Source organism: Delftia sp. WSY_12 (assembly GCF_043104645.1).
GTDB lineage: Bacteria > Pseudomonadota > Gammaproteobacteria > Burkholderiales > Burkholderiaceae_C > Comamonas > Comamonas tsuruhatensis.
This window is the reverse complement of sequence record NZ_JBICKW010000003.1, coordinates 225,609-280,257: the sequence shown is the minus strand read 5'-3', so window position 1 is coordinate 280,257 and position 54,649 is coordinate 225,609. Positions and strand designations below refer to the sequence as shown.

54 protein-coding genes (2 of these 54 only partly in view) are annotated in these 54,649 nt (G+C 67.7%); 21 read left to right on the top strand and 33 right to left on the bottom strand.

Annotated elements, in window-relative coordinates; translation table 11 throughout:
* On the top strand, window positions 1-28 hold the end of the coding sequence (locus ACF8LI_RS01545) for a LysR family transcriptional regulator (protein WP_047218497.1). The gene continues 857 nt to the left of window position 1, outside the view; 28 of the gene's 885 nt are visible here — the last part of the coding sequence; the start codon falls outside the window, past its left edge; the stop codon is at window positions 26-28.
* Between the two features lie 64 nt (window positions 29-92).
* Window positions 93-608: a hypothetical protein gene (locus ACF8LI_RS01540; RefSeq protein ID WP_016446600.1), complete on the top strand. Its 516-nt coding sequence runs from the start codon at window positions 93-95 to the stop codon at window positions 606-608.
* Window positions 609-717: 109 nt separating this feature from the next.
* Here ACF8LI_RS01540 and ACF8LI_RS01535 read toward each other — a convergent pair whose 3' ends face one another.
* The 8 genes from ACF8LI_RS01535 to ACF8LI_RS01500 form a co-directional block, all read right to left on the bottom strand.
* Window positions 718-1,707 (bottom strand): tripartite tricarboxylate transporter substrate-binding protein, encoded by a 990-nt coding sequence (locus ACF8LI_RS01535; RefSeq protein ID WP_016446599.1) that lies wholly within the window; start codon window positions 1,705-1,707, stop codon window positions 718-720.
* A gap of 241 nt (window positions 1,708-1,948) precedes the next feature.
* A complete protein-coding gene (locus ACF8LI_RS01530) occupies window positions 1,949-3,196 on the bottom strand; it encodes a phenylacetate--CoA ligase family protein (protein ID WP_392411813.1) in 1,248 nt (415 codons plus the stop codon).
* A 53-nt stretch (window positions 3,197-3,249) separates the two neighbouring features.
* Window positions 3,250-4,083: an ABC transporter ATP-binding protein gene (locus ACF8LI_RS01525; protein ID WP_013804352.1), complete on the bottom strand. Its 834-nt coding sequence runs from the start codon at window positions 4,081-4,083 to the stop codon at window positions 3,250-3,252.
* A gap of 173 nt (window positions 4,084-4,256) precedes the next feature.
* Entirely contained in the window at window positions 4,257-5,573 is a 1,317-nt protein-coding gene (locus ACF8LI_RS01520; RefSeq protein ID WP_012203086.1) for an ABC transporter substrate-binding protein, read from the bottom strand.
* Between the two features lie 230 nt (window positions 5,574-5,803).
* A complete protein-coding gene (locus tag ACF8LI_RS01515) occupies window positions 5,804-6,868 on the bottom strand; it encodes a branched-chain amino acid ABC transporter permease (RefSeq protein WP_016446595.1) in 1,065 nt (354 codons plus the stop codon).
* A 24-nt stretch (window positions 6,869-6,892) separates the two neighbouring features.
* Window positions 6,893-7,822 carry a branched-chain amino acid ABC transporter permease gene (locus ACF8LI_RS01510; protein WP_016446594.1) on the bottom strand — a complete coding sequence of 310 codons (930 nt, stop codon included), beginning with the start codon at window positions 7,820-7,822 and terminating at the stop codon, window positions 6,893-6,895.
* Between the two features lie 10 nt (window positions 7,823-7,832).
* On the bottom strand, window positions 7,833-8,618 hold the full coding sequence (locus ACF8LI_RS01505; RefSeq protein WP_012203089.1) for an ABC transporter ATP-binding protein: 786 nt from the start codon (window positions 8,616-8,618) through the stop codon (window positions 7,833-7,835).
* A 14-nt stretch (window positions 8,619-8,632) separates the two neighbouring features.
* Window positions 8,633-10,570, bottom strand: coding sequence for a long-chain fatty acid--CoA ligase (locus tag ACF8LI_RS01500; protein WP_017405426.1), 1,938 nt, complete (start codon window positions 10,568-10,570; stop codon window positions 8,633-8,635).
* 320 nt (window positions 10,571-10,890) lie between these two features.
* Here ACF8LI_RS01500 and ACF8LI_RS01495 point away from each other — a divergent pair, with 320 nt between their 5' ends.
* The 3 genes from ACF8LI_RS01495 (at window position 10,891) to ACF8LI_RS01485 (ending at window position 13,428) form a co-directional block, all read left to right on the top strand.
* Entirely contained in the window at window positions 10,891-11,619 is a 729-nt protein-coding gene (locus tag ACF8LI_RS01495; protein ID WP_016446592.1) for a Crp/Fnr family transcriptional regulator, read from the top strand.
* A 160-nt stretch (window positions 11,620-11,779) separates the two neighbouring features.
* Window positions 11,780-12,517: a type IV toxin-antitoxin system AbiEi family antitoxin gene (locus ACF8LI_RS01490; RefSeq protein WP_016446591.1), complete on the top strand. Its 738-nt coding sequence runs from the start codon at window positions 11,780-11,782 to the stop codon at window positions 12,515-12,517.
* Window positions 12,514-13,428, top strand: a complete 915-nt coding sequence (locus ACF8LI_RS01485) for a nucleotidyl transferase AbiEii/AbiGii toxin family protein (protein ID WP_392411810.1) — start codon at window positions 12,514-12,516, stop codon at window positions 13,426-13,428. The genes ACF8LI_RS01490 and ACF8LI_RS01485 overlap by 4 nt, the downstream gene beginning before the upstream one ends.
* Window positions 13,429-13,446: 18 nt before the next feature.
* Here ACF8LI_RS01485 and ACF8LI_RS01480 read toward each other — a convergent pair whose 3' ends face one another.
* From ACF8LI_RS01480 to ACF8LI_RS01470, 3 genes are read right to left on the bottom strand one after another with little or no spacing between them, the layout of a single operon-like run.
* Complete coding sequence (locus tag ACF8LI_RS01480; RefSeq protein WP_392411808.1) at window positions 13,447-14,655, bottom strand: CaiB/BaiF CoA transferase family protein; 1,209 nt, start codon at window positions 14,653-14,655, stop codon at window positions 13,447-13,449.
* Window positions 14,655-15,653, bottom strand: coding sequence for a Bug family tripartite tricarboxylate transporter substrate binding protein (locus ACF8LI_RS01475; RefSeq protein WP_392411806.1), 999 nt, complete (start codon window positions 15,651-15,653; stop codon window positions 14,655-14,657). Before ACF8LI_RS01475 ends, ACF8LI_RS01480 begins: the two co-directional genes overlap by 1 nt.
* A 14-nt stretch (window positions 15,654-15,667) precedes the next feature.
* Entirely contained in the window at window positions 15,668-16,837 is a 1,170-nt protein-coding gene (locus ACF8LI_RS01470) for an acyl-CoA dehydrogenase family protein (protein WP_016451918.1), read from the bottom strand.
* 57 nt (window positions 16,838-16,894) lie between these two features.
* Here ACF8LI_RS01470 and ACF8LI_RS01465 point away from each other — a divergent pair, with 57 nt between their 5' ends.
* The gene (locus ACF8LI_RS01465) at window positions 16,895-17,761 is read left to right on the top strand and encodes an IclR family transcriptional regulator (RefSeq protein WP_016446586.1); all 867 of its coding nucleotides are present in this window, start codon (window positions 16,895-16,897) and stop codon (window positions 17,759-17,761) included.
* A gap of 17 nt (window positions 17,762-17,778) precedes the next feature.
* Here ACF8LI_RS01465 and ACF8LI_RS01460 read toward each other — a convergent pair whose 3' ends face one another.
* A complete protein-coding gene (locus ACF8LI_RS01460) occupies window positions 17,779-18,288 on the bottom strand; it encodes a hypothetical protein (RefSeq protein ID WP_392429723.1) in 510 nt (169 codons plus the stop codon).
* A 26-nt stretch (window positions 18,289-18,314) separates the two neighbouring features.
* Window positions 18,315-18,596 (bottom strand): hypothetical protein, encoded by a 282-nt coding sequence (locus ACF8LI_RS01455; RefSeq protein ID WP_392411801.1) that lies wholly within the window; start codon window positions 18,594-18,596, stop codon window positions 18,315-18,317.
* A 270-nt stretch (window positions 18,597-18,866) separates the two neighbouring features.
* On the opposite strand from ACF8LI_RS01455, the gene ACF8LI_RS01450 reads away from it, so the two are divergent.
* The 4 genes from ACF8LI_RS01450 (at window position 18,867) to ACF8LI_RS01435 (ending at window position 24,704) form a co-directional block, all read left to right on the top strand.
* Window positions 18,867-20,393 (top strand): pseudouridine synthase, encoded by a 1,527-nt coding sequence (locus tag ACF8LI_RS01450; protein ID WP_392411799.1) that lies wholly within the window; start codon window positions 18,867-18,869, stop codon window positions 20,391-20,393.
* A gap of 212 nt (window positions 20,394-20,605) precedes the next feature.
* Window positions 20,606-21,103, top strand: coding sequence for a sigma-70 family RNA polymerase sigma factor (locus tag ACF8LI_RS01445; protein ID WP_013804342.1), 498 nt, complete (start codon window positions 20,606-20,608; stop codon window positions 21,101-21,103).
* Window positions 21,103-22,173, top strand: coding sequence for a FecR domain-containing protein (locus ACF8LI_RS01440; RefSeq protein ID WP_392411797.1), 1,071 nt, complete (start codon window positions 21,103-21,105; stop codon window positions 22,171-22,173). The genes ACF8LI_RS01445 and ACF8LI_RS01440 overlap by 1 nt, the downstream gene beginning before the upstream one ends.
* Before the next feature lie 119 nt (window positions 22,174-22,292).
* Complete coding sequence (locus ACF8LI_RS01435) at window positions 22,293-24,704, top strand: TonB-dependent siderophore receptor (protein ID WP_392411795.1); 2,412 nt, start codon at window positions 22,293-22,295, stop codon at window positions 24,702-24,704.
* Window positions 24,705-24,728: 24 nt separating this feature from the next.
* Here ACF8LI_RS01435 and ACF8LI_RS01430 read toward each other — a convergent pair whose 3' ends face one another.
* The 3 genes from ACF8LI_RS01430 to aqpZ all read right to left on the bottom strand — a co-directional run bounded on the left by ACF8LI_RS01430 (window position 24,729) and on the right by aqpZ (window position 28,711).
* On the bottom strand, window positions 24,729-25,409 hold the full coding sequence (locus ACF8LI_RS01430; RefSeq protein ID WP_392411793.1) for a Fe2+-dependent dioxygenase: 681 nt from the start codon (window positions 25,407-25,409) through the stop codon (window positions 24,729-24,731).
* Window positions 25,410-25,542: 133 nt separating this feature from the next.
* Window positions 25,543-27,768 (bottom strand): TonB-dependent receptor, encoded by a 2,226-nt coding sequence (locus tag ACF8LI_RS01425; RefSeq protein ID WP_392411791.1) that lies wholly within the window; start codon window positions 27,766-27,768, stop codon window positions 25,543-25,545.
* A gap of 238 nt (window positions 27,769-28,006) precedes the next feature.
* Window positions 28,007-28,711, bottom strand: coding sequence for an aquaporin Z (aqpZ, locus tag ACF8LI_RS01420; protein WP_016446578.1), 705 nt, complete (start codon window positions 28,709-28,711; stop codon window positions 28,007-28,009).
* A 243-nt stretch (window positions 28,712-28,954) separates the two neighbouring features.
* Between aqpZ and htpG the strand changes: the two genes are divergently transcribed.
* The 4 genes from htpG (at window position 28,955) to ACF8LI_RS01400 (ending at window position 36,342) form a co-directional block, all read left to right on the top strand.
* The gene (gene htpG / locus ACF8LI_RS01415) at window positions 28,955-30,901 is read left to right on the top strand and encodes a molecular chaperone HtpG (protein ID WP_392411789.1); all 1,947 of its coding nucleotides are present in this window, start codon (window positions 28,955-28,957) and stop codon (window positions 30,899-30,901) included.
* A 365-nt stretch (window positions 30,902-31,266) separates the two neighbouring features.
* Window positions 31,267-34,875: an IPTL-CTERM sorting domain-containing protein gene (locus ACF8LI_RS01410; protein WP_392411787.1), complete on the top strand. Its 3,609-nt coding sequence runs from the start codon at window positions 31,267-31,269 to the stop codon at window positions 34,873-34,875.
* Window positions 34,876-35,024: 149 nt separating this feature from the next.
* Window positions 35,025-35,576 (top strand): exosortase H, encoded by a 552-nt coding sequence (gene xrtH, locus ACF8LI_RS01405; protein ID WP_392411785.1) that lies wholly within the window; start codon window positions 35,025-35,027, stop codon window positions 35,574-35,576.
* 10 nt (window positions 35,577-35,586) lie between these two features.
* Window positions 35,587-36,342, top strand: coding sequence for an exosortase H-associated membrane protein (locus tag ACF8LI_RS01400; RefSeq protein ID WP_016446574.1), 756 nt, complete (start codon window positions 35,587-35,589; stop codon window positions 36,340-36,342).
* A 19-nt stretch (window positions 36,343-36,361) separates the two neighbouring features.
* On the opposite strand, the gene ureG is transcribed toward ACF8LI_RS01400, so the two are convergent.
* Genes ureG through ureE form a run of 3 tightly spaced genes read right to left on the bottom strand, consistent with a single transcriptional unit; the run spans window position 36,362 to window position 38,407 of the window.
* Entirely contained in the window at window positions 36,362-37,003 is a 642-nt protein-coding gene (gene ureG, locus ACF8LI_RS01395) for an urease accessory protein UreG (protein ID WP_016446573.1), read from the bottom strand.
* A 20-nt stretch (window positions 37,004-37,023) separates the two neighbouring features.
* A complete protein-coding gene (locus ACF8LI_RS01390; RefSeq protein ID WP_034400098.1) occupies window positions 37,024-37,740 on the bottom strand; it encodes an urease accessory protein UreF in 717 nt (238 codons plus the stop codon).
* Window positions 37,733-38,407, bottom strand: a complete 675-nt coding sequence (gene ureE, locus ACF8LI_RS01385) for an urease accessory protein UreE (RefSeq protein WP_392411781.1) — start codon at window positions 38,405-38,407, stop codon at window positions 37,733-37,735. The genes ACF8LI_RS01390 and ureE overlap by 8 nt, the downstream gene beginning before the upstream one ends.
* A 65-nt stretch (window positions 38,408-38,472) precedes the next feature.
* Here ureE and ACF8LI_RS01380 point away from each other — a divergent pair, with 65 nt between their 5' ends.
* Window positions 38,473-38,700: an AbrB/MazE/SpoVT family DNA-binding domain-containing protein gene (locus ACF8LI_RS01380; protein WP_016446570.1), complete on the top strand. Its 228-nt coding sequence runs from the start codon at window positions 38,473-38,475 to the stop codon at window positions 38,698-38,700.
* Window positions 38,697-39,101 (top strand): type II toxin-antitoxin system death-on-curing family toxin, encoded by a 405-nt coding sequence (locus tag ACF8LI_RS01375; RefSeq protein WP_034366858.1) that lies wholly within the window; start codon window positions 38,697-38,699, stop codon window positions 39,099-39,101. The genes ACF8LI_RS01380 and ACF8LI_RS01375 overlap by 4 nt, the downstream gene beginning before the upstream one ends.
* Before the next feature lie 15 nt (window positions 39,102-39,116).
* Here the strand turns inward: ACF8LI_RS01375 and ureC are convergent, their stop codons facing one another.
* The 7 genes from ureC to ACF8LI_RS01340 all read right to left on the bottom strand — a co-directional run bounded on the left by ureC (window position 39,117) and on the right by ACF8LI_RS01340 (window position 45,031).
* The gene (gene ureC, locus ACF8LI_RS01370) at window positions 39,117-40,820 is read right to left on the bottom strand and encodes an urease subunit alpha (RefSeq protein ID WP_012203113.1); all 1,704 of its coding nucleotides are present in this window, start codon (window positions 40,818-40,820) and stop codon (window positions 39,117-39,119) included.
* Window positions 40,821-40,832: 12 nt separating this feature from the next.
* Window positions 40,833-41,138 (bottom strand): urease subunit beta, encoded by a 306-nt coding sequence (locus ACF8LI_RS01365; protein ID WP_191625523.1) that lies wholly within the window; start codon window positions 41,136-41,138, stop codon window positions 40,833-40,835.
* 27 nt (window positions 41,139-41,165) lie between these two features.
* A complete protein-coding gene (locus ACF8LI_RS01360; RefSeq protein WP_154835877.1) occupies window positions 41,166-41,777 on the bottom strand; it encodes a HupE/UreJ family protein in 612 nt (203 codons plus the stop codon).
* A gap of 11 nt (window positions 41,778-41,788) precedes the next feature.
* Window positions 41,789-42,091: an urease subunit gamma gene (locus tag ACF8LI_RS01355; protein WP_012203116.1), complete on the bottom strand. Its 303-nt coding sequence runs from the start codon at window positions 42,089-42,091 to the stop codon at window positions 41,789-41,791.
* 17 nt (window positions 42,092-42,108) lie between these two features.
* Complete coding sequence (locus ACF8LI_RS01350) at window positions 42,109-43,017, bottom strand: urease accessory protein UreD (RefSeq protein WP_392411778.1); 909 nt, start codon at window positions 43,015-43,017, stop codon at window positions 42,109-42,111.
* A gap of 201 nt (window positions 43,018-43,218) precedes the next feature.
* Window positions 43,219-44,457, bottom strand: coding sequence for an MFS transporter (locus ACF8LI_RS01345; RefSeq protein ID WP_392411776.1), 1,239 nt, complete (start codon window positions 44,455-44,457; stop codon window positions 43,219-43,221).
* Between the two features lie 46 nt (window positions 44,458-44,503).
* Window positions 44,504-45,031 (bottom strand): RidA family protein, encoded by a 528-nt coding sequence (locus ACF8LI_RS01340; RefSeq protein WP_074920623.1) that lies wholly within the window; start codon window positions 45,029-45,031, stop codon window positions 44,504-44,506.
* Between the two features lie 128 nt (window positions 45,032-45,159).
* Between ACF8LI_RS01340 and soxR the strand changes: the two genes are divergently transcribed.
* Window positions 45,160-45,630 (top strand): redox-sensitive transcriptional activator SoxR, encoded by a 471-nt coding sequence (gene soxR / locus ACF8LI_RS01335; protein WP_392411774.1) that lies wholly within the window; start codon window positions 45,160-45,162, stop codon window positions 45,628-45,630.
* A gap of 28 nt (window positions 45,631-45,658) precedes the next feature.
* Here soxR and ACF8LI_RS01330 read toward each other — a convergent pair whose 3' ends face one another.
* Window positions 45,659-46,828, bottom strand: coding sequence for an MFS transporter (locus ACF8LI_RS01330; RefSeq protein ID WP_061287164.1), 1,170 nt, complete (start codon window positions 46,826-46,828; stop codon window positions 45,659-45,661).
* A gap of 313 nt (window positions 46,829-47,141) precedes the next feature.
* Between ACF8LI_RS01330 and ACF8LI_RS01325 the strand changes: the two genes are divergently transcribed.
* A complete protein-coding gene (locus ACF8LI_RS01325; RefSeq protein WP_392411772.1) occupies window positions 47,142-47,609 on the top strand; it encodes a hypothetical protein in 468 nt (155 codons plus the stop codon).
* 74 nt (window positions 47,610-47,683) lie between these two features.
* On the opposite strand, the gene ACF8LI_RS01320 is transcribed toward ACF8LI_RS01325, so the two are convergent.
* On the bottom strand, window positions 47,684-48,634 hold the full coding sequence (locus ACF8LI_RS01320; protein WP_016446559.1) for a diguanylate cyclase: 951 nt from the start codon (window positions 48,632-48,634) through the stop codon (window positions 47,684-47,686).
* A 116-nt stretch (window positions 48,635-48,750) separates the two neighbouring features.
* Window positions 48,751-49,815, bottom strand: a complete 1,065-nt coding sequence (locus tag ACF8LI_RS01315) for a serine/threonine protein kinase (RefSeq protein WP_016446558.1) — start codon at window positions 49,813-49,815, stop codon at window positions 48,751-48,753.
* A 30-nt stretch (window positions 49,816-49,845) separates the two neighbouring features.
* On the opposite strand from ACF8LI_RS01315, the gene ACF8LI_RS01310 reads away from it, so the two are divergent.
* Entirely contained in the window at window positions 49,846-50,598 is a 753-nt protein-coding gene (locus tag ACF8LI_RS01310; RefSeq protein ID WP_392411770.1) for a 2'-5' RNA ligase family protein, read from the top strand.
* Here the strand turns inward: ACF8LI_RS01310 and ACF8LI_RS01305 are convergent, their stop codons facing one another.
* The 3 genes from ACF8LI_RS01305 to ACF8LI_RS01295 form a co-directional block, all read right to left on the bottom strand.
* Window positions 50,599-51,015, bottom strand: coding sequence for an organic hydroperoxide resistance protein (locus ACF8LI_RS01305; protein WP_016451896.1), 417 nt, complete (start codon window positions 51,013-51,015; stop codon window positions 50,599-50,601). It abuts the gene before it with no gap.
* A 67-nt stretch (window positions 51,016-51,082) separates the two neighbouring features.
* On the bottom strand, window positions 51,083-51,553 hold the full coding sequence (locus tag ACF8LI_RS01300) for a MarR family winged helix-turn-helix transcriptional regulator (RefSeq protein WP_047218473.1): 471 nt from the start codon (window positions 51,551-51,553) through the stop codon (window positions 51,083-51,085).
* A 102-nt stretch (window positions 51,554-51,655) separates the two neighbouring features.
* Entirely contained in the window at window positions 51,656-52,471 is an 816-nt protein-coding gene (locus tag ACF8LI_RS01295) for a crotonase/enoyl-CoA hydratase family protein (protein WP_047218472.1), read from the bottom strand.
* 212 nt (window positions 52,472-52,683) lie between these two features.
* On the opposite strand from ACF8LI_RS01295, the gene ACF8LI_RS01290 reads away from it, so the two are divergent.
* Entirely contained in the window at window positions 52,684-53,088 is a 405-nt protein-coding gene (locus tag ACF8LI_RS01290) for a helix-turn-helix domain-containing protein (protein WP_392411768.1), read from the top strand.
* Window positions 53,085-54,413, top strand: a complete 1,329-nt coding sequence (locus ACF8LI_RS01285; protein WP_047326248.1) for a HipA domain-containing protein — start codon at window positions 53,085-53,087, stop codon at window positions 54,411-54,413. The genes ACF8LI_RS01290 and ACF8LI_RS01285 overlap by 4 nt, the downstream gene beginning before the upstream one ends.
* A gap of 75 nt (window positions 54,414-54,488) precedes the next feature.
* Here the strand turns inward: ACF8LI_RS01285 and ACF8LI_RS01280 are convergent, their stop codons facing one another.
* Window positions 54,489-54,649, bottom strand: the final stretch of a protein-coding gene (locus ACF8LI_RS01280; protein WP_016446551.1) for a 3-hydroxybutyryl-CoA dehydrogenase. The gene runs 688 nt beyond the window's last position; only the last 161 of its 849 coding nucleotides appear in the window; its start codon lies off the right edge, out of view; the stop codon is at window positions 54,489-54,491.

Below are 54,649 nucleotides of genomic sequence, written 5' to 3'. Positions count from 1 at the left end.
GCATGCCGAACTCGAAGGCCCGGCCTGAGCCGCAGCAGGGGCCGCGCGCCGTGTTAAACACGCACGCAGATTGCGAGAAAGAAAGGACTTCCATGCACCGCCTCCGTCATTCCTCCCGATTCCTGCCCTGGCTGGGCGCGCTGGCCGCCACGCTGGCGCTGGCCGCCTGCGCCGACAGGCCCAAGGCGCCCACCGGCCCGCAGGCACCTCCGGGAGCGGCGGCGGCCGTGTATTCGCTGCTGTTTCTGGACAACGCCTCCAACCTCGGCCCCAAGGCGGCGGCCTACTGCATAGGCAACGGCCGGGGCTGGGCGCTGCTGGACCCCGATGCCGGCACGCTGGCCCTGCTCAGCGGCCAGAGCCAGGTGCGGCCGGCTTCGGCCTGCGACGTGGGCAAGGGCGGCGAGCAGGTGCTGGACCGGGCCAGCGGCCGGCCGGCGCTGATGTTCGGCGTCGAGCTTGTGCACTGCACGGCCTCGGGATCGCAATGCCTGATGCGCGGCAGCTACTACGAAGGTCCCGGCAACACGCAGAGCAACCTCTACAACGCAAGCCAGCGCGGCGGCAGCTGGCAGGCCGTGATGGCGCTGCGCGGGCCGGCGCCCTGAACCCTGCATCGCCGCTGTCGCGCCGTCCCCGCCAACGAAAAAGCCCGGCCGAAGCCGGGCTTGATCGTGGTTGCAACTGGGCGATCCGTCGCGGTGGTGGTCCTCGGGATCAGTCGGCGTAGGTGCCGGCTGCCTTGATGACCTTGCCCCACTTCTCGATCTCGGCCTGGACGAACTTCTTGTGGCCTTCGGGTTCGATGCGGCCGTCGCTGGCGATCACGGCGCCCAGGGCTTCCTGGCGCTTGATGAACTCGGGGTCCTTGAGGGCGGCCTTCATGGCCTCGTTGACCTTCTTGACGACGTCGGCCGGCGTGCCCTTGGGCGCGTACAGGCCATGCCAGATGGTGACCTGGAAGTCAGGCACGCCCACTTCGGCCAGCGTCGGCAGGTCCTTCAGTGCGGGCATGACCAGGCGCTTGGGCGTGGTCACGGCATAGGCCTGGACCTTCTTGGCCGTGATCTGGCCCGTGGTGTTGGTGGTCTGGTCGCACAGCAGGTCGACCTGGTTGCCGATCAGGTCGGCGATGGCCGGCGCGGCGCCCTTGTAGGGCACGGGCGTCATTTCGGTCTTCATGGCCGCCTGCAGCATCAGGCCGCACAGGTGGGAGGCGGAACCGATGCCGGCATTGGCCAGGTTGACCTTGCCCTGGTTCTTGCCGATCCAGTCCTTGACCTCGGCGAAGTTCTTGGCCGGCAGGCTGGGGCGGCCGATCAGGGTCATGGGCACGTCGTTGATGATGCCGGCGTACTCGAAGTCGTTGAGCACGTTGAACGACAGCTTGCGGTACAGCGACGGGATCGTGGACATGCCGATGTGGTTGATCAGCAGCGTGTAGCCGTCAGGGCGGGCACGTGCAGCCTTGGCCGTGCCGATGGTGCTGCCGGCGCCGTCGGCGTTGTCCACCACGATGGTGGCATTGTTCAGATGCTTGCGCATGGACTCGGCCAGATCGCGGGCCACCTTGTCGGTCGGGCCGCCTGCGGTGAACGGCACGATGAGGGTGATCGTCTTGCCTGCGGCAGGATAGTCCTGCGCATGAGCGCCAATGGCTGCGCCGGCTGCCAGGGCGATGGCTGCGATCTTGAACAATGCTTTCATAGTGTCTCCAGGTGAATGGCGTGCAAATGATAGGGGGCGATGCGTTTTCGCCCTAAAGGGCAAACACGCAAAAGAAACCGAATGCACGAGGAGACGGATTTTAAGAATTGTTTCTATTGCGCCGCAGCAGATTCCCTTGCCATTGATCTAGTGCAAACCCTGGGAGTCTTGACAGGCGTCATGTTTTCAGGGTCTGCGAATGCTGCTCGGCGGCGAGGCCGCCGTCCCCGCACCCCGGTGGCTACTTGTACGACCTCGCGTCTTCAATGACCTTCCCGTCATTGGGCAGGGTGCCCGGCAGCACCATCTGCACATCGCCGCGCAGCTTGGTGACTTCGCGCACGGCATCGGACAGTTGCTGGGCCAGGCCCGGTGAGGTTTCGCGGGTTTCGACCAGCAGCTGCATCTGGTCGTTGGCCATCTCGCCCGTGACCACCAGCCGCGCGCGCCCCACCTGGGGGAAGCGGCGCACGACGTCGGCAATCTGGCCCGGGTGCACGAACATGCCGCGCACCTTGGTGGTCTGGTCGGCGCGTCCCATCCAGCCCTTGATGCGTGCGTTGGTGCGGCCCGTGGGGCACTGGCCGGGCAGCACGGCAGAGAGGTCGCCCGTGCCGAACCGGATCAGCGGGTAGTCGGGATTGAACGTGGTGATCACCAGCTCGCCCACCTCGCCGGGGGCCACCGGGTCGCCCGTGCCGGGGCGCACGATCTCGACGATGACCTGCTCGTCCAGCACCAGGCCTTCGCGGGCCTCGGTCTCGTAGGCGATCAGGCCCAGGTCGGCCGTGGCATAGCACTGGTAGCCCGCGATGCCGCGCTCGGCCAGCCAGTCGCGCAGCGAGGGCGGGAAGGCCTCTCCCGAGACCATGGCCTTGGTCACGGAGGGGATGGGCAGGCCCATCTCCACGGACTTTTCCACAATGATCTTGAGGAAGCTGGGCGTGCCCACGTAGCCGGCGGGCCGCAGGTCGGCCATGGCCTGCACCTGCTGCTCGGTCTGGCCCGTGCCGCCTGCGAACACCGTGCAGCCCAGCGCATGGGCGCCGCTTTCCATCATCGAGCCCGCGGGCACGAAGTGGTAGCTGAAGCAGTTGTGCACCAGCTCGCCGGGACGAAAGCCCGAGGCATGCAGCGCGCGCGCCATGCGCCAGTAGTCGGGGCGGCGGCTCTCGGGCTCGTAGATGGGGCCGGGGCTGCAGAACAGGCGCGGCATGGGCTGGCCCAGGCCGATGGCGTTGAAGCCGCCGAAGATCTGCGCGGGCCGCTGCTCGGCCTGGCGCTGCAGCAGCTCGTACTTGCGCGTCACCGGCAGGCGGGCCAGGGCCTCGCGGCTGGTGATCTGCGTGGCATCGACGCCGGCCAGGATCTGGGCGAAGGCGGCAGAGTGTTGCTGCGCATGGGCGATCTGCCGGGGCAGGGCGGACAGCAGCGCCGCTTCGCGTTCGTCAGGGGTGCGCGTCTCCAGCGCGTCGTAGAAGGCACTCATGGCTAGTCCTGTGGAAGAAGGGTCTGGGGCAGGGGCTGGGAAATGTCCGCCGGTCAGGCCAGCCAGCGTTTTCTGCGCTTGTAGCTTTTCACGTCCTTGAAACTCTTGCGCTCGCCGCCGCCCACGCCCAGGTAGAACTCCTTGACGTCCTCGTTGCTGGCCAGGTCCGAGGCCGCGCCGTCCATGACGATGCGGCCGCTTTCCATGATGTAGCCGTAGTCCGAGTATTTGAGGGCCATGTTGGTGTTCTGCTCGGCCAGCAGGAAGGTGACCTTTTCCTTGCTGTTGAGGTCGCGGACGATGTTGAACACCTCCTCGACGATCTGCGGGGCCAGGCCCATCGAGGGTTCGTCCAGGAGCACCATGCGCGGATTGGCCATCAGCGCGCGGCCGATGGCGCACATCTGCTGCTCGCCGCCCGAGGTGTAGGCGGCCTGCGAGGTGCGGCGCGTCTTCAGGCGCGGAAAGTAGTTGTAGACCTTCTCGAGGTTGGCTGCTATCTCGCCCTTGTCAGTGCGCGTGTAGCTGCCGGTCATGAGGTTTTCCTCGATGGTCAGGTGGGCGAAGCAGTGCCGCCCCTCCATGACCTGGACCACGCCGCGCTGCACCAGCTCGGAGGGCGTGAGGCTTTCGATGCGCTCGCCCTCCAGCTCGATCGTGCCCTTGGTCACCTCGCCGCGCTCGCCCTTGAGCAGGTTGGAGATGGCGCGCAGCGTCGTGGTCTTGCCCGCGCCGTTGCCGCCCAGAATGGCCACGATGCTCTCGCGCGGCACCTGGAGCGAAACGCCCTTGAGCACCAGGATCACATGGTTGTAGATGACTTCGATGCCATTGACCACGAGCAGCGGATCGCTGGGGGCCGGGGCGGAGGTGGGTGCGGTGGTCATGGCGTCGTCCATGGGCGTTGATACGAAAGCGGAGTGCGGGGCCGCAACTCTCGAAGCATCTCTGCGCGGGGCATGCCCCAACTCAGGGACACCGAGGAAGGGCCGCCCCGCACCGAGGGTGTCGTCCCCCTCCCCCGCGAAGCGGGTAGAGAGGGGGAAGGCGCGCAAGCGCCTCAGGGGGTGCAAGTTCTAGCTTTTACGTTCTTTTCCTTGGCGTACTTGTCCGCGTACTCCTTGACCAGCGGTTCGACCATGGACTTGTCGGCCTGGTACCAGTCGGAGACCACCTTCCACTTGGCGCCATCCCACTGGGCGATGCGCGACCAGTCGGTGCCCAGGTGGTTGTCGCAGCTGGTCTTGACGGGGCGGATGATCTTGCCGAAGCCCAGCTCGTTGAGGCGCTCCTGCGTGAGGTTCAGGTTCTCCAGGCCCCAGCGCACCTGCTCGGAGGTCATGACCTTGCCCTTGCCGTATTTTTCCTGTGCCGTGCGGATGGCCTCCACCTGCAGCATGGAGATCACCATGCCGCGCGTATGGGCCATGGCGCCCAGTTCCTTGGCGTCGGTGGCCGTGCCCTGGCCCTTGTCGTAGACCATGGACTTGACCTCGTCGTGCACCTTGTCGTGCTCGGCCGTGTTGTGGATGGTCACGGTGTTGTAGCCCTTGGCGCCGGCGCCGATGTCCTTCACGTCATGGTCCGAGCCGGCCCACCAGATGGCGTACATCTTCTCGCGCGGGTAGCCGGTGGCCTGCGCCTCGCGCACGGCCGTGGGCGTCATCACGCCGGCCGACCACAGCAGCACGTAGTCGGGGCGCTGCTGGCGGATCTGCAGCCAGGTGGATTTCTGCTCCACGCCGGGCGCCGTCACGGGCAGCAGGGTCAGGTCGAAGCCTTCCTTGGCGGCGCGCTTTTGCAGCAGCGGAATGGGCTCCTTGCCATAGGGCGAGTCGTGGTAGACCAGGGCGATCTTCTTGCCCTTGAGGCTGCCCTTTTCCTTCTTGAGGATGTCCTGGATGATGGAATCGGCCGCCGTCCAGTAGTTGCCCAGCAGCGGGAAGTTCCACTCGAAGACCTTGCCGTCGGCCGACTGCGACAGGCCATAGCCCGTGGTGATGATGGGCATCTTGTCGCCGGGCGCCTTGTCCGTCACGGCGAACGTGATGCCGGTGGACTGCGGATCGAAACCGGCAGCGCCGCCGCCCTTGCCCTTCAGGCGCTCATAGCACTCCACGCCCTTGGCCGTGTCGTAGGCCGTCTCGCATTCCTCGTAGGCGATCTTCACGCCATTGATGCCGCCCTTGGCGTTGACCAGCTTGATGTAGTCCTGCTTGCCATCGGCCCATGGAATGCCCAGCGGCGCGAACTGGCCCGTGCGGTAGACCAGCAGCGGCACGAACTGGTCCTGGGCCTGTGCGGCAGGGGCGGCCACGAGAGCGCCGATTCCAGCAGCGACCGTGGCGGCGGCGATGGCGACTTTCTTGAACATCATGACGTTGTCTCCTAGTTGGCTGGGGAAGATTCCCCGGTTATCCGGCACTCTGTGGCGCCCTGTCTCGATCAGAATCAAACATTCCATGTTTCCTGGCGCCATCTGTGGAACTGGCGAGCCCCAGGTCAGGGACACCGAGGAAGGGCCGCCCCGCACCGAGGGTGTCGTCCCCCTCCCTCGCGTAGCGAGTAGAGAGGGGGAAGGCGCGAAGCGACTCAGGGGGTGTCATATCAATGCGGGAAGGGCCAGACGCGAAGCTTTTGCCTTGCCGTTGCCCACAGCTTCGCGAGTCCGTGCGGCTCCACGATCAGGAAGAACACGATCAGCGCACCGAAGATCATGTGCTCCAGGTAGGTCGCCGTGGCCGTGGACAGCGGCAGGCCCAGCCAGTGAGGCACCTGGGTGAGCAGCAGCGGCAGCAGCACGAAGAAGGCCGCGCCGAAGATGCTGCCGACCACCGAACCCAGGCCGCCGATGATGATCATGAACAGCAGCTGCAGCGAGCGGTCCAGGCTGAAGGCCGCAGGCTCCCAGGCACCCAGGTGTACGAAGCCCCACAGCGCGCCGGCCACGCCGACGATGAAGCTGCTCACGGCAAAGGCGCTGAGCTTGGCGTAGGTCGGGCGGATGCCGATCACGCTGGCGGCCACGTCCATGTCGCGCATGGCCATCCATTCGCGGCCGATGGCGCCCCGCACCAGGTTCTTGGCCGCCAGGCCCAGCAGGCACAGGATGCCCAGGCACAGCAGGTACTTTTCCATGGGCGTGTCGATCTTCCAGCCCATGATGGACAGCGGGCCTGCGCTCACCGAGCCCGAGGAGGAGTTGTTCGTCACCCAGGCGGCGCGGCTGGTCAGCCAGTCCACGAAGAACTGGGCGGCCAGCGTGGCCACGGCCAGGTACAGGCCGCGGATGCGCAGGCTGGGCAGGCCGAAGATCACGCCGAAGACCATGGCCAGCACGCCGCCGCCGATCAGGGCCACCAGCAGCGGCATGCCCTCGAAACGCACCTGCAGGTTGTAGGCCGCATAGGCGCCCACGGCCATGAAGGCGCCGGTGCCCAGAGAGATCTGGCCGCAGTAGCCGACCAGGATGTTCAGCCCCAGCGCCGCCAGCGACATGATCAGGAAGGGGATCAGCACGGCCTGGAAGGTGTAGTCGCTGACGCTGAAGGGAATCACCAGGAAGGCGACGGCCAGCAGCGCCACGATGGCCCAGCGGTCCTGGGCGACGCCGAAGATCTGCTGGTCGGATGCGTAGGTCGTCTTGAATTGACCGTTCTCACGATAAAACATGGTGCAAGTTCTCCGTATACGGTCTCAGACGCGGTCGATGATCTTGTCGCCGAACAGCCCCTGGGGCCGCACGAGCAGGAAGCACAGGGCCAGGCCGTAGGCGAACCAGGTCTCGATGCCGCCGCCGACCATGGGGCCCAGGTAGACCTCGGAGAGCTTCTCGCCCACGCCGATGATCAGGCCGCCGATGATGGCGCCGGGCAGCGAGGTCAGGCCGCCCAGGATCACCACGGGCAGGGCCTTCAGGGCCACCAGCGACAGCGAGTACTGCACGCCCAGCTTGGAGCCCCAGATGATGCCCACCACCAGGGCCACGCCGCCGGCCACCGACCAGACGATGACCCAGATGCGCGACAGCGGGATGCCGATGGACTGCGCCGCCTGGTGGTCGTCGGCCACGGCGCGCAGCGCGCGGCCGGTCTTGGTCTTCTGGAAGAACACGCTGAGCGCGGCCACCAGCAGCGCGGCGATGCAGGCCGCATACAGGTCTTCCTGGCTCAGCAGCACGCCGCCCTCGAACAGGCCGTCGAGGATGAACATGGGGTCCTTGGGCATGCCCACGTTGATGCTGTAGACGGCGCTGCCGAAGATCATCGGGCCCAGGCCGTCGAGCAGGTAGGCGATGCCCAGCGTGGCCATCAAGAGCGTGATGGGCTCCTGGTTGACCAGGTGGCGCAGCGCCAGCCGCTCGATCACCCAGGCCACGACCACCATGATGGCCAGCGACACGCAGATGGCCAGCAGGTTGGTGAACCAGCCCGGCTCCATGCCGATCCACTTCGGGATCCACTCGGAAAAGCGCGCCATGGCCAGGGCCGAGAACAGCACCATCGCGCCTTGGGCGAAGTTGAACACGCCCGAGGCCTTGAAGATCAGCACGAAGCCGATGGCGATCAGCGCGTACAGCGTGCCCACCATGAGGCCGCCGAACAAGGTTTCCAGAAAAAATCCCATGTCAGTCCCCTCAATGGCCTGTGCCAAGGTAAGCGCGGATCACGTCTTCGTTCTGGCGCACCTCGTCGGGTGCGCCGTCGCCGATCTTCTTGCCGTAGTCCAGCACCACGACGCGGTCGCTGATGTCCATGACCACGCCCATGTCGTGCTCGATCAGCACGATGGTGGAGCCGAACTCGTCGTTCACATCGAGGATGAAGCGGCACATGTCCTGCTTTTCCTCCACGTTCATGCCGGCCATGGGCTCGTCCAGCAGCAGCACCTGCGGCTGCATCGCCAGGGCGCGGCCCAGGTCCACGCGCTTTTGCAGACCGTAGGGCAGCTGGCCCACGGGGGTCTTGCGGTAGGCCTGGATCTCCAGGAAGTCGATGATGTGCTCGACGAACTCGCGGTGGCGGATCTCCTCGCGCTGGGCCGGGCCCAGGCGCAGGGCCTGCATCAGGATGCCGCTTTTGATCTGCAGGTTGCGGCCGGTCATGATGTTGTCGATCACGCTCATGCCCTTGAACAGCGCCAGGTTCTGGAACGTGCGCGCCACGCCCATCTCGGCCACCTGGCGGCTGTTCATGTGGCTGAAGGTCTTGCCCCGGAAGGTGATCGATCCCTCGGACGGGGTGTACACGCCGTTGATGCAGTTGAGCATCGAACTCTTGCCTGCGCCGTTGGGGCCGATGATGGAGCGGATCTCGTGCTCGCGCACATCGAACGAGATGTCCGTCAGCGCCTTCACCCCGCCGAAGCGCAGGCTGATGTTCTTGATGTCGAGGATGACATCGCCGATCTTCTTGTGGGTCATGTCAGCGGCTCCGGTCAGGCCCTGGCGGTGGCAGCCACCGAATGGGTTTTGGCATCGATGATGGACAGCGTGGCGCTGACGCTGCCGGTGCGGCCGTCCTCGAACTTGACCTGGGTCTCGATGAACTGCTCACGCTTGCCCGTGTACAGCGCATCGACCAGCACGCCGTACTTGTCGGCAATGAAGCCGCGGCGCACCTTGCGCGTGCGGGTCAGCTCGTCGTCGTCGGGGTCCAGCTCCTTGTGCAGCACCAGGAAGCGCGCCACCTGCGTGTCGGCCATGCCGGCTTCGGCGGCCAGGTCGGCGTTCACCTGGGCCACGCAGTCGGCCACCATCTCCAGCACCTTGGCCTTCGATGCCAGGTCCACATAGCCGCCGTAGGGCAGGCCCTGGCGCTCGGCCCAGTTGCCCACGGCCTCGTAGTCGATGTTGATGAAGGCGCAGACCTGGTCGCGACCGTGGCCGAAGCACACGGCCTCCTTGATCTGGGGGAAGAACTTGAGCTTGTTCTCGATGTAGTTGGGCGCGAACATGGCGCCCCGGCTGGTCTTGCCCACGTCCTTGGCGCGGTCGATGATGCGCAGCTGGCCGCTGGCGTCGATCACGCCGGCATCGCCCGTGTGGAACCAGCCGTCGGCATCCACCACCTCGGCCGTGGCGTCGGGGCGCTTGTAGTACTCCTTGAGCACGGACACGCCCTTGAGCAGCACCTCGCCGTTGTCGGCGATCTTCAGCTCGATGCCCGGTGCGGCCTGGCCCACGCTGCTCAGTTCCACCTGCCCGTCGCGCTGTATGCACACATAGGCGCAGGTCTCGGTCTGGCCGTAGAGCTGCTTGAGATTGATGCCGATGGAGCGGAAGAAGCGGAACAGCTCGGGCCCGATGGCCGCGCCCGCCGTATAGGCCACGCGGATGCGCGACAGGCCCATGGCATTGCGCAGCGGGCCGTAGATGCACAGGTCGCCCAGCGCGTACTTCAGGCGGTCCAGCGCGCCCACCTTCTTGCCGTCCAGGATGTCCGATCCCACGCGCCGCGCCACGGCCATGGCGCGGCCGTACATCCACTGCTTGAACGGCGCGGCATCCTCCATGCGGATGGACACCGAAGTCAGCATGCCCTCGAAGATGCGCGGCGGCGCGAAGTAGTAGCTGGGGCCGATCTCGCGCAGGTCGATGGACACGGTCGAGGCCGACTCCGGGCAGTTGATGGTGAAGCCCGCCACCAGCCACTGCGCGAAGGAAAATAGGTGGTCGCCCACCCAGGCCGGAGGCAGGTAGGAGATCACGTTGTCGCCAGGGCCCAGGCGGTCCACCTGCACACCGCCGCGTGCCGACTCGCCAAAGCTGCGGTGGGTCTGGCACACGCCCTTGGGCTTGCCCGTCGTGCCCGAGGTGTAGAGGATGACGGACACGTCGTCGGGCGACAGCGCCGCCAGCATGGCATCCCAGGCGCCCGGGTGGGCGGCCTCCCATTCCTTGCCCTTTTGCAGCAGCGCCTCGGTGCTGATCAGCCCCGGCTGGTCGTAGTGGCGCAGGCCGCGCGGGTCGTCATAGATGATGTGGCCCAGGCCGCGGACGCTCTCGCGCACCTCCAGCAGCTTGTCCACCTGCTCCTGGTTCTCGGCGAAGGCGAAGTCGATCTCGGCATCCTCGATGACGAAGCGCATCTCGGCCGCCACCGCGTCCTGGTACAGCGGGATCGGCACGGCGCCCAGCGCCTGCACGGCCAGGAAGCCCATGTAGACATGGGGCCGGTTGTCGCTGATGAAGGCCAGATTCTGGCCGCGTGCCAGGCCCAGCGCCGCCAGGCCGCAGGCCATGTGGCGCACGGTCTGCGCGGCCTCGCTCCAGCTCCAGGTCTGCCAGATGCCGTATTCCTTCTCGCGCAGCGCCGGTGCCTGTGGGCGCTGGGCAGCATGCTGGAGCAGCAGGTGCGGGAACGTGGTCGTCATTCCATGTCCTTGGTTGTTCGTGGATGGTGGCCGCGTGGTGCAAATGCCCAGGCTGAGACCCACCGGCTTGGACTGCATCGTAGGACTGGCTTTGACGCCGTGGTGTCTGTTTGACGACAATCTTCGGGAAACTCATCATCGGGAAAACGCGCCGTAACAAATGGTGCCAAAACGGTCTCATTGCCCGTTGGGGGGCTTGCGCTCCAGCCCGTTCGCAGCGGGTCGCCGTCCTTCTGGAAATCCCGCTCACGCCAGCCACTGGCCTCGGGCAATGCTTGGGTGGTTTTGTTGATTCATCCGCGCACCCTCGCCGCGACTCCATGAGCCAAGAACTGTCACTGCACCAGCGCCGCCGTGCGCCCCGACCCGAGGAACTCGATGGCATTCCCTGGCTGGCCCTGCTCCAGCCCGCCGAGCGCGAGCGCGCGCACAAGGCGCTGGTCGTCGGCGACGCACAGTCCGGCGACTACGTCTGCCGCACCGGCCGCGCACCCACCTACTGGTTCGGCGTGGTCGAAGGCCTGCTCAAGATGAACACCGATGGCGCCGATGGCGCCAGCATGACGCTGGCCGGCCTGCCTCCGGGCGGCTGGTTCGGCGAGGGCACGGCCGTCAAGCGCGAGCCCTACCGCTACAACGTGCAGGCCATCCGCAAAAGCGTGGTCGCCGGCCTGCCCATCGACACCTTCCACTGGCTGCTGGACCACTCCATCGGCTTCAACCGCTTCGTCATGAGCCAGCTCAACGAGCGCCTGGGCCAGTTCATCTCGGCCCGCGAAATCGACCGCCTCACCAACCCCGACCTGCGCGTGGCCCGCAGCCTGGCGGCGCTCTTTCACCCGCTGCTGTATCCCGGTGTCGGCGAGGTGCTGCGCATCACCCAGCAGGAGCTGGCCTACCTGGTGGGCCTGTCACGCCAGCGCGTCAACGAGGCGCTGTCCGTGCTGCAGCGCGAAAACGCCATCGTCGTGGAGTACGGCGGCCTGCGCGTGCTCGACCTGGAAGCGCTGCGCAGCGGGCTGTTTGCGACGGCGCGGCGGGCGGCCTGAGCATGCGCGGCGTCCGCTTTGGCGCCGTACCCATCGGCATGGACCAGTACCGATGCATGTCGCCATGAAATTTTGAAAAGTATTGAAAATCGTAGTAGAACTACGATTGGAAGGAAATATCAAAGTTGCCCGTGTTTGGAATAAGTGCTTGAATCGCAGCATGACTACGACCGGGGCAAGCAAATTAAACGCGCTCTACACGCAGCTGCCTGCGGGCACACCCATCACCTCGCAGGATCTGGCAGGGCTGGGCATCTCCGCAGACCTGGCTGTCCACTACGTGCGCGCGGGCTGGCTGAAGCGCCTGATGCGGGGGGTCTTCTGCCGGCCCAACGACAGTCTGGCCCTGCATCCGAGCCTGGGCGTGCTGCAGCGCCGCCTGGAGGGCCTGCATGTGGGGGGCAAGTCGGCGCTGGACTGGTACGGCATGCGCCAGTATGTGGCGCAGCAGCCGGTGCTGCAGCTGTATGGCTGGGCCGCCGGGCAGCTGCCGCCATGGTTCACCGAGCGTTTTCCCGCTGAATACCACCGCAAGAGGCTGTTCGACGAGCAACCCGGTGCCTTGCTGCATGTCGGGCCCTTCGAACAACGCAGCGGTGCCGCCCAGGTCTCGGCGCCGGAGCGTGCACTGCTGGAGCTTCTGAGCGATGTGGGCGTGCGCCAGCCGCTGCAGGAAGCCAGGGAGCTGGTGGAGAGCGCGTACAGCCTGCGCGCCGATGTGCTGCGTGAACTTCTGCAGCGCTGCACCAGCGTCAAGACCGTGCGCCTGTGCCTTCAACTCGGGCGCGAGGGGGCGCTGCCCTGGGTCGCCAGGCTGGAGACGGCCTCGCTGCCGACGGGAAGCGACAGGCCCTGGGTGTCCCGGTCGGCCGAGGGCCTGTTGGTGCTCAAGCCATGAACCAGACCTATCTCGATACCGCGCGCCTGTTGACACAGGTCGCGCCGCTGGTGTTTGTGGATGACACGTTCGCGCTGAAGGGCGGAACCGCGATCAACCTGTTCATGCGCGATATGCCGCGTCTGTCCGTTGATCTGGACCTGGTGTTTCCCGACCACAGGCCGTCGCGCGACGAGGCGCTGCAACGGATCAATGAGGCCATCCGGCAAGCGGCTATACGCCTGACGAAGCGGGGCTTCCAGACCCATGCGCCGGTGGCTGCAGCGGGCCAGACCAAGCTGCTGGTGCGCCGCGGTCCCGTGCAGGTCAAGATCGAAGTGAACTATGTCATGCGGGGCACGGTGCTGCCGGTACGGCGGGCATCGCTTACGCCCGCTGCGCGCGATGTGCTGATGGCCGACCTGGAGATTCCCGTGGTCTCGGCAGAGGACGTGTACGGCGGCAAGCTTGTGGCCGCCCTGGACCGGCAGCACCCGCGTGATCTGTTCGATGTGATGCAGCTGTTCGCGCACGGCGGCATCACTCCTGGCATCCGGCGCGCGTTCGTGGTCTATCTGGCCTGCAGCAACCGGCCGTTGCACGAAGTGCTGTTTCCTCCCTTGCGTGATGTCCGGCACGATTTCGAAAACAACTTCCGGGGCATGACGGCCGAGCCTGTGTCGCTGCAATCTCTGCTCGCAGCACGCGAGCGGTTGCTGCGGGAGCTCCAGCAAGGGCTGGATGCCAGTGAGCGGCGCTTTTTGCTGTCGCTGGCCGCAGGAGTCCCCGATTGGCCGGCGCTGGACATCGCCCATCTCGAACACCTGCCCGGCGTGCGATGGAAGGTGCAGAACCTGGCGCAGCTGCGCACGTCCCATCCCCGCAAGTTCGCCGAGCAGGCGGACCTGCTGGCCGCACGGCTGGCCATCTGACGCCAGCACTGCACATTTTCAGATCACGCCCTCGCGCCGCAGCCTCTCCTGCTGCTGCGCATCCAGCCCCAACTCCGCATAGATGCGTGCATTGTCCTGGCCGGTGGCCGGGCCGCTGCGGGGCGAAGGGGCCTGGCGGCCGGTGAAGCGTGGCACGGGCGCGGGGGCGGTGAGGGGGCCCAGGTCGGGGTCGGGCAGCGCGATGAAGCTGCCGCGTGCCGCGAAATGCGGGTCCTGCAGCACGTCCTGGGCCGAACAGACCTTGCTGAACGGAATGTCGTGCGCGGCCAGCGCGGCCATGGCCTGGGTGCAGTCCAGGCCTGCGCACCATTGCACGATCAGCGCATCCAGCGCCTGCAGGTGGCGGATGCGCGCGGCGTTGTCCGCAAAGCGCGGGTCGGCGGCCAGGTCGGCGCGGTCCATGGCCTGGCACAGGCGCGCGAAGATGGCATCGCCCGTGGCGACCACAGTGAGCCAGGCGCCGTCGCGCGTGCGGTAGACGTTGGAGGGCGCCGTGTAGCCCGCGCACGATCCCGTGCGGCTGCGTGCCTGTCCGCCCAGCTGGTACTCGGCCGCCAGCGGGTCCAGCAGGCGCAGCATGGCTTCGGTGGCCGACAGGTCGATCTCCAGGCCGCGCCGTTCGCCTGGAGGCTTTGCATTGCGCTCGGCCAGTGCGGCCGCGATGGAGAAGGCGCCGAACAGCCCGGCCACGGCATCGCCCAGCGGGTAGTTCATGTGCTGGGGCGGGCCGCCCGCCTCGCCCGTGAGGTGGGCGAAGCCGCTCATGGCCTCGAAGATGCGCGCAAAGCCCGGCCGGCGCGCATAGGGGCCGGTCTGGCCGAAGCCCGTCAGGCGCAGCACGATGAGGCGCGGGTTGCGGGCATGCAAGGTGGCCAGGTCCAGCCTCCAGCGGTCCAGCGTGCCGGTGCGGAAGTTCTCCACCAGTACGTCGAAATCCTCGATCAGCCGCAGGAACAGCGTGCGGCCCTCGGCCTTGCGCACGTCCAGCGAGATGCCCTGCTTGCCCCGGTTGGCGGTTTTCCAGAACACGGCGTGGCCGTCGTGCACGGGGGCCAGGCTGCGCAGCGTGTCGCCGCCGCCGGGCAGCTCCAGCTTGACGACGTCGGCGCCCAGGTCGCCGCACAGGGTGGCCGAGAAGGGGGCGGCCAGCACCGTGGCCATGTCGAGGATGCGCACACCCTCCAGCGGATAGCCTTGGCGCTGCATCAGTTGCCTTTCAGGTCCACGTTCTTCAGCACGGGCTCCCAGGCGCGGCGGTCTTCGGCCACGCGCTGGTGGAAGTCCGCCGCCTGCGTGGGCAGCGGCGTGGCGCCCAGGCGTGCCAGCTTGTCGCGTGTCTCGAGCAAGGCCATGGCCTTGGCCAGCGCCTGGTTGAGCGTGGCCACGATCTGCTGCGGCGTGCCCTTGGGCGCGGCCAGGCCCACCCACAGGCCGGTGTCCAGCCCGGCCACGCCCAGCTCGGCAAAGGTGGGAATGTCGGGCGCTGCGGGCGAGCGGCTCTTGCCGGTCTGCGCCAGGATGCGGATCTGCCCGCCCTGCATGTAGGGCAGGGTGCCGCCCAGGTTGTTGCACATCACCGGGATGTGGCCGGCCATGAGGTCGTTGACGGCCGGGGCGTTGCCCTTGTAGGGCAGGTGCTGCATCTTGGTGCCGAGCCGGTGGTTGACCATCTCGCAGACCAGGTGCGAGGGCGTGGCCGTGCCGGCCGAGCCGAAGGACAGCGTGCCGGGCCTGGCCTTGTCGGCCGCCACCAGTTCGGCCAGCGTGCGGTAGGGGGTCTTGGCGTTGACGGCGATGACGTTGGGCAGGTCCGCCACCAGGCCGATGTACTCGTAGTCGGTCAGCGGATTCCACTTGAGGTTGGCGTGCACATGGGGCAGGAAGACATTGCTCAGGCCTGCCATGAGCAGGGTGTAGCCGTCGGGCGCGGTGCGGGCCACGAGTTCCGAGCCGACCAGGCTGCCCGCGCCCGGCTTGTTCTCCACCACCACGGGCTGTCCCAGGGCCTTGCCCAGTTCCACCGACAGCGCTCGGGCCACGAGGTCGGTGCTGCCGCCTGCGGGAAAGGGAACGATCACGCGCACGGGCCGATCGGGAAAAGCCGCTTGGGCCGTCTGTGCCGCTTGGGCAGCCTGCGCGCAGGCACACAGCGCAGCCAGCAGGCCCAGGTTGGCCAGGTGCTTCGAGGTGAGGGAGCGTGTCATGGGGGCCTCCGGTGTCAGGCGCTCTCGCGCAGCATGAGCTTGGCGATGTTGAGCTGGTGGATCTGGCTGGTGCCTTCGTAGAGGCGGAACAGGCGCACGTCGCGGAAGTAGCGCTCGATGGGGCTGAAGTCGGCCACATAGCCCGCGCCGCCGAACATCTGCACGGCGCGGTCGGCCACGCGGCCGCACATCTCGGAGGCGAAGTACTTGCACATGGAGGCGGACAGCGCCACGTCCTCGCCCCGGTCGCGGGCGCGGGCGGCCTCCAGGATCATGGATTGCGCCGCGAAGATCTCGGTGCGGCTGTCGGCCAGCATGGCCTGCACCAGCTGGAAGTTCGCCACCGGCTGGCCGAACTGCTCGCGCTGGCGCACATGGGCCAGCGCCAGGTCCAGCATGCGGATCGCCGGCCCCGTGCACAGCGCGGCCAGGTGCAGGCGCTGCTTGTTGAGCACCTTCATCACGGTCTTGAAGCCCTGGCCCTCGCGCCCGCCGATGATCTGGTCCGCCGGCACGCGGCAGTCCTGGAAATGCACGTCCGACACGGGCGAGCCCGCCTGGCCCATCTTGCGATAGGGCCGGCCTGTCACCAGGCCCGGCGAGCGCTCCACGAAGAAGGCCGTCAGCCCCTCGCTGCCCGTGCTGCCTTCGCCGGTGCGGGCGATGACGGTGAACACATCGGCCAGCGGCGCATTGGTGATGAAGCGCTTGCTGCCGTTGAGCACATAGTGGTCGCCCTCGCGGCGCGCCGTTGTCTGGATGTTGCTTGCCTCCGAGCCCGCGTCCGGCTCGGTCAGCGCCAGGCAACCCGTGAGCTCGCCGCGCGCCATGCGCGGCAGCCAGCGCTGCTTTTGCGCCTCGGTGCCGTCGGCCACGAGGGCTTCGGAGCCAATGCCGGTGTTGGTGCCCACGCGGGCCCGCAGCGCCACCGAGGCCTGGGACAGCTCGAAGGCGCAGCGCACCAGCTCCTCGGTGCTCAGGCCCAGGCCGCCGTAGGCCTGGGGAATGCTCCAGCCGAAATAGCCCTTGTCGCGCAGTTCCTGGACCACGGCGGGCGGGATCTCGTCATCGCGCTCGATCTGCTCTTCGAGCGGATGCCAGCGGTGGCGCACGAAATGGCGGATGTCTGCAATCAACGCCTGCAGGCGGGCGTCGGCGGGTTGGGGGGTGGGGGCTTGGCTCATGGGCCGCACTGTAGGAAGCGCGGGCACCAGGGCTGCAATGCAGTTTCAAATATTGAAATGCAGTTGCGGCTTTGCGGCGGTGGTCCGCACAATCGCCACGTGCCCCACACCCCCATTGCCCACCAACCCAGGGACTCGCAGGATGTCTGCCGCATCCGCGAGCAGGACCCGTATTTCGCAGGCACGCTGGCCAAGGGGCTGATGATCCTGCAGTGCTTCGTCAGCGACCCGCGCCCGCATGCCAACAGCGAGCTGGCCCGCCGCCTGGGCCTGCCGCGCCCCACCGTGTCCAGGCTGTGCCGCAGCCTGCAGACCATGGGCTACCTGGACCATGACGAGCGGCTGGACCGCTACTTCGTCGGCCCGGCCGCCGTCGCCCTGGGCTACCCCTATGTGATCAACACGCCGCTGCTGGGGCCTTTGCGCCTGCCCATGCAGGCCCTGGCCGACCGCGTGAAGGGGGCGGTATCGGTGGGCGTGGTCATGGACCTGGATGTGGTCTACCTGGACACCTGCGCCTGGGAAGGCGGCACGCTCAAGCGCCCCGGCGTGGGCGCGGTTCGCGGCGTGCTGGAAACGGCCATGGGCCGGGCAGGGCTTGCCCAGCTCGATGCCGGGGAACTGCAGCGCTTCCTGGACCGCGTGCGCAGCCAGCGGCCCGAGGAATACGCGCGCTGCAGGGACAACGCCAGCGAAAGCCTGGCGCACTATGCCGCCCGGGGCTTCGCGGTCAACATGGGCGACTCCGGCCTGGGCGTGTGCGCGGTGGGCGCGGCCTCCCGCATCCGCTACGGGTCTCGCCGGCTGCTGTTCAACTGCGCCGTGCCGGGCCTGCGCATGCCGGCCCGCACGCTGATCCGGGATGTGGGCCCCCAGTTGGCGCAGTTGGTGGCCCTGTGCGACCGGCTGCCCGTGGACCGCTGATCTGCGGGCCTGGCGCTTCAGAAGGCGGCCAGCACGATGCCGATGGCCAGCAGCACGCCGAAGGAGATCCAGCCGTTCTTCTGGTCCAGGCCGCCGATCTGGCGCAGCGCCTCTTCGCGCGCAGCGCCCACCAGGCCCCTCTGGTTGATCTGCTGTATGCGCGTGACCAGCCATTGCAGGTAGGTGCGCTTGACCGTGAACGAGATGGCTACCGCGATGCCGAGCACGCGCCCGGCGCCGCCCGTGCCGGGCATCAGCAGGTTGATGATCAACAGGGTGATGAAGGCCACCACGGCATAGGCGTAGACGCGGCGGGCAATGGCCCAGGGCACGCCCATGAAGGGAATGGCCGTCCAGCAGGGACTGAGTGCGGCGAAGAATCCCTTTTTCCCGCTGACCATGCGCTCCCACAGCGGACGGTATTTGTCGGCATTCGGGCCGATGGCGGTCTCCATATCGGACCACTCGATTCCCGTCAAGTCCATTTTGGTGATGAGCAGCGCCTTGAATTGTTCTTTCAAGGGCATGGAATTCAATAGGTTGGGTGTATCGCTCATGGTTTTCCTTGTTGAATGAGGCGGGATTCCGGGCGTGATGGTCTGGATGCCGCAGCGGGCGCTGCGCGCAGGGCTGTTGTCTCGAAAGAGGGCCCCTGTCTCTGGACGGGCGCCATTCTATGGGGAGATACATGGGAAATGGCAAGCCCAATGGATTGGTTTGCAATGGGAAATGAATGAATGCGCTCGTGAGAAATACAGTTTTTTACATATTCAATGCCATGGGCTGTTATTTCCTCATTGGCCGGATGGCGAATTTTCGTGGCGAGTTGATTCATCCTGATCCATCTTTCATTGGGGATTCATATGAATATGCATATCGCGACGGATACAGCGAATGGGATGGGCCTGGGGGCCAGGTGCATTGAAATGGACGGGAATCGGGCTCGCACAACGGGTGTGCCGTCCTTCGTGCAGGCGCTTCGCTGCGGGACCGCGCAGGGGTCCCGGCGGGCCGGGGCAGCGCGGGGCCGATAGCCGAGCGCAATGCCCGTATTGGCCGCAGGGCGCTGCCGCTGCAGGCCGTGCCGCGCGACAATGGCGGCCTAATGTCATCCCCTACTTCTTCCAAACCGTCCCGGCCCGGCGCCGACGAGGCGGCAGCGCCCTCCGCGCGCCCTGTGCTGCGCCGCCCCGAAAAGCCACAGGCCGAGCCGGCTGGCGATGCCCGCCGCCCCTCTGGTGGCGCAGGCAGATCTGCGGGCGCCCGCGGCCCGCGCAACGACCGCAATGACCGCAATGAACGCGGCGGGCGCAATGAACGCTACGAGCGCTCCGACCGCCGTGACGCAGGCCCTCGCGGCGATGCCCGTGATGCGGCACCCCGCGGCGACGCCCGTGATCAGCGCCCGCGCAGCAGCGGTTTCGGCCGTGCCGAGGACCTGGACCGTTCCCAGCCGCGTGGCGACTGGCGTGGCCAGGGCGGCGGCGAAAACCGTGCCCCGCGCGAGCAGCGCGATCCCCGTGATGCGCGTGACACGCGCCATGCGGGCGACATGCGCGACTCCCGTCCCCCGCGTCCGCCCCGCCCGGATGATCGCCGCGACCGGCCCTATGGCCAGCGCGACGAGCGTCCGCGTGATGGGCAACGTGACGGCCCCCGTGACGGCCCCCGGGAGGGCGGCTTCCGTGATCGCCCCCGTGACGACGCCCGGGGCCCCCGCCGTGATGACGCCCGCGGCCCGCGCCGCGATGCGCCGGCCCAGGCCGAACCCGCCTACCGTCCGCTCAGCGGCATCCGCACCTACCGTCCCGCCGACGGTGGCGCCAGCCGCGAGATTCCCGTCAAGCGTGCCCCCGCGCCCGTGCAGGAGCAGGTTCCGGGCGCCGTGCGCATCAACAAGCGCCTGGCCGACATGGGCCTGTGCTCGCGCCGCGAGGCCGACGAGTGGGTGGACAAGGGCTGGGTCCGCGTCAACGGCGAACTCGCCGTCATGGGCCAGAACGTGGTGGCCGCCGACCGCATCACGGTCGAGCGCGAGGCACGTGACCGCCAGGACCAGCAGGTCACCATCCTGATCCACAAGCCCATGGGCTACGTCAGCGGACAGGCCGAGGATGGCCACGAGCCCGCCGTGGTCCTGGTCACGCCCCAGAACCACTGGAACCAGGACACCAGCCGCACGCGCTTCAACTTCGCGCAGCTCAAGGGCCTGGCGCCCTGCGGCCGGCTGGACATCGACTCCGTGGGCCTGCTGGTCATGACCCAGGATGGCCGCGTGGCGCGCCAGATCATTGGCGAAGACTCGGAGATGGACAAGGAGTACCTGGTACGCGTGACCTACGGCGACCGCGACATCGACGTGCAATCCGTGTTCCCGGCCGAGCAGCTGGCACGCCTGTGCCATGGCCTGTCGCTGGACGGCGAGGCACTCAAGCCCGCCAAGGTGGACTGGCAGAACCCCGAGCAGCTGCGCTTCGTGCTGACCGAAGGCAAGAAGCGCCAGATCCGCCGCATGTGCGAACTGGTGGGCCTGCGCGTGGTGGGCCTCAAGCGCATCCGCATCGGCCGCGTGACGCTGGGCAATCTGCCTGTGGGCCAGTGGCGCTATTTGGGTGCACACGAAGGCTTTTAGCACCCCCTGAGCGGCTTGCGCCGCTTCCCCCTCTCTACCCGCTTCGCGGGGGAGGGGGACGACACCCTCGCGGCGGGGCGGCCCTTGCTTGGTGTCTCTGGTCTTGGGCCGCGCCGGTTTCAGTGAGCGCACAGCTCGTGTTTAGAATGCGAACCATTCTCAAACGAGCTTCAGCGCTGCGGCACGCCAGTCCGGGGCGCGTCCGTCTTTTCATGCGCGCACCGGCCGATCCCGTACACACCCTCTATGTCGAACACCACGGCTGGCTGCAAGGCTGGCTGCGCCGCAAGCTGGGCAATGTGTTCGAGGCTTCCGATATCGCGCACGACACTTTCGTCAACGTGATCACCTCGGGCATGGCCGGCCGCATCGAGCAGCCGCGCCCCTTTCTGGCCACCGTGGCCCGCCATCTTGTGATCCGCCAGCACCGGCGCCGGCTGCTGGAGCGCGCCTATCTCGACACCCTGGCCCTGCTGCCGGCCGAGCTGGCTCCCTCGCCCGAGGAGCGGCTGATCGCGCTCGAATCACTGCAGGCCGTGGACCAGGCGCTGGACGCGCTGGCGCCCAAGGTGCGCGAGGCCTTCCTGCTGGCCCACCTCGAAGGCCTGAGCTATGCGGACATCGCCACGCGCCTGGGCGTGTCCATGACCAGCGTCAAGCGCTACCTGGCCCAGGGCTACGAGCGCTGCTTCGTGCTGGCGCTGTCCTGATGGCGCCGGTGCCTCCTTCCGATCCTCGGCGCCTGTCCAGCGCCACGCCGCTACCCGGCAGCAGTATCCAGGCGCCCCAGGCGCTGGGCCGGCCCTTGCCGGCCGGCGTGGCGCGGGCGGCTGCCGGCTGGTTTGCGCTGCTGCAATCGGGCCAGGCCTCGGCCGCCGACCGGGCGCGCTGGCAGCGCTGGCTCGATGAAGACGCCGACCATGGCCGCGCCTGGGCCCATCTGCAGGCCGTCACGGGCGCGCTGACGGGGCTCAACGCCGGTGGCGCGGGCTATCGCGGCCTGTCCGCCGCTCCCCGGGCTGCGCGGCGGCGCCTGCTGGGCCTGTTCGCGGGCCTGGGCACGGCGGTGGGCGCGGGCTGGCTGGCCAGCCGCACGCCGCAGTGGCAGCAGATGGCGGCCGACTACTCCACCGGCACGCAGCGCCGCCGCTGGAGCCTGCCCGACGGCACGGACATGCTGCTGGGCCCCGGCAGCGCCGTGGCCTTGCAGTTCGACGGCAGCGAGCGCCGGCTGCGCCTGCTGGCCGGCGAGGCGCTGTTCACCACCGGTCATCCTGCAGGTGCGCTGGGCGATCTGCCCTTTGTGGTGGAGACCGCCCACGGCCGCGTGCGCGCCCTGGGCACGCGCTTCATGGTGCGCAGCAACCAGGCAGGTACGCGCGTGGCGGTGTTCGAGGGCGCCGTGGAACTGCGCCCGGCCGGCACAGGCGCAACCGCACGGCGCCTGCAGGCGGGCGAGGCCATGGACTTCACGCGCACGGGCTGGGGCACGGTGCAGCCGGCCGGCCCTGCGGACGACGCCTGGAGCCGGGGCCAATTGTGGGTGGACAACCAGCGCCTGGACGACTTCCTGGCCGAACTCAACCGCTACCGCCCCGGCTGGCTGCATGCCGATCCGGCCGTGGCCGGGCTGCGGTTCTCGGGCGTGTTCCCGCTGGACGAAGGCGGCATCGATGGCACGGACGCCGTGCTGGCCATGCTGCCCGGTGCGTTGCCCGTGCAGCTGCGCTGGCGCACGCGCTGGTGGGTGGTGGTGGAGCCTGCGCAAGTGCGCGGCTGAGGCTTTTTTCTTCCTTTTCGCTTTTTTTGCGCCGGGTGTGACCCGATTTCCCGCGCCGCGCTTCCTTGTTTCCGAGAGCTTTGATTTTCGATATCGGAACACAGGGAGAACCCAGGACCATGCAACCCCTTTTCATGCCCCGCCCCGCGCTGGCGCTGGCCATCGCGCTCATGCCCGCCGCCGTGCTGGCCCAGGCCCAGCGCAGCTATGACGTCGCTGCCGGCCCGCTGGATGCCGCCTTGCGCAGCACGGCCGCCCAGGCCGGCGTGGCCCTGATCTTCACGGCCGAGCAGACGGCCGGACAGCGCAGCGCGGGCCTGCGCGGCAGCTACACGGTGGAGGCTGCCTTCGAGGCGCTGCTGGCCGGTACCGCCTGGCAGGCCGTGCGCCAGGCCGGCGGCGGCTATGCGCTGCGGCGCGTGGAGCAGGTGGCGCCCGTGGCGGCCGCCGGTGCCACGCTGGCCACGGTCAACGTGACGGCCGCTGCCGAGCGCAGCGCGGTCTCCGAAGGCACGGGCTCCTACGCCACGCGCCAGTCCAGCACGGCCACACGGCTGGGCCTGTCGCAGCGCGAGACGCCGCAGTCGGTCAGCGTGGTCACGCGCCAGCTGATGGACGACCAGGGCCTGACCAGCCTGCCGGAGGTGCTGGAGAAGACGCCCGGCATCACCGTGGGCCGCAACGACAGCGAGCGCACCACCTTCTACTCGCGCGGCTATGCCATCGAGAATTTCCAGTTCGACGGCGTGCCCAACACCATGGACTCGGCCAACCAGTACACGACCTCGCTGGCCGACAGCGCCATCTATGACCGCGTGGAAGTGGTCAAGGGTGCCACAGGCCTGCTCACGGGCGCGGGCTATCCGTCGGCCGTGGTCAATCTGGTGCGCAAGCGGCCCACCAAGACCTTCCAGGCCTCGGCCGAGGCGGCCATCGGCAGCCATGACCGGTTGCGCGGCGTGGGCGACATCTCCGCGCCGCTGACCGAAGACGGCCGCGTGCGCGCCCGCGTGGTGGCCGTGGCGCAGAACGCCAGGTCCCATGTGGACGACTACAGCCGCAACGTGCGCAGCCTGTACGGCATCATCGAGGCCGACCTGGGCCCGGGCACCGTGGCCAGCCTGGGCATTGACCACATGCAGACGCGCGCCAACGGGGCCAGCTTCGGCCACATCCCGCTGTTCTTCAAGGATGGCAGCCGCACGCATTTCCCCACCTCGCTCAACCCTGCGGCGCGCTGGTCGTACTGGGACAACGACAGCACCAACGTGTTTGCCGAACTCAAGCACAGCTTCGGCAATGGCTGGAAGATGGACCTGTCTGCCAGCCGGCTGCGCCAGTCGCGCGACGTGGAGGTCGGCGTGGCAGCCCACGGCATGGTGGACCCGGTCAGCGGCCTGGGCATCAACATGCTGTCCAACAAGATTCCCACCGATGCCACCACGCAGGCCGTGAATGCGGCGCTGTCCGGGCCGTTGCAGCTGTTCGGGCGCGAGCATGAGCTGTCGTTCGGCGCCAGCTGGTCGCGCCAGCGCCGCCATGCGCCCGGCTACAGCAATGCCTACGGCCCCGTGGGCAACTACTTCGAGTGGGACGGCCAGGTGCCCCGGCCCGATTTCCAGCTGCGCAACCACCGCATGACGCGCATCGTGGAAAAGGGTGTCTTCGGCGCCGCGCGCCTGCGGCCCACGGACGATCTGTCGGTGATCCTGGGTGCGCGCGTGAGCTGGTACGACATGCTGGACGACACCACGGGCCTGAACGGCAGCTACGTCGTGAACAACGCGCTGCGCGTGGCGCACAAGACCGTGCCCTATGCGGGCGTGGTGTATGACCTGAACCGCCAGCTGTCGCTGTACGCCAGCCAGACCGATATCTTCAATCCGCAGACCTACTACAAGGACGCTGCCGGCAGCCCGCTTCCGCCGCTCACGGGCCGCAGCCGCGAAGTGGGCGTCAAGGGCGAGTTCCTGGACGGCCGGCTCAACGCCTCGCTGGCGCTGTTCCACATCCAGCAGCGCAATGCCGCGCAGTACGTCAGCGCCAACCCGCAATCCGGGGAAGAGGTCTATGCGGCCATCGACGGCGTGGCCAGCAAGGGCGTGGAGATGGAGGTGTCGGGCAGTATCACGCCGGCCTGGAACATCTACGGCGGCTACACCTACCGCACTTCGCGTGCGCCGGCCCAGCCCGACGTGATCCTCAGCGCGGTCAACACCAACCAGCCGCGCCACCTGTTCAAGCTCAGCACCAGCTACCGTCTCAACCCGCAGTGGACCGTGGGCGGGTCGCTGGCCTGGCAGAGCCTGACCTACTACCAGCAGTCCGCCGCTCCCTACGCGCGCGCCGACCAGCGTGCCTATGCGCTGGTGGGCCTGATGGCGCGCTACGACGTGGACCGCCAGTGGTCGGTGACGCTGAACGTCAACAACCTGTTCGACAAGACCTATATGCCGGGCCTGGGTTCGTACGGCACGGGCGTGTATGGAGATCCGCTCAATGTGCTGGTCACGGCCCGCTACAGGTTCTGATGCGGCTGCCTGGCGGCTGTGCCACTAGGCCTGCGACCACATCCGCAACAGGTTGTGGTACGTGCCGGACAGCGCGGATAGGGCGGGGTCGCCCGGGTGGCGCAGCGTCAACTGCTGGATCTGCTGGTCCAGGTCGAACAGGAGGCGGCGCTGCTCGTCCGAGGCCACGAGGCTGTGGGTCCAGAAGAAGCTGGCGTAGCGCGTGCCGCGCGTGACGGGGTTGACGCGGTGCAGGCTGGTGCCGGGGTAGACGATGGCGTCGCCTGCGGCCAGCTTCACGCTCTGGTGGCCGAAGGTGTCTTCCACGACCAGCTCGCCGCCTTCGTATTCGTCGGGCTCGCTGAGGAATACGGTGGTGGAGACATCGCTGCGCACCTTGATGGCCGTGCCGGGGATGGTGAAGATGGCATTGTCTATGTGGTTGCCGTAGGTGCCGCCGCCTTCGTAGCGGTTGAAGCGCGGCGGCAGCACCTTCAGCGGCAGCGTGGCCGAGATGAACAGCGCGCTGGCCCCCAGCCTGTCGAGGATGAGGTTGCCTATCGCCTGGCCGGCCTGGCTGTCCAGCGGCAGCTGCAGGTTGGCCTTGACCTGGGCCGCCAGGGGGCCGGCCGTGGCGCGGCCGTCCTGCCACGGGGCCTGCTCCAGCGCCTGGCGGCACTGGCGCACTTCGTCGGGGCTGAGCAGGGCGGGTATGCGGAGCATCATGGCAGGCGGTCCTCAGGGGCGGAATCAATGAGTGTCCCGCAAAAAAGCCCCGCAGGCGGCGATGGCCTGCGGGGCTTTGCGGTGATCTGCGCAGCGTCAAGCCGCTGCGCGTTCGCCCGGGGCGATCAGCAGATCAGTACGTCCACTTGAGCGAGGCCACGGCCGAGCGGCCTGCCGCCATGGTCGCGTAGTGGGGCGAACGCACGCCGCTGTAGTAGACCTTGTCGCCCAGGTTGTACAGGTTCAGCTGCACGGTCAGGTTGCGGTCGATCTGGTAGGCCACCATGGCGTCGTAGCGCGCATAGCCGCTGGCGCCCTTGGTGACGATGCCGCCATCCACGGTGGAGCGGATGTAGCTCTGGTTCACGCTGCTCTGGGCATAGATGCCCAGGCCCACGGTCAGCTTGGCCATGGGCTTGTAGCTGGTCCACAGGCTGAAGCTGTGCTTGGGCGTGTTGGGGAAGGGCTGGCCGTTGGCCACGTTGCCTGCGCCTGCGTTCTTCTGCTCGCTGTCCATGTAGGTGTAGCCGCCGAAGACGCTCAGGCCCGGCAGCACGCTGCCCGTGAAGCCCAGCTCCACGCCGTTGACCACCTTGTTGCCGCCCATGTAGGTGACGCCGTTTTCGGTGATGCGCGCATTGGTCACGTCGTTGCGGAACAGCGCGGCGGTCAGCGCCAGGCGCTTTTCCATCAGGTCCCACTTGGTGCCCAGCTCGAGCGAGCGGGTCTTCTCGGGCGCCAGGTTGGCCAGCTGGTCGGTGGAGATGCCCAGGTCCTCGTTGCCGTTGCCCAGCATGGAGCCGCCGGGGCGCGAGGAGGTGCCGAGGCTGGCGTAGATGCTGCCGTTGGTGGCCGGCTTGTAGACCAGGCCCAGCTGGTAGTTGAAAAGCGTGTCCGAACGGCTCAGGTCATAGGCCGGCGTGTTGCGGCCGGCGGGGCCGGAAGCGCTGAGCTTGTAGTGGTCCAGGCGCAGGCCGGCGTTGAGCAGCCACCGGTCGTTGAACTTGAGCGTGTCGAAGCCGTACAGCGCCACGGTGTCGATCTTGTTGTGGCTGGGGTCGCCCAGGGTCACGGGCAGGTTCCACAGCGGGCTGCTGTCCGGGTTGTTCAGCGAGGCGCACCACAGGCTGGCGGCCGTGCACGTGGTGTTGGTGGTCTGCAGCGCGGTGGTGCGGGACTCGGCCTTTTCCTTGGACAGCTCCAGGCCGAAGGCGTAGCTGTGGCCCACGCTGCCGGTCTGTGCCTTGCCCGTGAATTCCGACAGGTTCTGCAGCGTCTTGATGTCGGCCACGCGTGCATTGCCACGGCGGAACACATAGCCATTGACGACATTCCCCTTGCTGTCGTCGGGCTGGGTCCACAGGTAGTCCTGTTCGGACTTGCTGTAGCGCAGGCTGTTGCGGAACTTGTTCGTGTCGGTGAACTTGTGCTCCACGGTGGCCGTGAACAGGTCGCTCTTTTCCTTCTCGTAGTCGCGGCTGGTCAGGCCGTACCAGTTGTCGCGGTTGCTGCCGTAGGTGGGACGCACCACGCTGCCGCCGGGCAGGCCGGCGGCCGCCGTGCTGGTGTACAGGTAGGGCACGCCGCCATCGGGAATGTTGTCGGTCTGCAGGTGCTGCCAGGACAGCGAGACCTCGGTGGGCGTGCCCATGCCGAAGGTCACCGTGGGGGCGATGCCCCAGCGCTTGTTCTCGGGGCCGCTGCGGCCGGGAACGTCGGCGTCGTGCACCATGGCGTTCAGGCGCAGGCCCACGCCTTCGCCCAGCACGCGGTTGGCGTCGATGGTGGCGCGCCGGTAGCTGTCCGTGCCCAGGCCCACGTCGCCGCTGATGAAGTTCTCGTTCCTGGCCTTCTTGGTCACCAGGTTGATGGAGCCGCCAGCGCCGCCGCGGCCGGCATAGGCCGAATCGGCACCCTTGATGACCTCCACCGATTCCAGGTTGAACACTTCGCGCGTACCGGCCGCGATGTCGCGCATGCCGTCCACGAAGGTGCTGGCCTGGGCATCCATGCCGCGGATGAAGGGCTGGTCACCCGAGGGGTTGCCGCCTTCGCCGTTGCCGAAGGTGATGCCGGGCGTGGACCGCAGGGCTTCCTGCAGGCTGGTCGCGCCGGTCTGCTTGATGATTTCCTCGTTGATGACCTGCACCGTCTTGGGCGTGTCCACCAGCAGGGCCGTGAACTTGGCCGAGGAGGCGTTGTCGGTCTTCACGGGCGCTTCGGTCGAAGACGTCACGTTCACGGTGCCCAGCGTGGTGCTGGCCTGCGCAAAGGCCGGGGTGCCAGCAAGGCACAGGGCAGCGGCAAGGGCCAGCTGGGTGAGGTTCGCGGGGGGGAGGATTTGTTGGATTTTGCTCATGTTCACTCCGATGAAAGCCCGCGGATTGTTATTGCGAATCACTAGTGTTCGGTTTCTGCTTCGTAAAGTTGGCCTGTTTGCCCTGGGTAAAAGTCCTTCGCGTTGCCGCCATGCAACAAACGAAAACCGTGTTTCACCAAAGGTCCAATGAAAACGCGGCTGCTGCCGGACGAAAAAAAGCGGCTGTCGCCAGCCGCCGGGGTTTGCTGCGGGGCGCCTGCTGCGCCCGTGCCTGGCCTTACTCGTCGGCCGGATTGGACAGCAGGGCCTTGTAGATCACGGCGCCGATCAGCGCGCCCACGATGGGGGCCACCCAGAACAGCCACAGTTGCGAGACGGCGATCTCGGGACCGAACAGGGCCGGGCCCGTGCTGCGCGCGGGATTGACCGAGGTGTTGGTCACGGGAATCGAGATCAGGTGGATCAGCGTCAGGCACAGGCCGATGGCCAGCCCGCCAAAGCCGGCTGCCGCGCGCTTGGCCGTGGCGCCCAGGATGACCAGGATGAAGAAGGCCGTCATCACCACCTCGGTGACCAGGGCAGCCGTCATGCCGTAGCCGCCCGGCGAATGCGTGCCGAAGCCGTTGGTGGCAAAGCCGCCGATGTCGGCACCGGCCTTGCCCGTGGCGATCACGTAGAGAATGCCTGCGCCCGTGATGGCGCCCAGCACCTGGGACACGACGTAGCCCGGCAGCTCGCTCCAGGCAAAGCGCCCGCCCATGGCCAGGCCCACGGAGACGGCAGGGTTGAAGTGCCCGCCCGAGATGGGACCGAAGGCATAGGCGCCGGTGACCACCGTCAGGCCGAAGGCCAGCGAGACGCCGACCAGGCCGATGCCCACCTGCGGGAAGGCGGCGGCCAGCACGGCCGCACCGCAGCCGCCCAGGGTCAGCCACAGGGTTCCGAGGAATTCTGCGGACCATTTTTGAACAGAGCTGTGCATGGGAAATCTCCTGAAACAGGCCCGCCGCTGCGCCCGGGCCCTGCGCGCACTGCCCGCCGAATGGCGGAAAGTGGCGCAGTTATAGCGCTGCGCCTGGCCTGCCGAGAGGGCAAGAAAGTGAACAATCGTCCAGAGCCTGCGTCGCCACAGGGGTGGCAGCCTCTTGAAATTGCATCCGCCGACCCGAGATGAGGGCTGATTTTTTCCCTGTTGTGAACCCATAGGACATAGGACACTGTCTGCATGAGCAAGCAAACCCATTCTTTTCAGGCCGAAGTTGCACAGCTGCTGCACCTGGTCACGCATTCGCTGTATTCCAACCCCGAGATCTTCCTGCGCGAGCTGGTCTCCAACGCATCGGACGCCTGCGACAAGCTGCGCTTCGAGGCGCTGAACAATGCCACGCTGTATGAAGACCAGCCCAACCTGGAAGTGCGCGTGTCCTTCGACGCCGCCGCCAAGACGCTGACCATTGCCGACACCGGCATCGGCATGAGCGAGCAGGAAGCCATCGACAACCTGGGCACCATCGCCAAGAGCGGCACCAAGGCCTTCATGGAAAAGCTGTCGGGCGACCAGAAGTCGGACTCGCAGCTCATCGGCCAGTTCGGCGTGGGCTTTTACTCGGGCTACATCGTGGCCGACAAGATCACCGTGGAAACACGCCGCGCGGGCCTGCCGGCCTCCGAAGGCGTGCGCTGGACCAGCGGCGGCACGGGCGAGTTCGAGGTCGAGCAGATCGAGCGCCCCCAGCGCGGCACCAGCATCACGCTGCACCTGCGCCCCGAGGCCGAGGAGTTCCTCAATGCCTGGAAGATCAAGCAGGTCATCGGCAAGTACTCCGACCACATCAGCCTGCCCATCCTCATGGAAAAGGAGGAATGGAAGGACGGCGAGAACGACCAGCCCGGCGCCATGGTCAAGACCGGCGAGTGGGAGACCATCAACAAGGCCAGCGCGCTGTGGACGCGTCCCAAGAAGGACATCACGGCCGAGCAGTACCAGGACTTCTACAAGGCCATCAGCCACGACTTCGAGAACCCGCTGACCTGGAGCCACAACCGCGTGGAGGGCAACACCGAGTACACGCAGCTGCTGTTCATTCCGGCCAAGGCACCGTTCGATCTCTACAACCGCGACAAGAAGGCCGGCGTCAAGCTCTACGTCAAGCGCGTCTTCATCATGGATGACGCCGAGGCGCTGATGCCCGGCTACCTGCGCTTCGTCAAGGGCGTGATCGACTCGGCCGACCTGCCGCTGAACGTCAGCCGCGAGCTGCTGCAGGAAAGCCGCGACGTGCGCCTGATCCGCGACGGCTCCACCAAGCGCGTGCTGTCCATGCTGGAAGACCTGGCCAAGCACGATCGCCACGAGGCCGGCGAAGGCACGGACGGCGTCACCGACGTGGTCAGCGAAGAGGACAAGGCCAAGGAAGGCAAGTACAGCCAGTTCTACGCCGAGTTCGGCGCCGTGCTCAAGGAAGGCCTGGGCGAGGACTTCGCCAACAAGGAACGCATCGCCAAGCTGCTGCGCTTTGCCTCCACCAGCCAGGAAGACGCCATGGTCTCGCTGGCCGACTACAAGGCCCGCATGAAGGAAGGCCAGGACGCGATCTACTACATCACGGCCGACTCCCTGACGGCAGCGCGCAACAGCCCGCAGCTCGAAGTCTTCCGCAAGAAGGGCATCGAAGTGCTGCTGATGGCCGACCGCGTGGACGAATGGGCCATGGGCTACCTGACCCACTTCGACGGCACGCCGCTGCAGTCCGTGGCCAAGGGCGCCGTGGACCTGGGCAAGCTGCAGGACGAAGAGGAAAAGAAGGCCGCCGAGGAAGCGGCCGAAGCCTTCAAGCCCCTGCTGGCCAAGCTCAAGGAGGCGCTCAAGGACAAGGCCGAGGACGTGCGCGTGTCCACGCGCCTGGTCGACTCGCCGGCCTGCCTGGTGGTGCAGGACGGCGGCATGAGCCTGCAGCTGGCGCGCCTGCTCAAGCAGGCCGGCCAGCAGGCGCCGGACGCCCGCCCCGTGCTGGAGGTCAACCCCGAGCATCCGCTGGTCAAGAAGCTGGACGGATCGGTGCATTTCCATGACCTGGCCAACATCCTGTTCGACCAGGCCGTGCTGGCCGAAGGCGGCATGCCCGAGGACCCGGCCGCCTACGTCAAGCGCGTGAACGCTCTTCTCGCGTGAGTTCCTCACAAGGATCGCCCAGGCGCATTCCATAGGCCTCAGTGCCTGCTCACTGTCGTGCCAGCGCACGGCAGACAAGCCTTCCAAGCCGGTGCCAGCCAAGCTGCCACCGGCTTTTTCACGTCTGCAATCCGTGAGGAAAACCGGTAGTCGTCGGTGGACTCACGGAAAACTCACAAATTCTTCTAAATACTCACTTTTGTCAAAAATTCCAGATCATATTTACTTTTGGTAATAAAGAACCATCATGCCTCCCTTTGGTGCGTCCGGTTGTCGGCTTTTTGACAGAGCTGTTCCAGCCGGGCACCCCGTGCGTCCGTGCCTGCGGCATTCGGCGCTGTCAACGAAGCAAAAGAGAGGTTTGTATGGCTTTCACGAGAAAGGGCTGGCTGGCGCGTGCGCTGCTGTCCGGCGGCTTGCTGGCAACAGCGGCTGCCGTGGCGGCGCCGGCCGACACCGACATCCTGGTCAACCAGGACGGTCTCTATGACGGACAGGACGCATCGGCAGGGCCTGCCGGCGGCACCTTCACCTATGTGGCCAAGGTCAGGCACAACAACATCGGTCCCGACGCCGTAGGCGTCACCCTGACCGAGGTGCTGCCCGTGGGCGCCGTGTTCCAGGGCTACAGCAGCAGCCCGGGCGGCATCACCTGCACGGCACCCGCGGCCGGCACGGTGCTCACCGCAGGCAACAACACGCTGGTCTGCAACATCGGCAATCTGGCGCCCGCCGATGGCTTCAAGTCCGTGGGCTTCGAGGTCATCCTGCCGACCGTCGGCACCAACTGGCGCGCCGTGGCCAGCGCGCGCATGGCATCGCCCGACTACGACAACGACCAGAACAACACGCAGCTGGACCGCAACTTCACCACCACCGAGGCCGCCGATCTGGCCATCGCGATGGCGGCTCCCGCCAGCGTCGCCAACGGCGGCGCCTTCCAGTACGTCATCGACGTGCAGAACAAGGGCCCGTCCGATGTCCCCGCCGGTGGCCGTACCGTGGTGCGTTTCCCCGTGCCCAACGGCGCCGTGGTCACGGGCGTGCCCTCAGGCAGCGGCTGGAGCTGCACGCCGGCCTCGGGCTATCCGCTGATTTCGGGCGAGCTCAACTGCACGCGCGGCGGCCCGGTGCTGCCGGGCGCCGTGCTGCCAGCCATCACCGTGCCGGCCATCGCCAACATGAGCGGCACCATTGCCGGCGCTGCCAGCGTCAAGGGCTACAAGGACGCCAGCACGGAGATGCCCGACGGCCAGTCCGGCAACAACACCGCCAGCGCCGCCGTGGTCTCCAGCGGCAGCGAGTTCGTGGATGTCTCGCTGCGCAAGCAGGTGGCGCCCACGGTGCTGGATGCGCTGCAGGCGACCGAGGTGACCTACACGCTGCAGCCGCGCCGCGAAGGCGGCTCCCTCGTGCCGCGCGATCTCACCGTCACCGACACCCTGCCGGCCGGCGTGACCTTCACGGGCTTCGACGGCAGCACGGCGCCCTGGCTCTGCGGCCACAACAGCGGCACCATCACCTGCACCCACGCGGGCGAGTACCCGGTGGCCGGCTACGCCAACATGCAGGCCATCCGCTTCAAGGCCAGCGTGGCTGCGGGCGGGACACCCGGCACGCAGCTGGTCAACCAGGGCGTGATCGGTGTGGCACCCGGCCTCAACGAGCCCAATACGACCAACAACACGGCCAGCGCGGCCGTGGACTTCAGCAACGATGCGCGGCTGAGGCTGGCCAAGGCCGGCCCTGGCCGCCCGGTGCTGGCAGGCCAGGAGTTCGAGTACACGATCACGGTGACCAACACCGGCCCCATGCCCGTGCTGCCGAATCAGCAGATCACCGTGACCGACAACCCCGCAGACGGCCGCATGGCCATCGTCAGCATGTCCGGTGCGGGCACCGGCGCGGGGGAATGGACCTGCACCACCCCGAGCTGCACCTCGACCGCGGGCCTGGCCGTGGGCGCCAGCCGCCAGATCAAGGTCAGGGCCAAGGTCACGCTGGCTTCGGGCCATCTGGACTTCACCAATAACGCCTCCGCTGGCGTGATCGGCCGGGACAATGCATCGGCCACCACCTCCGCGACCGTCACCGTGTCTGCCGACAAGGTGGATGTGGGCATCGTCAAGAGCGTGGTCAGCCCCGTGCCGCCGGCTGCCATCAAGAGCGGTGAGGAGGTCACCTACCAGCTGGTGGTGAAGAACCACTCGGCCAGCACGACGGTGACGAATGTCCGCGTGCGCGACGCGCTGCAGTCCCTGGTCAAGCAGACCGACGGCGTGCGCATCGTGGGTGGCAACCCGGTGGACGAGGCCGGCAATCCCGTGCCGTACACCTACCCGGGCGGCGGCTTTGTCTCCAGCCGCATCGTCTCCGGGGCCAACGCCAGCTGCGGCACGCCCACGGGCGGCGTCAACAGCGAGACGCGCGATCTGACCTGCGACATCACCTCCATGGCCCCGGAGGCCGAGGTGGTGATCGAGGTCAAGATCCGCCCCAAGCGCGCCACCACCGGCACCTATGCCAACGCGGCCTCGGCCCAGTCCCTGGACATCCATGACGCCGATCCCGGCAACGACTCCTCGACGGCCAGCATCACCGTGCAGGCCATCGCGGAAATCGCAGCGCAAAAGCAGGTCTCGCCCAAGGTGGCGGCTGCGGGCGAGCCGCTGACCTATACGGTCACGGTGCCCAACTACGGCCCCTCGTCGGCCGCCAATGTCACGCTCAAGGACGTGCTGCCTGCAGACGCCATCTTCATCGGCACGCCCACGGTCACCGGCGGCGGCACCTGCACTCCGGCTGCCACCGATGGCGTGCAGGGCGGAACGCTGGAGTGCGCCTGGGCCAATCCGCTGCCCACAGGCGCGCAGTACACCGTGAGCTACAAGGTGCGCTCGCGCGGCGATCTGGCGGCTGACACGGAGATCCTCAACACGGTCGCCGTCGACACCACCACCGAGGAACTGACCAAGGCCAACAACCAGGCCGAGGCCAAGGCCCGGCTCAAGCGTGCCGAGCTGGATGTGAACATCAGCATGCGCCACACGGCGGACGGCCTGGTGCTGGGTGAGGACACCGAATACACCATCACGGTGACCAACTCCGGCCCCTCCTACGCCACCCAGGTGGTCGTGACCGACAAGTTCCCCGCATCGGGCTCCACGGCCACCTTCAGCTACCAGAACGGCCTGGCGCTGGCCGGCATTCCCGGCGCCTCCGCATCCTGGTGCGGCGTGCAGCCTGCGCTGAACGCGACCAGCGGGCCTCTGCAGTGCACCATCCCGGCGCTGGCGCCGGGCCAGAGCATGACCATCAAGTTCAAGATGCGCGCACAGATCCTGCCCGACAAGGCATCGGGCGGCACCATCTACCACGAGGCCTCGGTCAAGCCCTTCGAGACGGAATGGCTGAGCAATGGCGGCGATGTGATCGTCAACAACACCACCACCGACCGGACCTCCACCAGCCGCCAGGGCAATGCCGTGGACCTGGGGATCGGCAAGCAGGGCCCCGCCGGCCCGCTGGACGATGGCGACACGGCCAGCTACACGCTGACCGTCACCAACTACGGCCGCGATCCGCAGTCGCCCGCGGGCGGCTCGGTGACCGACGTGCTGCCCGCCGGGCTGGAGTTCGTCTCGGCCTCGGCAGGCTGCAGCTATGCCAGCGGCACGCGCACCGTGACCTGCAGCGTGCCGCAGCTGGCCCAGGGCGGCACGGCCGTCTTCACGCTGGAGACCAAGCTGGACAAGCCCTACAAGGGCGCCCGCCCGCTGGTCAACTCGGCAACGGTCTCGGTGCCCGGTGACGGCAATCCCGACAACGACAAGAGCACGACCACCACGCCGCTCAAGCCGGGGCCGGGCGGCACGGCCAGCATTCCCACGCTGTCGCAGTGGGGCCTGATGCTGATGTCGTCCCTGCTGGCGCTGATGGCACTGGGGACCATGCGCAGGCGCGAGCGTCGGTGATGCGCCCGTGACGACAAGGGCCGGTGGCGTGATTCACGCACCGGCCTTTGTCGTCTTTGAGCGGTCCGAAGATAATGCGAGCCTATAGAGGGACACTGTTTCGCAACCGCCAGGTCGCAAGCCCGGCAACCAACACTCCAAGACCTGCCATGCTGCGTTTCTTTCTGATCTTTCTGGCCATCCAGCTGACGATGTTCGGGCTGAACCTGCTCAGTTGGGTGCAGCAGCACATCGTGCTGCCCTGGACGGCCTTCCTGGCGCACATCTGCGCCTCGCTGGTGACCTGGTTCGACAGCACGGCCTCGGCCACGGGCAAGGTGCTGTGGAACACGGCCACGGGCTTCGGCGTCTCCATCGAGGCCGGCTGCAACGGCCTGGAGGCCTACATCGTGCTGTTTGCCGCCGTGATGGCCTTCCCCTCGTCATGGCGCCAGAAGCTGGTGGGCCTGCTGGCCGGCTTCGTGGCCGTGCAGGCCATCAATGTGCTGCGCGTCATCAGCCTGTTCTACCTGGGCCAGTGGAGCACCACGGCCTTCAACTTCGCGCATGAGTACCTCTGGCAGGCGCTGATCATGCTGGACGTGCTGGTGTTCTGGCTGCTGTGGGTGCGCTGGAGCGGCCGCAAGGCGCCGGCGCACGATGACGGCGGCCAGCCGCCGCTGCCGCCCGCCGCTGCAGCTTCCGCCGCCGTGGTCGCCTGAGGAGCAGGCCATGATCGGACGCAATCCCATCTCGCGCTTCGCGGGCCTGGCCATGGGCGGCATCGTGGTGCTGACCCTGGCCTGGACGCTGGCGGCCGGCTGGCTGGCCGTGCCGGTGTCCGGCATGAGCAAGTGGGTGCTGGAGAACGCCGCCAACGGCTGGGTGCAGCGCGTGGACCTGGAGACGCCCCGCAACCTGGTCGTCAATTCCTCGGTCCAGGTATCGAACGAGCAGACCGGCTGGCGCCGCGCCGAGGCCATCGTCGAGGTCGATCCCGCCCGCTACGGCTACGGCCTGCCGGTGCTGGTGGCCATGCTGCTGGCGGCCTGGGGGCCGGGCCGGTGGTGGCGCATCCTGGTGGGCTATGTGGCGCTGCTGCCCTTGCAGACCTTCAGCGTGGTCTCGCAGGTGCTGATGCAGCTGTGCCTTGCGGCGCGGCTCGACCTCAACGTGCTGGGCATACAGACATGGCAGCTGGAGGCCATCGTCTACGCCTACCAGATGGGCGGGCTGATGGTGCCCACGCTGTGCCCGGTGCTGCTGTGGCTGGCGCTGGACATGGGCTTTGTGCGCCGCGTGCTGCTGCCGGCCTGGAACCGCAGCCGGGCGCCTGCCGCCGCGCCCCAGCCCATGGTGGCGCCCAAGCCCTCGGCCTGGCGCCAGACCGATGGCGCCGCCACCTCCACCGGCCACCCGCTGGTGTCTTCCAGCAGCGCGGCCACCCTGCCCAAGGCCAAGGCCACCAGCGGCACGCCGCAGCGCTGAAGGCCGTGCGCGGCCGTCTTCAGGCCTGAGCGGGCATGGGCGGCAGCAGGCCGCGCTCGGTGATGAAGTCGATCACCTCGCGCAGGCCCTTGCCGCTTTTCACGCTGCCCATCACATAGGGCTTGTGGGCGCGCATGCGCTGCGTGTCGGCTTCCATGATGGACAGGTTGGCGCCCACGTAGGGCGCCAGGTCGGTCTTGTTGACCACCAGCAGATCGCTCTTGGTGATGCCGGGGCCGCCCTTGCGCGGAATTTTCTCGCCGCCGGCCACGTCGATCACGTAGATGGTCAGGTCCGACAGCTCGGGGCTGAAGGTGGCGGCCAGGTTGTCGCCGCCGCTTTCGATGAAGACGATGTCCGCCTCGGGGAACTGGCGCAGCATGCGGTCCACGGCCTCGAGGTTGATGGAGGCGTCCTCGCGGATGGCCGTGTGCGGGCAGCCGCCGGTCTCCACGCCCATGATGCGTTCCGGCGGCAGGGCCTCGGCCACCGTCAGCAGGCGCTGGTCTTCCTTGGTGTAGATGTCGTTGGTGATGACCACCAGGTCGTAGTGGGCGCGCATGGCCTTGCACAGCATCTCCAGCAGCGTGGTCTTGCCGGAGCCGACAGGGCCGCCGATGCCGACGCGCAGCGGGGGGAGTTTCTTGGTGCGGGTGTTCATGGTGGACTTGGGGTGAGTGATCAGGACCGGAAGAGCCGGGAGTACTGGTGTTCGTGCCGTGCCTGCAGCACGCTCCATTGGGGCAGCATGGTGTCCAGCCGGGGCGGCGTATCGCTGGCGCGGCGGCGTGCCTCGCCCACGGCCTGCTCCAGCAGCGGATGCAGGGCCAGCAGCAGGCTCTGGCCCGCCACCTGGCCCAGCGGCACGGCCTTGATGGCGGCGGCCACCTGGTTCTCCAGCCAGGCAAAGCCATAGGCCAGCAGGGCATGGTCCTCGTCGGCATCCACGGCGGCGCAGGCACAGGCAAAGGCCGTGGGATAGGCCAGGCCCGGCCCCTCCACAAGGGCGCCCAGTTGTGCGATGCGGGGCGCAAAGGCCTCGCCGCCCCAGGGCACGGAGCGCAGCAGGCTGTGCAGCGACCAGCCCATCTGCAGCGTCTCGGCACGGGCCTCGCGGCTGTCGCGGCTGGCAATGAACCACTGGTTCCATTCGCGCACCACCCCCTCGTCGCCTGCGCTCCAGGCCCGGCGCAGCAGCAGCCACAGCGGCGCCTCGCAGCGTGCAAAGCCGTGGGCCAGCGCATCGGCAATCCAGGTGCGCGCCGTGCCAGCGTCCGTGACCAGGCCGTGCTCGATGGCGGCCTCCAGCCCCTGCGAATAGCTGAAGCCGCCCACGGGCAGCTGGGGCGATGCCAGGTGCAGCAGGGCGCACAGCCCCTGTATCGACAGGTCAGCCATGCGGATGGTTGTGCCCGTGTCCGCAGCAGCCTTTGTGGTCATGGTCATGGCTGTGATCGTGGCCATGTTCATGCCCGTGGGAATGATCGTGGGAATGGCCGTGTGAATGGCCGTGTGAATGGCCGTGTGAATGGCCATGTTCGTGCCCATGGTCATGCAGCGCATACACGCTCTGCGCCAGCGCCTGGTCCTCGGCAAAGCTGGCGTCATGGCCGTGGCGGTGGCCGCCGCCATAGGCACCGGCCTCGGGCTCGAAGGGCGCATCCACCAGGGCCACCTGCGCGCCCAGGCGCAGCAGCATGTCGTGCAGCACGGGGTCGTTTTCCAGGTGCAGGTGGGTGGGCGTGACCTCCACCGGGATATGCCGGTTGCCCAGGTGGTAGGCCGCACGCAGCAGGCCCAGCGGCGTGGCCGCCGTCACGCGCAACACCGCCTGGGGCGCCGCGCGCACGGCGACCAGGCAGCCATCCTCGGCCACCAGCACATCGCCGCCGCGCAGCACGCTGCCGCGCGCCAGCACCACGGCCAGCTCGCGCCCCGTGGAGTCGATGGCCGCAAAGCGGCTCTTCTGGCGCATGTCCCAGTCCAGTTCCAGCGTGGCGGCGCGCCTGACCAGCACGGCGGCAAGGCCGCCGCCCTGGGGCATGTGTTTGTTGACGGTGAGCATGAATTGTTTCGTATTAACGTTCGTTATAACATTGCGAAGTCAATGACTTCCCTGGAGATTCCATCATGACCACTCTCAAACTCACCCAGGTCGGCAATTCCGTGGGCTTGATCCTGCCCAAGGAGATTCTGGCGAAGCTGAACCTGGGCAAAGGCGACACGGTGTATCTGACCGAGGTTGCCGACGGTGGCATCAAGCTTTCTCCGTATGACGAGGACTTCGGGCAGCAGATGGATGCAGCGCGCCTGATCATGAAAAAGCGGCGTGGTGTTTTGCGTGAGCTGGCGAAATGACCGGGAACATGCAGGTTTGGGTCTGGCTCAGCGAGGCCGTCATGCTGGCTGTTCACGAAGAGCAACTGACCGAGCATGGTGGCCCGGCGGGCGTGCGTGATGCCGGGTTGCTGGCATCCGCCCTGGCCAGGCCACGCCATCTGGCCGCTTATGGGGCGCCTGATGCGGCCGAGCTGGCAGCCAGCTATGGCTTTGGCATCGCGCGCAACCATCCCTTTGCGGATGGCAATAAACGCACAGCCTTTGTGGCGACCGAGCTGTTTCTCCATCTCAATGGCTGGGAATTGACGGCGGGTGACGAGTCCTGTGTGCTGACCATGGTGGCCTTGGCCGCAGGCGAACTGGACGAGGCCGGGTTCGCCCTCTGGATACGTGAGCACAGTGCGCCCTTGCCCCGCTGACCCCATTGCTCCCCCTTAAAAAAGAAAATACCGCTGCGCCATCGGCAGCTCGGTGGCGGGCTCGCAGGTCAGCAGCTGGCCGTCGGCCACGACCTGGTAGGTCTCGGGATCGACGCTGATGTCGGGCTGCCAGTCGTTGTGCACCATGTCGCGCTTGCTGACGCTGCGGCAGTTTTCCACGGCCACGGTGCGCTTGCGCAGGCCGTAGCGGTCGGCCACGCCGGCCTGCTGGGCGGCCTGCGAGACGAAGGTGAGGCTGGCCGCCGCCACGCCGCTGCCCTGGCCCGCGAACATGGGGCGGTAGTGCACGGGCTGGGGCGTGGGGATGCTGGCGTTGGGGTCGCCCATGGCGGCGCTGGCGATGCTGCCGCCCTTGAGGATGAGGCTGGGCTTGACGCCGAAGAACGCAGGCCGCCACAGCACCAGGTCGGCCAGCTTGCCGACCTCGACCGAGCCCACGACATGGGCGATGCCATGCGTGCGTGCGGGGTTGATGGTGTACTTGGCCACGTAGCGCTTGACGCGGAAGTTGTCGTGGCGCGCGTTGTCGCCCGGCAGGCTGCCGCGCTGGACCTTCATCTTGTGCGCGGTCTGCCAGGTGCGCAGCACGACCTCGCCCACGCGGCCCATGGCCTGGCTGTCGCTGGAGATCATGGAGAAGGCGCCCAGGTCGTGCAGCACGTCCTCGGCGGCGATGGTCTCGCGGCGGATGCGGCTTTCGGCGAAGGCGATGTCCTCGGCAATCGAGGCGTCCAGGTGGTGGCAGACCATGAGCATGTCCAGGTGCTCGTCCAGCGTGTTCACCGTGTAGGGCCGCGTGGGGTTGGTGGACGAGGGCAGCACGTTGGCCTCGCCGCAGACCTTGATGATGTCGGGCGCGTGGCCGCCGCCCGCGCCTTCGGTGTGGTAGGTGTGGATGGTGCGGCCCTTGAAGGCGGCCACCGTGGCCTCGACGAAGCCGCCCTCGTTGAGCGTGTCGGTGTGGATGGCGACCTGGGTGTCGGTCTCGTCGGCCACGCCCAGGCAGCAGTCGATGGCGGCGGGCGTCGATCCCCAGTCCTCGTGCAGCTTCAGGCCGATGGCGCCTGCCGCGATCTGCTCGCGCAGCGGCGCGGCCTGGCTGGCGTTGCCCTTGCCCAGCAGGCCGATGTTCATGGGGTAGCCGTCCACGGCCTGCAGCATGCGCTCCATGTGCCAGGGGCCGGGCGTGACCGTGGTGGCGAAGGTGCCCGTGGCCGGGCCCGTGCCGCCGCCGATCATGGTGGTCACGCCGCTGGTCAGCGCCTCGTCGATCTGCTGCGGGCAGATGAAGTGGATGTGCGTGTCGATGCCGCCGGCCGTGACGATCATGCCCTCGCCCGCAATGATTTCCGTGCCGGGGCCGATGACGATGGTCACGCCCGGCTGCATGTCCGGGTTGCCGGCCTTGCCTATGCCTGCGATCAGCCCGTTCTTGATGGCGATGTCGGCCTTGACGATGCCCCAGTGGTCGATGATCACGGCATTGGTGATGACGGTGTCGGCGCAGTCGGCGGCCATGCGCTGGCTCTGGCCCATGCCGTCGCGGATGACCTTGCCGCCGCCGAACTTGACCTCTTCGCCGTAGATCGTGTGGTCCTTCTCGATCTCGATGACCAGGGCCGTGTCGGCCAGCCGCAGGCGGTCGCCCACGGTGGGGCCGAACATCTCGGCATAGGCCTGACGCGTGATGCTTGCCATGAATGTTCCCTTTCAGAGAGGCCCCATCACCTTGGCGTTGAAGCCGAAGATGATGCGGTCGCCGGAGATTTCCACGAGTTCCACGGTGCGCTCCTGCCCGGGCTCGAAGCGCACGGCCGTGCCGGCCGCGATGTTCAGCCGCCAGCCGCGTGCGGCGGCGCGGTCGAAGTGCAGGGCCTCGTTGACCTCGAAGAAATGAAAGTGCGAGCCCACCTGCACGGGCCGGTCGCCGGTGTTGGTGACCGTGAGGGTCTGCACGGGCCGGCCTGCGTTCAGCAGGATCTCGCCGGGCTCGGCCAGCAGTTCGCCGGGGGTGATGCGCTCGGTCATGTGCGGCTCCCGCGCTCAGCCTGCCAGGGCTGCTGCGCCATAGCCCATGGCGGCCACGCCGGCCAGGCGTGCGGCCCAGGCCGATGCCGTGCCGCCGCGCATGGCCCGGCCAAAGGCCACGCCCAGCGCATGCAGCACCAGCGTGGTGGCGACCATGCCCGCCATGTAGGCCCAGAACACGGCTGCGGGCAGCGCGTGGGGGAAGACCTCGCCATGCGCGTATCCGTGGAACAGCGCGAAGGCGCCGGCCAGCACCATGGCCAGGGCCACGGGCAGGCGGCGCTGGGCCACCAGCAGCAGGCCGAAGGCCAGCAGCGAGGCGGCCACCATGGGCTCGACGGCCGGCAGCTCCAGCGGGGTCTGCGTCAGCGCCAGGCCCAGCGCCATGCATGCGGCAAAGGCCACGGGCGGCAGCCACTGGCGCTGGAGCATCAGCCCGCACCACAGGCCCAGCGCCAGCATGGCCAGCAGATGGTCCAGGCCCGCAATGGGATGGGACAGCCCGGCCATCAGGGCCTGCATGGCGCCGTCGCCGGCATGCAGGTGGGCGCCGGCCCCCGTATGGGCGCTGGCAGCCGTGGCGGCGGCCAGCAGGGCCGGGGCGAGCAGAAGGCGGGGATGGAACATGGCGGATCTCCTCAAACGATCGGGTGATGAACGGTGACCAGCTTGGTGCCGTCCGGGAAAGTGGCTTCGACCTGGATGTCCGGGATCATTTCTGGGATGCCCTCCATCACATCGGCGCGCGTCAGCACCGTGGTGCCCAGGTGCATGAGCTCGGCCACGGTCCTGCCGTCGCGCGCCCACTCCAGCACGGCAGCGCTGATCAGCGCCACGGCCTCGGGGTAGTTGAGCTTCAGGCCGCGCGCCTTGCGCCGCTCGGCCACCAGGGCTGCGGTGAACAGCAGCAGCTTGTCTTTTTCACGCGGGGTGAGTTCCATGGATGAGTCTCCGTTGATCAGGTGGCCCAGAGGCGGGGAGGGCGGGCAGGCATGTCCAGCAGTGCGGGGCGCAGCAGGCGCCAGCCTTCATGCAGCACGGCCCGTGCCGCCTCCATGCGCCGGGCCAGCACGCGCAGCAGCAGCACCGAGGGCGCGCCGCCCTGGCCGGCCAGCAGGCTGGCGCCGGCGCGCACTTCGTCGCTCCAGGGCAGGCTGGCGGCCAGTTGCTCGCTCAATGGCTCCATGGCCGCCAGGGGTTCCGGGGCCACGGCCCAGAGGCTGGCCTGTATGGGCAAGCCTGCCCAGGCAACCGGGCTGGACAGCAGGGCATGGCCGCAGTGCAGCTCGCCCTGTTCCAGCCACAGTGGCAGGCCCGCATGGGTCAGCCGGTTGTGAAGCTGCAGCCGCGCAGGCGGTGCGTCGGCATGGTTCCAGTGCTCGCCTGCGCCATAGCGGCCCAGCACCGTGGCGTCCCAGCCGATGGCGCGCGCACCCGGGGCAAGATCCAGGTCCAGCGCCATGGTGGCGTCGGCACCGGCAAACAGCATGTTTTCCTGCGGCAGCCATTCCAGGATGGCGCCTTCTTCCACGCGCAGCCGCACGCGCTGCGCGGCCGGGCGGCCCTGGGACTTGTACCAGCGCGTGGCGCCTGGCGTGGTCAGCAGGGCGTGGGCGCCGGGCTCCACGGTCACATCGATCTGCAACTGGTCGCCGCCGGCCACGCCGCCGGGCGGGTGCAGCAGCACGGCATGGCAGATGCCGGGGCCTTCGGGGTGCAGCGGTTTTTGCATGCGCAGCGGGCCGCTGTGGCGTGCGTGGGAAAGCACGCTGCCCTGGCCGGCACGGTGCCCGAAGCGCAGCTCCAGCATGGCCTGCCAGCCCGAGGCGGACGTGGGCACGGCGGTGATCGGTAGCGCTGCGGACATGGGCGGGGCGGACGGTACAGGGCGTGTGGGTGGTAACGGCCTTCCGTCATGCATTTAGCGTGCCAATCCGGTGCAGTGGCGGCTGCGCCCTGCTGGTGCGCTGGCGCATCGGATTGGTGCGTGCGCTGCCATGCGCAGCGCGGAATGCGGCACGCTTGCGGTGCATTCCTGCGCCGCCGTGCCGCAGGTTGGTGCGATGCCCTACGCCCGTGCCTTGGCCTGGCGCGCCAGGCTTCTGTCCCAGGCGACCACGGCCAGCGTGCACAGGCTCAGGGCCAGGCCTGCAACGCTGGCACCCGTCCATCCCCAGTGCAGCCACACCGTCGAGCCCACGGCCGAGCCCAGCGAGGCGCCGATGAAGTACCCCGTCATGTAGACCGCATTGATGCGCGATCGCGCCGAAGGCGCCAGCGCGTAGATCACGTTCTGGTTGCTGATGTGCAGGGCCTGCAGCGCAGCATCGACGATGAGCAGCCCCGCCAGGAACCACCACAGGCTGGTGCCGCCCAGCCACAGCGCCCCCCAGCCCGCCAGCATGAGCAGGCCGCCGGCCAGCGTGGTGCGCTGCTCCAGCCCCCGGTCGGCCAGCCGGCCGGCCATGTTGGCCATGAGGGCGCCGGCCACGCCGACCAGGCCGATGAGGCCGATCTGCGCATCGCCGAACCCGTAGCCCGGCCCGGCCAGCAGCAGTGCCATGGTCGAGAACAGCACGCTCACCGTGGCAAAGCCCATGCCGCCGATCAGCGCCCGGCTGCGCAGGCGCGGCTGCTCGCGCGCCAGCGTGAGCAGGGAGCGCATCACCGCGCCATAGCCGATGCGCTGGGCCGGCTGCGCCAGCGGCAGCGCGCGCCGCAGCAGCAGGGCCACGCCGGCCGTGGCCAGGGCACCGACCCAGTACACGGCATTCCAGCCGCCCAGGTCCGAGAGCACGCCGGCCACGCTGCGCGAGGCCAGGATGCCGATCAGCAGCCCGCTCATGACCAGGCCCACGGCGCGCCCGCTGGCGCCGGGCGCCGCAAAGCTGGCCGCCATGGGCACCAGCACCTGGGCCGCGACCGAGAACAGCCCCGTCATCAGTGTGCCCGCCGCCAGCAGCGCAAAGCTGTGCGCCATGCCGCTGGCCAGCATCCCCAGCGCGGCCAGCAGCATCAGGCCCAGCACCAGGCGGCGGCGTTCCAGCATGTCGCCCAGCGGCACGAGCAGCAGCAGTCCCAGCGCATAGGAGACCTGGGCCATGGTCACCGTCAGCGAGGCACGCGCCTCGCTGATGCCCAGGTCCATGGCGATGGAGTGCAGCAGCGGCTGGTTGAAGTAGTTGGCGCCCGCGCACAGGCCGCAGGCCGTGGCCATGAGCAGCAGGGTGCTCTGGGGCAGCACGGGGGTGGCGGTGGCCTGCATGGGCGGCGAGGGCAGGGCGGGGGCCGGGGAGGATCTGTTCATCGGACGAATGCCTGTGGTATCTGCTGATGGGTGGCAAGCGGATGGCTCAGACCCACAGCGGCGGCCGCGCCGGCTGGGCGGTGGCGGGCAGTGCGGCCACGGCATCGACCTCGATCAGCATGCCGGGCAGGGCCAGCCGGGGCACGGGGATCAGGGTGCAGGCCGGAAAGCGCGGCAGGGTATTGCTGGGGGCGCCATCGCCGGGGGAACCATCTCCCCAATGCAGGCGCACGGCGGCCTGCCAGTCGTTGAAGCGGGCCTCCGAGTGGTCCACGATGAGCAGGGTCAGCTTGACCACCTGGCCCATGTCCGCGCCCGCCGCCTGCAGCGCCAGCTTGAGGTTGGACAGGGCCTGCTGCGCCTGGGCCGCGAAGCTGTCGGGCAGGTCTCCCGCCTGGTTCTCGCCGCCCTGGCCCGAGACGAAGGCCCATTGCGCCGGCCCGTGCACGGTGACCACATGCGTGTAGCCGTTGGGCGTGGCGTCGTAGAGACCGGCGGGCTGCAGATGGTGCAGTTGCGGGGCCGTGGAAGCGGCGGGCTGTGCCGAGGCGGCTGGAAGTGCGTCGTGTTGCATGGTGGGCCTGGAGTCCGAAAGTGCGCCGGCTGGACCGGCGAGGCTTGCCAGTGTGAAACCTCAACCATAGTTGAGGTCAAATGCAGGCCTGCTTGGACCTATTTTTCCTGCGCCTATTTTCTGCTGCCATGAATCTGTCTTCTGCCGGTGTCAACGCGTCCGACCATGACGGGCCGGCCATCCTCTCCGTGGGCGAAGTGGCCCGGCGCAGCGGCATCACCGTCTCGGCCCTGCATTTCTACGAGCGCCAGGGACTGATCGAGAGCCTGCGCACGCCCGGCAACCAGCGCCGCTATGCGCGTGCCGTGCTGCGGCGCGTGGCCGTCATCAGGGTGGCCCAGCGCATGGGCGTGCCGCTGGCCGAGATTGCCGAGGCGCTGCAGGAGCTGCCCAGCGGCCGCACGCCCACGCAGGCCGACTGGAGCGCGCTGTCCGCGCGCTGGCGCCATGCGCTGGATGCGCGCATCCAGGGGCTGACCCAGCTGCGCGACCAGATCGACGGCTGCATTGGCTGCGGCTGCCTGTCCCTCAAGGTCTGCCCGCTGCGCAATGACGGCGATTGCCTGGCCAAGGACGGGCCGGGGCCGCACTTTCGCTGAATAGCATGCGCGTGGGCGCGAACAGGCCCTAGTGCTTGGGCATGGGCAGCGTGGGCGTGCGCGTGCACATCCAGCACAGCCAGCCGGCCAGCGCGCCCATGACGATGCAGTAGGCGACCAGGGCCTCGGTGATGCCGATGTGGTCCGAGAGCCAGCCCAGGCCGAGGATGGGCACGATGGTGCCCAGGTAGCCGACCACCAGGTACGTGGACAGCAGGCCCGTGCGCGTGGCCGGTGTCGAGACCTTGTTGACGATGGACATGCCCGCCAGATTGCACAGGCCGTGGCCCGCCGCCGTGGTGATCACGCTGAGCGCGAACAGCAGGGCCGAGCCCGCAAAGCTGTTGACCAGCAGCAGGAGGTTGCAGGCCACCAGGCAGGCAAAGCCCAGAATGGCCGAGCCCTTGGTCGGGCGCGGGCGCGCCAGGTACTGGAAGCCCGCCGAGAGGAACAGGATCACGCCGATGGACAGGCCCGAAACGGCCGGCCCATGCCAGGGCACCATGCGCTGCATGAAGCTGGGCGCCAGCGATGCGAACAGGCTGAACATGCCGAAGGCGCAGAACGCACACATGCCGCCCAGCGCGTAGTGGCGCGCAAAGCGGCGCTCGGGCAGGGTGATGGTGGGCATGAAATCGCGCCAGTGCAGCGCACGTGCCTGGGTGGAGGCCAGCTCCGCCGGCTCGGCAATGCGCACCTGGTACAGCGCATAGATGGCCAGCAGGCCCAGCCCCAGCGAGGGGATATAGGCCGTGACCAGCGGCCAGGGCAGCCACTGCGCGATCAGCCCGCCCACCACGGGGCCCAGCCCGAAGCCGAAGGCAATGGTCAGGCTGGTCGTGGCCGCGGCGCGCTGCAGGTCGCCCCGGTTGTTGAGCCGGGTCATGCCCACCGAGGCCGAGGTGGTGATCAGCCCCGAAGCCACGCCGATCACCACGCGGCCCAGCGCAAAGCTGGGCACGTTCCAGGCCACGGTGGAGGCCAGCACGCCCAGCGTCATCAGGATCAGGCCTGCGCGCAGCACGGCGACAAAGCCGAAGCGGTCGGTCAGCCGGCCCAGGAACAGCAGGCTGGCCAGCGCGCCGAACATGTAGGCCACGAAGATCTGCGTGATGTGGCTGGGCTGCAGCCCCCAGGCCTGCTGGTACAGCGGGTACAGCGGGCTGGCCAGGGCCGTGCCCATGACACCCACGCACATGGAAAAACACACCCACGCATAGGGCGGCCAACGGGTTTGCATAGAAAAAGGGAACGCGAAGAAGACGAAAGCGAGGGAAAGAGGCGCCGCGCAGGCCTTGCGCCCCGAGGCGCCGCGGCACTGTCCGGGAGCGCATGGAATCTGGAATGACCCGCAGGCCAATGGGTGAATTCTAAGAAACCCGCGTGTCCTGGGTGTTTCGCCGCCTCCGAGCCCCTGGCATGCACCCGGGCATACCGCTGGCATCGTGCGCCAGGCGGGCGGGTGTACCCTGTGGCCGTCCCTGTGTTTTCCCTTGTCCAGAGAGTCCGGCATGCCAGTTCCACCCACCGCCTTCATCACCTGCCCGCCATTGCGCAAGGCGGCTGGTGCCGCGCTTGCCGCATGCTTGCTGCTGCTGGCCGGTTGCGGCTCGGTAGGCGGCGGCGTGGGCATAGGCATTCCCGTCGGCCCGGTATCGGTGGGCGTCGGGCTGGGCAGCGGCGGGCTGAGCGCCGGTGTCGGCACGGGCGTGGGGCCGCTGGGCGTTGGCGTGGGCGTCAACCAGAGCGGCCAGGTCCTGGGCAGCGCCGGCGTGGGCGCCTCCACGGGCGTGGGCGGCGCGCGGGTGGGTGTGGGCGTGGGCTCGTCCACCGTGCTGCACGACCCGCAGCGCTCCGCCACCCAAACACCGCAGGAGCCCGCACCTGCAGCGCCCTCCCAGACCCCCGCCGGCCAGCTGCAATGGCGCGACGCCAGCGGTCAGGTCGTACCGGCCTGCCGCGTCGACGGGCGTTGCTAACGCTTAAGGGTATGCGTCGCCCTGGAAGGTGCGCCTGGCCCAGCCTAGCGCAGCCGCTCAGGGGGTACTTCGGTTCATCCCGCCCAGACGATACGGTCCCGGCCCGCGTTCTTGGCGAGGTACAGGCGCCGGTCGGCATCGGCCAGCAATTGGTCGGCGCTGTTGTCGGGCGAAGGCGCCATGCTGGCCACACCCAGGCTGACGGTCAGCGCATGGCCCAGGGGCGATGCGGCGTGGGGCAGGTCCAGCGCCCTGAGCGCATCGACGATGCCCTGCGCAACCAGCACCGCGCCGTCCAGCGCCGTATGGGGCAGCAGGCAGACGAATTCCTCGCCGCCATAGCGCGCCAGCAGGTCGCCAGGCCGGTGCAGCGCGCCCTGTATGGCCTGGGACAGCTGGCTCAGGCATTCATCGCCGACCAGATGGCCGTAGTGGTCGTTGTAGGCCTTGAAGTGGTCCACATCGATCATCACCAGCGACAGCGGCTCGCCCAGCCGCTGCAGGCGCATGAACTCGCGCTCCAGCTGGGCGCCGAAAAAGCGCCGGTTGGCCGTGCCCGTCAGCCCGTCGCTGTGCGAGAGCAGCTGCAGCATCTTGCGCTGCTGTGCAATCTCCAGATGCGTGCGCACACGCGCCTTGAGCACGGGCGGGCGAAAGGGCTTGGTCACGAAATCCACCGCGCCCAGGTTCAGTCCCAGTTCCTCGCAATGGGGCTCGGTCAGCGCCGTGAGAAAGATGACGGGGATGTGGGCGGTTTCCAGGTCCGCCTTCAGGCGCCGGCAGACCTCGAAGCCGTCCATCTCGGGCATGCGGATGTCCAGCAGGATGAGGTCGGGCAGGTACTGGCGAGCCAGGGTCAGCGCGTCCTCGCCCGTGTGGGCCATGAGCACGCTGCACAGATCCTTGATCACCTGGCAGATGATGGCGGCGTTGTCCGGGACGTCGTCCACCACAAGCACCTTCTGCCCGGCAGGCAAGGGCTGTAGCGGGTTGGGCAGCGTAGGGGGGAAGGCGGAGTAGGGCATGGCCGGTGGGATTTCGGGCCGAGAATACCCCGGAACCCGCAGCCCTGGATAGGGCGCAGGGGGTGTGGACAATTTGTAAAGATCTCTGTCTTCGGCAGGCAGGCGGCCCGGTGACCTCAGGCGTATAGAGGCTCTTCCTGCATCGCCTCGATCTGCTCGTTGAGCATGTCCACCTGCCCGCGCCAGTAGTCGGGCGTGCCGAACCAGGGGAAGTTGATGGCAAAGATCGGGTCGTCCTGGCGCCGCGCCAGCCAGGCGCTGTAGTGGATGAGGCGCAGCGTGCGCAGCGGCTCGATCAGGGCCAGCTCGCGGCGGTCGAAGGGGCGGAACTGCTCATAGCCATCCAGCAGGGCCCCCAGCTGGCGCGTGCGCTGGCTTCGGTCGCCCGACAGCAGCATCCACAGGTCCTGCACGGCCGGGCCCGTGCGCGCATCGTCCAGGTCCACGAAATGCGGGCCGCCATGGCCTTCGTCGTCCAGCGGCGTCCACAGCACGTTGCCGGGATGGCAGTCGCCGTGCAGGCGCAGCGTGCGCGCGCTGTGCAGGCCGAAGTGGCCGGCTGCGCTCAGGCCGTCGGCAGCGGGTGCCATCAGCTCAAGGGCGCGCTGGCAGGCGGCTTTCCAGGTGGACTCCACCTCCAGCGGAATCATTTTCCGGTCCAGCAGCCATTGCATGGAGTCGTGGCCGAAGGTGGCCAGGTCCAGCGCGGGCCGGTGCACAAACGGGCGCGCTTCGCCCACGGTGTGGATGCGGGCCAGGAAGCGCCCGGTCCACTCCAGCACCTCGAAATCGTCCAGCTCGGGCGGGCGGCCACCGCGCCAGGGGCTGACCGAGAAATCAAAGCCCGCGTAGCTGTGCAGCGTGGCACCTGCCAGCACCAGCGGGGGCACGGCAGGCACTTCGGCGGCCGTCAGCTCGGCGCTGAAGGCGTGCTCCTCCAGGATCTGATCGCGGCTCCAGCGGCCCGGGCGGTAGAACTTCAGCACCACGCGTTCGCCGTCCTCCAGCACGGCCTGGTAGACGCGGTTTTCGTAGGAGGCCAGGGCCGTGAGCCGGCCATCGCCCCACAGGCCGACCGAGGCCAGTGCGTCGAGCACGGCGTCGGGCGTAAGCCGGGCATAGGCGTGCGAACCGGCATCGGGGACGGCACTCAGATCAGGATCGTATGGTGTGGCAGACATGGGGAGATTGTCGCCGGGCTGGCTTAAGCTTTGCGTCCGCCCGACAACGCCGATCCGTCCGCCGTGCCGCTGCTGCCCCACTTCCTGCAATCCCATGCCATCGCCAGTGCGGCCGGGCCATCCGACGACTGGAGCGCCTGGCACCTCGGCCGTGGCCGCTATGCGGTCTGGGTGGTGACGATGCAGGCGCTGGCCCCGCCTGTGCGCGACGCAGTGCAAGCCGCCTGTGCGCAGGCACGCCGCTGGCTGGGCGCGGCGCTGGTCCCGCACTGCCAGCGGCAACTGCACGTGACCCTGGCCACCGCGGGCTTTCTGGATGGCGGTGCGCAACTGCCGCAGGCCTACGGCGCGGCGCAACTGTCGCGCGACCTGCTCGCGCTGCAGCACCTGCCGGCCGCGCCGCTGCAGCTGGAGTTCGGTGGCTGGGGAAGTTTCGAGATGGCGCCCTACCTTCAGGTGCGCGACGTCAGGCCGGACGGCTGCACGCTGCACGGACTGCATGGCGTGCTCGCGCAGACAGGGCCAGGGCTGGCGCTGACCGAGGCGATGCGCCCCTACGTGCCCCATGTGACGCTGGGCGCCTGGAGCGCTGCCTGGCCCCGTGACCAGGTGCTGCAATGGATGAGCGGCCTGCCAATGCAGGAGCACTGGCAGGCCGCCGTGGGCGAGATCGCGCTGGTCAGCTATGCAGCCGATGTGCTGCACGGGCCGTTGACCTGTCACGCCCGCTACGACCTCCTGGGCCGCAGGCTGCACTGGCTGCAGAGGCCGGACTGGGCCTGATCAGGCCAGGGTGATCTGCACGTCGATGTTGCCGCGCGTGGCGTTGGAGTAGGGGCAGACCTGGTGGGCCGCGTCCACCAGGGCCTGGGCGGCGGCCCTGTCCATGCCGGGCAGGCTGACCTTCAGGCGCGCGGCGATGCCGTAGGCGTTGGGGATGGTGCCCAGGTCCACTTCGGCGTCGATGGCCAGGTCCTGGGGCAGGCTGATCTTCTGCTTGCCGGCCACGGCCTTGATGGCGCCGATGAAGCAGGCCGAGTAGCCGGCGGCGAACAGTTGCTCGGGGTTGGTGCCCGTGCCGCTGGTGCCTGGCGAGGACAGGGTCACATCCAGGCGTCCGTCATCGGTGCGCGAGGCGCCGTCGCGGCCGCCGGTGGTGTGGGCACGTGCGGTGTAGAGGACTTTTTCGAGCTGGGCCATGGTGTCTTCCTTTTGCAAAGTTGTCCGGCGGTGCGGACGGGTGGAGGAAATCGTCTGTGGGTGGTCGTCAATCGCTGCGGCGCGGCACCAGCCGCTGGCGCAGTGCGCCCAGTTGCTGCGTCAGCGCCTGCAACTCGGGCAGCGTGCACTGCGTGCTCTGCAGCACGCAGGCGGGAATCTTTTCAGCCGCATCGCGCAGTGCCCGGCCTTGCGGGGTGAGCGTGATGCGCACGCGCCTCTCGTCCTGCGCATCGCGCACCCGCTCCAGCAGGCCTGCGCCTTCCAGGCGCTTGAGCAACGGGGTCAGCGTGCCCGAATCCAGATACAGCTGTTCGCCGATCTCGGACACGGTCAGGCCGTCGCGCTCCCACAGCACCAGCATCACCAGGTACTGCGGATAGGTCAGGCCGATGCCATCGAGCAGGGGCTTGTACAGCTTGGTCATGGCCAGCGATGCCGAGTACAGCGCGAAGCAGACCTGGTTGTCCAGGCGCAGAAGCTCGGAGCTGTCGAGAGGAAGGGGGTGGCTGCTGGGCATGGGTTGAATTATTGCTGTCAATTAAATTGTGCACAACTTAATTTGAAAAACCCCTTCGGATCGGAAGGTGAAGATCCGCAGGGGTCGAGGGACCGAGGGGGCCTATCGGCCCGTGAAGCGCGCGGGGCGTTTTTCGATGAAGGAGCGCACGCCCTCGGCCGCATCCTCGCTGCTGGCCAGGCGCTGCTGCACGGGAATGAAATCGGCCACGGCGGCGGCCTGGCCCAGCTCGATGGCCTTGAGCACATTGAGCCGCGTGGCCACCACGGCCTGCGGGGCCTGGGCGGCAATGCGCTCGGCAATGCGCAGCGCCTCGGCCAGCTCCTCACCGGCCGGCACCACCTTCTGCACGAAGTTCAGGCGATAGGCCTCGGCGCTGTCGAATTCGTCGGCCGTCAGCAGGTGCAGCATGGCATTGCCCACGCCCGCACGTTCGGCCATGCGCAGCGTGGCGCCGCCCGTGGGCATGATGCAGCGCTGCACCTCCAGCTGGGAAAAGCGGCAGTCGTCGGCCGCGACCACGATGTCGGCGCCCAGCATCAGCTCGATGCCCACCGTGAAGCAGATGCCCTTGACGGCCACCACCATGGGCTTGGCGCGGCGCCGGTAGCCGACCAGGCCGTAGTCGTGCGGCTCCACCAGGCCTTGCGGGATGGCCTTCCTGCCCGAGCGCAGGTACTCCGCCATCACCGGCAGGTCCAGCCCCGCCGTGAAATGGCTGCCGAACGCATGCAGCACGCCCACGCGCAATTGCGGGTCGTCGTCCAGCCGGGTATAGGCCTCGGCCAGCTGCTGGAACATGGGGGGCGTCCAGCCGTTGCGCTTGGCGGGACGGTTGATGCCGATCAGCAGCACATGGCCGCGCACTTCGCAGCTGATGCAGCCTTCGGGCGGCGGGGTGGGGGTGTTGATGTCCATGCGTGTCTCCTGCGCATGGACCTTAGAGCAGGCCAGGGATGGGTGCAGTCGCGCAGAGGACGGTTGAAAACGAAATGAATATCTAAGCAATGCTTTCGTTTTCTGAGGTTTGGGAAGCTGATCGATGAAAATCGATAAGTTCGTTTCGATTCATTGCCAGCGCCATTGCCGATCGATAAGATCGAAACCATGCTTTCGATTTCATTGAAGCCATGAAGATCTCCATCGACTCTGTGGATGCACTCGGTGACGCGGTATGGGCCGTTCGCAAGGCGCGGCGCTTGCGCCAGGACGATGCAGCAGGCGCCGCAGGCGTGAGCCATGTCTTTGTGCGGGACGTGGAGCGCGGCAAGCCCACGGTCCAGTTTGGGCGCGTGCTGCAACTGCTGTCCGAACTGGGAATCGAGGTGCTCATTGACCTTCCCGAGGGAACCGAGCAGGCCTATCTGCAGCGCCGCCAGGCCAGGCTGCCATCTGAGTCCCATGGTTCCCACGAGTACCGAACGCGCCAGGGCGCACCGGACGGAGGGCCAGCCGCTGAAGTCAGGGAGGAGCCCGGTGTCCGCGACTCGGACGATGCGTTCTTCCGCACCGCCTTCGAAAAGAACAGGCCGTGACCGCACGCATCCTGGACGTATTCATCAACGGCCGGCTTGCCGGAAAGCTGGTCGAAAACAGGGATGTCTGGGGCTTTGCCTATGAGGAGGAGTGGATGGGCGACCCTCGCGCTTTCCCATTGGCGCCCGGCATTTCCTTGGCAAAGCGCAGGCACATCGACGGATCTACGCACCGCAGCGTCCAATGGTTCTTCGACAACCTGCTGCCCGAGGAAGCACTGCGCAGTGCGATCAGCAAAGAGCTGGAGGTGAATGAGCACGATGCCTTCGGCCTGTTGCAGGCCCTTGGCGCGGAATCGGCCGGATCCCTGGTCCTGCTGCCGCCTGGGGCGGGTGCAGCCGAGCGCGGCGCAAGGAGGCTGGAGTTCGGCGAACTGTCACTAAGACTCAGGAACTTGCCGCGCACATCCTTGCATGCCGGATCACCCAAGCGCATGTCCCTGGCTGGAGCGCAGCACAAAATGGTGGTGCTGTACGACGAGAAAACCGCTCGCCTGCAGGAACCCTTCCAAGGGACGGCTTCCAGCCATATCCTCAAGCCGGACTCCACGGCCGAAGGCTATCCGCACTCGACCGTCAACGAGGCCTTCACCATGAAGCTTGCCGGGCGCCTGGGGCTTGATGTGCCGCCGGTACACCTGCTGTACACGCCCGAGCCGGCCTATGTCATCAACCGCTTTGACCGCGTGTTTGATGAAGCGTCCCAAGAGTGGCTGCGACTGCATGTGGTGGATGCCTGCCAACTGCTCGACCTGGCCCGGACTTTCAAATATCAAGGAGCCAGCATCCAGACACTGGCGTCGTTGATGGACCGCTGCCGCGAAAAGGCGCACGCCCGGATGGGCATCTATCAGTGGCTGCTGTTCAACACCCTGGTGGGCAACAGCGACAGTCATCTGAAGAATCTGTCGTTCCTGGTGGACCGGGGCGGCGTCAGGCTGGCGCCGTTCTACGATCTCCTGAGCACCGCCGTCTATCACACGCGGGCTTACGCCGATGAACATGCGGTATGGCCACAGGAGCGGCTGACGGTTCCGCTTGCGGGTGCGGCCTTCTTTGCCGACGTGACCTACGGAAAGCTGCTGGCCGCAGGTACGGCCTTGGGCCTGACCCAGAGCACAAGCGGACGTGTGCTCGACAGGATGCTTGGCATGCTGGCTCCGCAGGCCGATACGTTGATCGCAGAATTCGAGGCTGGCCAGCTCCACCAGCCTGCCGACTCTGCAATGGACCATTCCACAAGAAGTGCCCACCTGAGAATGCTCAGGTCGATACGTCACATCGTCATCGAGGACATGCTGGCGCTGGTGCGCAAAACCAAGTAGCGCGCGGCCACCAAAACAAAAGGCGAAGGCCAGCCTGAGCTGCCTTCGCCTTCGCTTGGCCTTGGGGGCGGTGTATCAGTAGCTGTACACGCCGCGGCCCGTCTTGCGGCCCAGGCGGCCGGCGGCCACCATTTCCTTGAGCAGGGGGCAGGGACGGTACTTGCTGTCGCCGAATTCCTTGAGGTAGACCTCCATCACGGCCAGGCACACGTCCAGGCCGATCATGTCGGCCAGGG

Excerpts from the sequence above, each read along its gene's own strand:
- soxR (WP_392411774.1), top strand. The coding sequence starts at position 45,160 with ATGAATCTGTCTTCTGCCGGTGTCAACGCGTCCGACCATGACGGGCCG.
- ACF8LI_RS01485 (WP_392411810.1), top strand. The coding sequence starts at position 12,514 with ATGAACCAGACCTATCTCGATACCGCGCGCCTGTTGACACAGGTCGCG.
- ACF8LI_RS01330 (WP_061287164.1), bottom strand. The coding sequence starts at position 46,828 with ATGTGCGTGGGTGTCATGGGCACGGCCCTGGCCAGCCCGCTGTACCCG.
- ACF8LI_RS01295 (WP_047218472.1), bottom strand. The coding sequence starts at position 52,471 with ATGGACATCAACACCCCCACCCCGCCGCCCGAAGGCTGCATCAGCTGC.
- ACF8LI_RS01290 (WP_392411768.1), top strand. The coding sequence starts at position 52,684 with ATGAAGATCTCCATCGACTCTGTGGATGCACTCGGTGACGCGGTATGG.
- ACF8LI_RS01390 (WP_034400098.1), bottom strand. The coding sequence starts at position 37,740 with ATGGCTGACCTGTCGATACAGGGGCTGTGCGCCCTGCTGCACCTGGCA.
- ACF8LI_RS01495 (WP_016446592.1), top strand. The coding sequence starts at position 10,891 with ATGAGCCAAGAACTGTCACTGCACCAGCGCCGCCGTGCGCCCCGACCC.
- ACF8LI_RS01440 (WP_392411797.1), top strand. The coding sequence starts at position 21,103 with ATGGCGCCGGTGCCTCCTTCCGATCCTCGGCGCCTGTCCAGCGCCACG.
- ACF8LI_RS01480 (WP_392411808.1), bottom strand. The coding sequence starts at position 14,655 with ATGCAGCGCCAAGGCTATCCGCTGGAGGGTGTGCGCATCCTCGACATG.
- ACF8LI_RS01340 (WP_074920623.1), bottom strand. The coding sequence starts at position 45,031 with ATGCAACACGACGCACTTCCAGCCGCCTCGGCACAGCCCGCCGCTTCC.
- ACF8LI_RS01400 (WP_016446574.1), top strand. The coding sequence starts at position 35,587 with ATGATCGGACGCAATCCCATCTCGCGCTTCGCGGGCCTGGCCATGGGC.
- ACF8LI_RS01375 (WP_034366858.1), top strand. The coding sequence starts at position 38,697 with ATGACCGGGAACATGCAGGTTTGGGTCTGGCTCAGCGAGGCCGTCATG.
- ACF8LI_RS01490 (WP_016446591.1), top strand. The coding sequence starts at position 11,780 with ATGACTACGACCGGGGCAAGCAAATTAAACGCGCTCTACACGCAGCTG.
- ACF8LI_RS01500 (WP_017405426.1), bottom strand. The coding sequence starts at position 10,570 with ATGACGACCACGTTCCCGCACCTGCTGCTCCAGCATGCTGCCCAGCGC.
- aqpZ (WP_016446578.1), bottom strand. The coding sequence starts at position 28,711 with ATGCACAGCTCTGTTCAAAAATGGTCCGCAGAATTCCTCGGAACCCTG.
- ACF8LI_RS01300 (WP_047218473.1), bottom strand. The coding sequence starts at position 51,553 with ATGCCCAGCAGCCACCCCCTTCCTCTCGACAGCTCCGAGCTTCTGCGC.
- ureC (WP_012203113.1), bottom strand. The coding sequence starts at position 40,820 with ATGGCAAGCATCACGCGTCAGGCCTATGCCGAGATGTTCGGCCCCACC.
- ACF8LI_RS01460 (WP_392429723.1), bottom strand. The coding sequence starts at position 18,288 with ATGCCCTTGAAAGAACAATTCAAGGCGCTGCTCATCACCAAAATGGAC.
- ACF8LI_RS01530 (WP_392411813.1), bottom strand. The coding sequence starts at position 3,196 with ATGAGTGCCTTCTACGACGCGCTGGAGACGCGCACCCCTGACGAACGC.
- ACF8LI_RS01430 (WP_392411793.1), bottom strand. The coding sequence starts at position 25,409 with ATGATGCTCCGCATACCCGCCCTGCTCAGCCCCGACGAAGTGCGCCAG.
- ACF8LI_RS01450 (WP_392411799.1), top strand. The coding sequence starts at position 18,867 with ATGTCATCCCCTACTTCTTCCAAACCGTCCCGGCCCGGCGCCGACGAG.
- ACF8LI_RS01345 (WP_392411776.1), bottom strand. The coding sequence starts at position 44,457 with ATGAACAGATCCTCCCCGGCCCCCGCCCTGCCCTCGCCGCCCATGCAG.
- ACF8LI_RS01355 (WP_012203116.1), bottom strand. The coding sequence starts at position 42,091 with ATGGAACTCACCCCGCGTGAAAAAGACAAGCTGCTGCTGTTCACCGCA.
- ACF8LI_RS01540 (WP_016446600.1), top strand. The coding sequence starts at position 93 with ATGCACCGCCTCCGTCATTCCTCCCGATTCCTGCCCTGGCTGGGCGCG.
- ACF8LI_RS01525 (WP_013804352.1), bottom strand. The coding sequence starts at position 4,083 with ATGACCACCGCACCCACCTCCGCCCCGGCCCCCAGCGATCCGCTGCTC.
- ACF8LI_RS01520 (WP_012203086.1), bottom strand. The coding sequence starts at position 5,573 with ATGATGTTCAAGAAAGTCGCCATCGCCGCCGCCACGGTCGCTGCTGGA.
- xrtH (WP_392411785.1), top strand. The coding sequence starts at position 35,025 with ATGCTGCGTTTCTTTCTGATCTTTCTGGCCATCCAGCTGACGATGTTC.
- ACF8LI_RS01435 (WP_392411795.1), top strand. The coding sequence starts at position 22,293 with ATGCAACCCCTTTTCATGCCCCGCCCCGCGCTGGCGCTGGCCATCGCG.
- ACF8LI_RS01305 (WP_016451896.1), bottom strand. The coding sequence starts at position 51,015 with ATGGCCCAGCTCGAAAAAGTCCTCTACACCGCACGTGCCCACACCACC.
- ACF8LI_RS01475 (WP_392411806.1), bottom strand. The coding sequence starts at position 15,653 with ATGACACGCTCCCTCACCTCGAAGCACCTGGCCAACCTGGGCCTGCTG.
- ACF8LI_RS01445 (WP_013804342.1), top strand. The coding sequence starts at position 20,606 with ATGCGCGCACCGGCCGATCCCGTACACACCCTCTATGTCGAACACCAC.
- ureE (WP_392411781.1), bottom strand. The coding sequence starts at position 38,407 with ATGCTCACCGTCAACAAACACATGCCCCAGGGCGGCGGCCTTGCCGCC.
- ACF8LI_RS01510 (WP_016446594.1), bottom strand. The coding sequence starts at position 7,822 with ATGGGATTTTTTCTGGAAACCTTGTTCGGCGGCCTCATGGTGGGCACG.
- ACF8LI_RS01425 (WP_392411791.1), bottom strand. The coding sequence starts at position 27,768 with ATGAGCAAAATCCAACAAATCCTCCCCCCCGCGAACCTCACCCAGCTG.
- ACF8LI_RS01325 (WP_392411772.1), top strand. The coding sequence starts at position 47,142 with ATGCCAGTTCCACCCACCGCCTTCATCACCTGCCCGCCATTGCGCAAG.
- ACF8LI_RS01315 (WP_016446558.1), bottom strand. The coding sequence starts at position 49,815 with ATGTCTGCCACACCATACGATCCTGATCTGAGTGCCGTCCCCGATGCC.
- ACF8LI_RS01465 (WP_016446586.1), top strand. The coding sequence starts at position 16,895 with ATGCAGTTGCGGCTTTGCGGCGGTGGTCCGCACAATCGCCACGTGCCC.
- ACF8LI_RS01360 (WP_154835877.1), bottom strand. The coding sequence starts at position 41,777 with ATGTTCCATCCCCGCCTTCTGCTCGCCCCGGCCCTGCTGGCCGCCGCC.
- htpG (WP_392411789.1), top strand. The coding sequence starts at position 28,955 with ATGAGCAAGCAAACCCATTCTTTTCAGGCCGAAGTTGCACAGCTGCTG.
- ACF8LI_RS01410 (WP_392411787.1), top strand. The coding sequence starts at position 31,267 with ATGGCTTTCACGAGAAAGGGCTGGCTGGCGCGTGCGCTGCTGTCCGGC.
- ACF8LI_RS01380 (WP_016446570.1), top strand. The coding sequence starts at position 38,473 with ATGACCACTCTCAAACTCACCCAGGTCGGCAATTCCGTGGGCTTGATC.
- ACF8LI_RS01320 (WP_016446559.1), bottom strand. The coding sequence starts at position 48,634 with ATGCCCTACTCCGCCTTCCCCCCTACGCTGCCCAACCCGCTACAGCCC.
- ACF8LI_RS01515 (WP_016446595.1), bottom strand. The coding sequence starts at position 6,868 with ATGTTTTATCGTGAGAACGGTCAATTCAAGACGACCTACGCATCCGAC.
- ACF8LI_RS01455 (WP_392411801.1), bottom strand. The coding sequence starts at position 18,596 with ATGAATCAACTCGCCACGAAAATTCGCCATCCGGCCAATGAGGAAATA.
- ACF8LI_RS01350 (WP_392411778.1), bottom strand. The coding sequence starts at position 43,017 with ATGTCCGCAGCGCTACCGATCACCGCCGTGCCCACGTCCGCCTCGGGC.
- ureG (WP_016446573.1), bottom strand. The coding sequence starts at position 37,003 with ATGAACACCCGCACCAAGAAACTCCCCCCGCTGCGCGTCGGCATCGGC.
- ACF8LI_RS01470 (WP_016451918.1), bottom strand. The coding sequence starts at position 16,837 with ATGAGCCAAGCCCCCACCCCCCAACCCGCCGACGCCCGCCTGCAGGCG.
- ACF8LI_RS01505 (WP_012203089.1), bottom strand. The coding sequence starts at position 8,618 with ATGACCCACAAGAAGATCGGCGATGTCATCCTCGACATCAAGAACATC.
- ACF8LI_RS01535 (WP_016446599.1), bottom strand. The coding sequence starts at position 1,707 with ATGAAAGCATTGTTCAAGATCGCAGCCATCGCCCTGGCAGCCGGCGCA.